56 protein-coding genes and 1 pseudogene (2 of these 57 cut by a window edge) are annotated in these 55011 nt (G+C 69.6%); 21 read left to right on the plus strand and 36 right to left on the minus strand.

Features of this window, described 5'->3' with window-relative positions:
- The 3 genes from FU260_RS14090 to FU260_RS14095 form a co-directional block, all read right to left on the minus strand.
- On the minus strand, positions 1-384 hold the start of the coding sequence (locus tag FU260_RS14090; RefSeq protein ID WP_147917637.1) for a choice-of-anchor G family protein. 2331 nt of this gene lie to the left of the window's left edge; the window shows 384 of its 2715 coding nt (coding positions 1-384); its start codon is at positions 382-384; its stop codon lies off the left edge, out of view.
- A 189-nt stretch (positions 385-573) separates the two neighbouring features.
- Positions 574-738: a hypothetical protein gene (locus FU260_RS23615; RefSeq protein WP_168211777.1), complete on the minus strand. Its 165-nt coding sequence runs from the start codon at positions 736-738 to the stop codon at positions 574-576.
- 187 nt (positions 739-925) lie between these two features.
- Positions 926-1144 carry a helix-turn-helix domain-containing protein gene (locus tag FU260_RS14095; RefSeq protein WP_147917638.1) on the minus strand — a complete coding sequence of 73 codons (219 nt, stop codon included), beginning with the start codon at positions 1142-1144 and terminating at the stop codon, positions 926-928.
- A gap of 458 nt (positions 1145-1602) precedes the next feature.
- On the opposite strand from FU260_RS14095, the gene FU260_RS14100 reads away from it, so the two are divergent.
- Positions 1603-2376, plus strand: coding sequence for a glycerophosphodiester phosphodiesterase (locus FU260_RS14100; RefSeq protein ID WP_147917639.1), 774 nt, complete (start codon positions 1603-1605; stop codon positions 2374-2376).
- Positions 2377-2392: 16 nt separating this feature from the next.
- On the opposite strand, the gene FU260_RS14105 is transcribed toward FU260_RS14100, so the two are convergent.
- From FU260_RS14105 to FU260_RS14115, 3 genes are read right to left on the minus strand one after another with little or no spacing between them, the layout of a single operon-like run.
- Positions 2393-3169: an IclR family transcriptional regulator gene (locus FU260_RS14105; RefSeq protein ID WP_147917640.1), complete on the minus strand. Its 777-nt coding sequence runs from the start codon at positions 3167-3169 to the stop codon at positions 2393-2395.
- Positions 3166-4302, minus strand: a complete 1137-nt coding sequence (locus tag FU260_RS14110) for an aminotransferase class V-fold PLP-dependent enzyme (RefSeq protein ID WP_210418088.1) — start codon at positions 4300-4302, stop codon at positions 3166-3168. Before FU260_RS14110 ends, FU260_RS14105 begins: the two co-directional genes overlap by 4 nt.
- Entirely contained in the window at positions 4296-5045 is a 750-nt protein-coding gene (locus FU260_RS14115; protein ID WP_210418089.1) for an SDR family NAD(P)-dependent oxidoreductase, read from the minus strand. Before FU260_RS14115 ends, FU260_RS14110 begins: the two co-directional genes overlap by 7 nt.
- Positions 5046-5158: 113 nt before the next feature.
- On the opposite strand from FU260_RS14115, the gene FU260_RS14120 reads away from it, so the two are divergent.
- Both FU260_RS14120 and ngcE read left to right on the plus strand, forming a co-directional pair.
- Complete coding sequence (locus FU260_RS14120) at positions 5159-6853, plus strand: N-acyl-D-amino-acid deacylase family protein (protein ID WP_147917643.1); 1695 nt, start codon at positions 5159-5161, stop codon at positions 6851-6853.
- A 62-nt stretch (positions 6854-6915) separates the two neighbouring features.
- Positions 6916-8331 carry an N-acetylglucosamine/diacetylchitobiose ABC transporter substrate-binding protein gene (gene ngcE / locus FU260_RS14125; protein ID WP_147917644.1) on the plus strand — a complete coding sequence of 472 codons (1416 nt, stop codon included), beginning with the start codon at positions 6916-6918 and terminating at the stop codon, positions 8329-8331.
- A gap of 48 nt (positions 8332-8379) precedes the next feature.
- Here the strand turns inward: ngcE and FU260_RS14130 are convergent, their stop codons facing one another.
- From FU260_RS14130 to FU260_RS14145, 4 genes are all read right to left on the minus strand, one after another.
- A complete protein-coding gene (locus tag FU260_RS14130; RefSeq protein WP_147917645.1) occupies positions 8380-9231 on the minus strand; it encodes an aldo/keto reductase in 852 nt (283 codons plus the stop codon).
- A gap of 18 nt (positions 9232-9249) precedes the next feature.
- Entirely contained in the window at positions 9250-9816 is a 567-nt protein-coding gene (locus FU260_RS14135; RefSeq protein ID WP_147917646.1) for a VIT1/CCC1 transporter family protein, read from the minus strand.
- Between the two features lie 256 nt (positions 9817-10072).
- Positions 10073-10225, minus strand: coding sequence for an FAD-dependent oxidoreductase (locus FU260_RS14140; protein ID WP_147917647.1), 153 nt, complete (start codon positions 10223-10225; stop codon positions 10073-10075).
- On the minus strand, positions 10225-10647 hold the full coding sequence (locus tag FU260_RS14145) for a hypothetical protein (RefSeq protein ID WP_147917648.1): 423 nt from the start codon (positions 10645-10647) through the stop codon (positions 10225-10227). The genes FU260_RS14140 and FU260_RS14145 overlap by 1 nt, the downstream gene beginning before the upstream one ends.
- Here FU260_RS14145 and FU260_RS14150 point away from each other — a divergent pair.
- On the plus strand, positions 10646-11857 hold the full coding sequence (locus FU260_RS14150) for an acyltransferase family protein (RefSeq protein ID WP_147917649.1): 1212 nt from the start codon (positions 10646-10648) through the stop codon (positions 11855-11857). The two genes, FU260_RS14145 and FU260_RS14150, sit on opposite strands and share 2 nt — an antisense overlap.
- Here the strand turns inward: FU260_RS14150 and FU260_RS14155 are convergent.
- Genes FU260_RS14155 through FU260_RS14165 form a run of 3 tightly spaced genes read right to left on the minus strand, consistent with a single transcriptional unit; the run spans position 11841 to position 14403 of the window.
- On the minus strand, positions 11841-12332 hold the full coding sequence (locus FU260_RS14155) for a hypothetical protein (protein ID WP_147917650.1): 492 nt from the start codon (positions 12330-12332) through the stop codon (positions 11841-11843). The two genes, FU260_RS14150 and FU260_RS14155, sit on opposite strands and share 17 nt — an antisense overlap.
- A complete protein-coding gene (locus tag FU260_RS14160; RefSeq protein WP_147917651.1) occupies positions 12329-13732 on the minus strand; it encodes a sensor histidine kinase in 1404 nt (467 codons plus the stop codon). The genes FU260_RS14155 and FU260_RS14160 overlap by 4 nt, the downstream gene beginning before the upstream one ends.
- Positions 13729-14403 (minus strand): response regulator transcription factor, encoded by a 675-nt coding sequence (locus FU260_RS14165; protein WP_147917652.1) that lies wholly within the window; start codon positions 14401-14403, stop codon positions 13729-13731. The genes FU260_RS14160 and FU260_RS14165 overlap by 4 nt, the downstream gene beginning before the upstream one ends.
- 111 nt (positions 14404-14514) lie before the next feature.
- Between FU260_RS14165 and FU260_RS14170 the strand changes: the two genes are divergently transcribed.
- On the plus strand, positions 14515-15285 hold the full coding sequence (locus tag FU260_RS14170) for an SGNH/GDSL hydrolase family protein (protein WP_147917653.1): 771 nt from the start codon (positions 14515-14517) through the stop codon (positions 15283-15285).
- On the opposite strand, the gene FU260_RS14175 is transcribed toward FU260_RS14170, so the two are convergent.
- The 3 genes and pseudogenes from FU260_RS14175 to FU260_RS24620 all read right to left on the minus strand — a co-directional run.
- Positions 15215-16201, minus strand: a complete 987-nt coding sequence (locus FU260_RS14175) for an SDR family oxidoreductase (RefSeq protein ID WP_147917654.1) — start codon at positions 16199-16201, stop codon at positions 15215-15217. The two genes, FU260_RS14170 and FU260_RS14175, sit on opposite strands and share 71 nt — an antisense overlap.
- 83 nt (positions 16202-16284) lie before the next feature.
- Positions 16285-16893, minus strand: coding sequence for a Gfo/Idh/MocA family protein (locus FU260_RS23840; protein ID WP_210418090.1), 609 nt, complete (start codon positions 16891-16893; stop codon positions 16285-16287).
- Positions 16894-16913: 20 nt separating this feature from the next.
- Positions 16914-17273 (minus strand): annotated as a pseudogene (locus tag FU260_RS24620) (Gfo/Idh/MocA family protein); the annotation flags it as partial.
- 130 nt (positions 17274-17403) lie between these two features.
- Between FU260_RS24620 and FU260_RS14185 the strand changes: the two are divergent.
- The 6 genes from FU260_RS14185 (at position 17404) to FU260_RS14210 (ending at position 21805) form a co-directional block, all read left to right on the plus strand.
- A complete protein-coding gene (locus FU260_RS14185) occupies positions 17404-17793 on the plus strand; it encodes an ArsR/SmtB family transcription factor (protein WP_147917655.1) in 390 nt (129 codons plus the stop codon).
- A gap of 3 nt (positions 17794-17796) precedes the next feature.
- Positions 17797-18249, plus strand: coding sequence for an SRPBCC family protein (locus FU260_RS14190; RefSeq protein WP_147917656.1), 453 nt, complete (start codon positions 17797-17799; stop codon positions 18247-18249).
- Positions 18246-18674 carry a YybH family protein gene (locus tag FU260_RS14195; RefSeq protein ID WP_147917657.1) on the plus strand — a complete coding sequence of 143 codons (429 nt, stop codon included), beginning with the start codon at positions 18246-18248 and terminating at the stop codon, positions 18672-18674. The genes FU260_RS14190 and FU260_RS14195 overlap by 4 nt, the downstream gene beginning before the upstream one ends.
- Positions 18675-18749: 75 nt before the next feature.
- A complete protein-coding gene (locus FU260_RS14200) occupies positions 18750-19751 on the plus strand; it encodes an aminoglycoside phosphotransferase family protein (protein ID WP_147917658.1) in 1002 nt (333 codons plus the stop codon).
- 171 nt (positions 19752-19922) lie between these two features.
- Positions 19923-21125 carry an AI-2E family transporter gene (locus FU260_RS14205; protein ID WP_328593035.1) on the plus strand — a complete coding sequence of 401 codons (1203 nt, stop codon included), beginning with the start codon at positions 19923-19925 and terminating at the stop codon, positions 21123-21125.
- Positions 21122-21805 (plus strand): spermidine synthase, encoded by a 684-nt coding sequence (locus FU260_RS14210; protein ID WP_147917659.1) that lies wholly within the window; start codon positions 21122-21124, stop codon positions 21803-21805. Before FU260_RS14205 ends, FU260_RS14210 begins: the two co-directional genes overlap by 4 nt.
- Here the strand turns inward: FU260_RS14210 and FU260_RS14215 are convergent.
- The gene (locus tag FU260_RS14215) at positions 21765-24923 is read right to left on the minus strand and encodes an error-prone DNA polymerase (RefSeq protein ID WP_147917660.1); all 3159 of its coding nucleotides are present in this window, start codon (positions 24921-24923) and stop codon (positions 21765-21767) included. The genes FU260_RS14210 and FU260_RS14215 overlap by 41 nt on opposite strands.
- A 273-nt stretch (positions 24924-25196) precedes the next feature.
- On the opposite strand from FU260_RS14215, the gene FU260_RS14220 reads away from it, so the two are divergent.
- On the plus strand, positions 25197-25622 hold the full coding sequence (locus FU260_RS14220; protein WP_244951239.1) for a hemerythrin domain-containing protein: 426 nt from the start codon (positions 25197-25199) through the stop codon (positions 25620-25622).
- A 79-nt stretch (positions 25623-25701) separates the two neighbouring features.
- On the opposite strand, the gene FU260_RS14225 is transcribed toward FU260_RS14220, so the two are convergent.
- Positions 25702-26751 carry a mannonate dehydratase gene (locus tag FU260_RS14225; RefSeq protein WP_147917662.1) on the minus strand — a complete coding sequence of 350 codons (1050 nt, stop codon included), beginning with the start codon at positions 26749-26751 and terminating at the stop codon, positions 25702-25704.
- Between the two features lie 28 nt (positions 26752-26779).
- On the minus strand, positions 26780-27574 hold the full coding sequence (locus FU260_RS14230; RefSeq protein ID WP_147917663.1) for an SDR family NAD(P)-dependent oxidoreductase: 795 nt from the start codon (positions 27572-27574) through the stop codon (positions 26780-26782).
- A 263-nt stretch (positions 27575-27837) separates the two neighbouring features.
- Between FU260_RS14230 and FU260_RS14235 the strand changes: the two genes are divergently transcribed.
- Positions 27838-29643: an HNH endonuclease signature motif containing protein gene (locus FU260_RS14235; protein ID WP_147917664.1), complete on the plus strand. Its 1806-nt coding sequence runs from the start codon at positions 27838-27840 to the stop codon at positions 29641-29643.
- A 30-nt stretch (positions 29644-29673) separates the two neighbouring features.
- Positions 29674-30375, plus strand: coding sequence for an HAD family hydrolase (locus FU260_RS14240; RefSeq protein ID WP_147917665.1), 702 nt, complete (start codon positions 29674-29676; stop codon positions 30373-30375).
- On the opposite strand, the gene FU260_RS14245 is transcribed toward FU260_RS14240, so the two are convergent.
- Positions 30281-31288, minus strand: coding sequence for an MBL fold metallo-hydrolase (locus FU260_RS14245; RefSeq protein WP_147917666.1), 1008 nt, complete (start codon positions 31286-31288; stop codon positions 30281-30283). The two genes, FU260_RS14240 and FU260_RS14245, sit on opposite strands and share 95 nt — an antisense overlap.
- Before the next feature lie 114 nt (positions 31289-31402).
- Between FU260_RS14245 and FU260_RS14250 the strand changes: the two genes are divergently transcribed.
- On the plus strand, positions 31403-31819 hold the full coding sequence (locus FU260_RS14250) for a MerR family transcriptional regulator (protein ID WP_147917667.1): 417 nt from the start codon (positions 31403-31405) through the stop codon (positions 31817-31819).
- A 43-nt stretch (positions 31820-31862) separates the two neighbouring features.
- Complete coding sequence (locus tag FU260_RS14255) at positions 31863-32378, plus strand: nitroreductase family deazaflavin-dependent oxidoreductase (protein ID WP_147917668.1); 516 nt, start codon at positions 31863-31865, stop codon at positions 32376-32378.
- Positions 32379-32397: 19 nt separating this feature from the next.
- Here FU260_RS14255 and FU260_RS14260 read toward each other — a convergent pair whose 3' ends face one another.
- On the minus strand, positions 32398-32781 hold the full coding sequence (locus FU260_RS14260) for a hypothetical protein (protein ID WP_147917669.1): 384 nt from the start codon (positions 32779-32781) through the stop codon (positions 32398-32400).
- Between the two features lie 224 nt (positions 32782-33005).
- Between FU260_RS14260 and FU260_RS14265 the strand changes: the two genes are divergently transcribed.
- Positions 33006-33566 carry a P-loop nucleotide/nucleoside kinase family protein gene (locus FU260_RS14265; RefSeq protein ID WP_147917670.1) on the plus strand — a complete coding sequence of 187 codons (561 nt, stop codon included), beginning with the start codon at positions 33006-33008 and terminating at the stop codon, positions 33564-33566.
- A gap of 127 nt (positions 33567-33693) precedes the next feature.
- Here the strand turns inward: FU260_RS14265 and FU260_RS14270 are convergent, their stop codons facing one another.
- Complete coding sequence (locus FU260_RS14270; protein WP_147917671.1) at positions 33694-35397, minus strand: Y-family DNA polymerase; 1704 nt, start codon at positions 35395-35397, stop codon at positions 33694-33696.
- Positions 35394-36239 carry a hypothetical protein gene (locus tag FU260_RS14275; protein WP_147917672.1) on the minus strand — a complete coding sequence of 282 codons (846 nt, stop codon included), beginning with the start codon at positions 36237-36239 and terminating at the stop codon, positions 35394-35396. The genes FU260_RS14270 and FU260_RS14275 overlap by 4 nt, the downstream gene beginning before the upstream one ends.
- 181 nt (positions 36240-36420) lie before the next feature.
- Here FU260_RS14275 and FU260_RS14280 point away from each other — a divergent pair, with 181 nt between their 5' ends.
- A complete protein-coding gene (locus tag FU260_RS14280) occupies positions 36421-36948 on the plus strand; it encodes a YbhB/YbcL family Raf kinase inhibitor-like protein (RefSeq protein ID WP_147917673.1) in 528 nt (175 codons plus the stop codon).
- Entirely contained in the window at positions 36948-37499 is a 552-nt protein-coding gene (locus FU260_RS14285) for a YbaK/EbsC family protein (protein WP_147917674.1), read from the plus strand. Before FU260_RS14280 ends, FU260_RS14285 begins: the two co-directional genes overlap by 1 nt.
- Positions 37500-37511: 12 nt before the next feature.
- Here FU260_RS14285 and FU260_RS14290 read toward each other — a convergent pair whose 3' ends face one another.
- Genes FU260_RS14290 through FU260_RS14300 form a run of 3 tightly spaced genes read right to left on the minus strand, consistent with a single transcriptional unit; the run spans position 37512 to position 40788 of the window.
- A complete protein-coding gene (locus tag FU260_RS14290; protein WP_147917675.1) occupies positions 37512-38543 on the minus strand; it encodes a dihydrodipicolinate synthase family protein in 1032 nt (343 codons plus the stop codon).
- On the minus strand, positions 38543-39577 hold the full coding sequence (locus FU260_RS14295) for an NAD-dependent epimerase/dehydratase family protein (protein ID WP_235912491.1): 1035 nt from the start codon (positions 39575-39577) through the stop codon (positions 38543-38545). Before FU260_RS14295 ends, FU260_RS14290 begins: the two co-directional genes overlap by 1 nt.
- Complete coding sequence (locus tag FU260_RS14300) at positions 39574-40788, minus strand: Nramp family divalent metal transporter (RefSeq protein ID WP_168211778.1); 1215 nt, start codon at positions 40786-40788, stop codon at positions 39574-39576. Before FU260_RS14300 ends, FU260_RS14295 begins: the two co-directional genes overlap by 4 nt.
- A gap of 103 nt (positions 40789-40891) precedes the next feature.
- On the opposite strand from FU260_RS14300, the gene FU260_RS14305 reads away from it, so the two are divergent.
- Entirely contained in the window at positions 40892-41905 is a 1014-nt protein-coding gene (locus FU260_RS14305; RefSeq protein WP_147917677.1) for a LacI family DNA-binding transcriptional regulator, read from the plus strand.
- Positions 41906-41922: 17 nt separating this feature from the next.
- Here the strand turns inward: FU260_RS14305 and FU260_RS14310 are convergent, their stop codons facing one another.
- The 4 genes from FU260_RS14310 to FU260_RS14325 form a co-directional block, all read right to left on the minus strand.
- The gene (locus FU260_RS14310) at positions 41923-43647 is read right to left on the minus strand and encodes a pyruvate dehydrogenase (RefSeq protein ID WP_147917678.1); all 1725 of its coding nucleotides are present in this window, start codon (positions 43645-43647) and stop codon (positions 41923-41925) included.
- A 106-nt stretch (positions 43648-43753) separates the two neighbouring features.
- Positions 43754-45139 (minus strand): family 4 glycosyl hydrolase, encoded by a 1386-nt coding sequence (locus tag FU260_RS14315; protein ID WP_147917679.1) that lies wholly within the window; start codon positions 45137-45139, stop codon positions 43754-43756.
- A gap of 151 nt (positions 45140-45290) precedes the next feature.
- The gene (gene metH, locus FU260_RS14320; protein ID WP_147917680.1) at positions 45291-48821 is read right to left on the minus strand and encodes a methionine synthase; all 3531 of its coding nucleotides are present in this window, start codon (positions 48819-48821) and stop codon (positions 45291-45293) included.
- 27 nt (positions 48822-48848) lie between these two features.
- Positions 48849-49790 carry a sigma-70 family RNA polymerase sigma factor gene (locus FU260_RS14325; protein ID WP_147917681.1) on the minus strand — a complete coding sequence of 314 codons (942 nt, stop codon included), beginning with the start codon at positions 49788-49790 and terminating at the stop codon, positions 48849-48851.
- A gap of 115 nt (positions 49791-49905) precedes the next feature.
- Here FU260_RS14325 and FU260_RS14330 point away from each other — a divergent pair, with 115 nt between their 5' ends.
- The gene (locus tag FU260_RS14330; RefSeq protein WP_147917682.1) at positions 49906-51234 is read left to right on the plus strand and encodes an FAD-binding oxidoreductase; all 1329 of its coding nucleotides are present in this window, start codon (positions 49906-49908) and stop codon (positions 51232-51234) included.
- A gap of 40 nt (positions 51235-51274) precedes the next feature.
- Here FU260_RS14330 and FU260_RS14335 read toward each other — a convergent pair whose 3' ends face one another.
- The 6 genes in view from FU260_RS14335 to FU260_RS14360 are tightly spaced (at most 42 nt apart) and all read right to left on the minus strand, a layout consistent with a single transcriptional unit that may run on beyond the window.
- Complete coding sequence (locus FU260_RS14335; RefSeq protein WP_187368441.1) at positions 51275-51664, minus strand: type II toxin-antitoxin system VapC family toxin; 390 nt, start codon at positions 51662-51664, stop codon at positions 51275-51277.
- Positions 51661-51894: a type II toxin-antitoxin system Phd/YefM family antitoxin gene (locus FU260_RS14340; RefSeq protein ID WP_147917683.1), complete on the minus strand. Its 234-nt coding sequence runs from the start codon at positions 51892-51894 to the stop codon at positions 51661-51663. The genes FU260_RS14335 and FU260_RS14340 overlap by 4 nt, the downstream gene beginning before the upstream one ends.
- Positions 51895-51936: 42 nt before the next feature.
- Complete coding sequence (locus FU260_RS14345; RefSeq protein WP_147917684.1) at positions 51937-52770, minus strand: class II fructose-bisphosphate aldolase; 834 nt, start codon at positions 52768-52770, stop codon at positions 51937-51939.
- Positions 52757-53686 (minus strand): 1-phosphofructokinase family hexose kinase, encoded by a 930-nt coding sequence (locus tag FU260_RS14350; RefSeq protein ID WP_147917685.1) that lies wholly within the window; start codon positions 53684-53686, stop codon positions 52757-52759. The genes FU260_RS14345 and FU260_RS14350 overlap by 14 nt, the downstream gene beginning before the upstream one ends.
- Positions 53683-54552 carry an ROK family protein gene (locus FU260_RS14355; RefSeq protein ID WP_147917686.1) on the minus strand — a complete coding sequence of 290 codons (870 nt, stop codon included), beginning with the start codon at positions 54550-54552 and terminating at the stop codon, positions 53683-53685. The genes FU260_RS14350 and FU260_RS14355 overlap by 4 nt, the downstream gene beginning before the upstream one ends.
- A gap of 1 nt (position 54553) precedes the next feature.
- Positions 54554-55011 carry the 3' portion of an SIS domain-containing protein gene (locus tag FU260_RS14360; protein ID WP_147917687.1) on the minus strand. 427 nt of this gene lie beyond the right edge of the window, so 458 of the gene's 885 nt are visible here — the last part of the coding sequence; its start codon lies beyond the right edge, outside the window — the gene reads right to left on this strand; the stop codon is at positions 54554-54556.

Genomic DNA, 55011 nt, shown 5'->3' on the forward strand with positions numbered 1-55011 from the left:
CGGCGAGGACGCCTCGCTGATGCTCGACAGCGCACCGAGCTGACCGAAGTCCGCGAACTGGTCGATCGGGATCTCGAGGTCACCGAACGACAGGAGCTGGCCGCCGAGCAGGCTGACGTCCAGGGCTGCCTCGTTCGGGCCCGGGTTGGTCGGGAAGCCCGCTTCCGACTCCGCCGCGCCGAGGAGCTCCTGCTCCATCGTCGAGGACATGAGCACGCTCGCGCCGGCCTCGGCAGGGTCGTCCGGATAGTCGTCGAGTACCGCGGCGGCTGGGCCGCTCAGACCGGCGACGCCAAGTGCGGCGCCGACAGTGATCGCGACGGGGCGAAGCCACCTGGCACGCCGTCGCTGCCGGTGTGGTGGTGGAGACAATTGCGTTCGCATCAAAGAAGGTCACTCCTCACGGGCGCGCCGCGCTCGCGGCGACAGGGATGTTCCTGGGAAAGGCCACATCGGCCCGTTAGTCAGCGACCCCCGATCCGATCGACCGCGGTGAAGTCGCCGAGGATCGTCTGAGTCGCCGCGCGAAACGGCCGCCGTTGCTGGGTTGACCGGTGGCCTTGCGACGGGCAGTCATCTGCGCACCCCTAGTGCGATGTCGGCGACTTCGCGGACGCGACCGCCGGTGTCGACGGCGCGCTGCACCGCGCCCACGCCAGAGACGTACATCGTCGGGCCGGCTCCGCTGAGGTCGACGAGCACCCGTCCCTCTTCGAGTGTGCTGGCGCCGTCAACCATTCCCAGCAACTTATCGTGTCCAAGCGTATAAGTATAGGTCGTGCGCCGGTCCGGATCGCTGACGCCACGACATGGCTGTCTGGGTCGTTCGGATCGATGGGCTCGTACCAGCGGATCTGGTAGAGGGTGCGTCCGGCTGCATCCTGGTATTTGGTGACCGACCCGCGACCGTTTTCACGCTTGCGTTTCATACGACGTCATTGAGCATGAGAATGTCGAGGACATGCCTGCGTGGGGTGAGCTTGCGGTCTCCAAACTCGACGTACTGAATCTGTCCTTCGTCCATCGCCGCGTAGACCGTTCGACGGTCGACGCCGAGGACGGCCGCAACCTCTCGAGCGGTGAGGGTCCCCTTCGCGGCGGCGACGAGCTCGGGCACGCTCTGGGCCTGGTCGTTGGTAGTCATGCCCGGGGTGTGTGCGGGTGGCCGGCGCTTTGACCCGGATGGTGCCGAACTTCCCTGTTCTACTGGCCACCCCTTGGGTGGGACCACAAATGGGACCACGGGGGGGTCGGAGACGGTCCGAGGATGTTGGAATCGTTGAGATTCCGGCACTCGGGCGACCCGTTCGGCGTGGGGGTTCAAGTCCCCCTCGGACACCGATGTGATGTCTCGCGACATCGTGAACGGCTGAACCCCGGTTGTGGGGGTTCAGCCGTTTGTGGTTGGTCGTCGTGGGTGGCGTCGAGGCTGTGTTCGGTGAGGATCTCGCAGGCCGGCGACCGTGACACGCCCGAAGCGGATCGACGAGTCGGGTCCTTCCTTCCGGCCAGCAACACTCATAGTTCACCCCTCCGACTCGGCAAGTTCAAGCGCGCTCGGTATCGTCGCCTGGGCCACCCACCCCGCAGGACTGGAGAACCATGAAGGTCTATGCCCACCGCGGCGCCTCGATCGAGCTGCCCGAGAACACCCTCGCCGCGTTCGCACGCGCGATCGAGATCGGTGCGGAAGGAATCGAGCTCGACACCTACCGGGCCAAAGATGGCACCGCCGTCGTGATCCACGACGACACCCTGGACCGGACGACCAGTGCGAGCGGTCCAGTCAAGGAGCGCACCGCCGTCGAACTCGGCGAAATCGACGCCGGCAACGGCGAGAAGGTCCCTTCTCTTCAGGAGGTGCTAGCGCTGGCCGCCGGCAGGGTGCGGGTGAACATCGAGATCAAGGACCCCGAAGCGGTCGACGCGGTCATCGAGACGGTCGCGAAGTTCGACAACCTCGACTGGTTCGCTTCTGGCGCACACTGGGATGCGCTCACCGACCTCCGCGAGCGCGTCGGCGCCGAGGTGTTCCCGCTGTCGCTGGGCATCGCCGAGAACGGCGCGAAGCTGATCGAGCGCTACCGTGACCAGCTCACCGACGACCAGGCCGCGAACGTCAAGACGTACGCGAGCGACTGGACTGTGGCACTTGAGCGAGCGCTGGCGATCGGCGCGTCCGGGCTGTCGATCTATGAGGTCGGCCTGACGTCCGAGATCATCGCGGCTATCCACGCCGCCGGGCTCGAGGTCTGGGTCTGGACGATCAACGACCCTGCCCGTGCGCTGGAGATCGCAGCGATGGGGGCAGATGCCGTCTGCACCGATGCACCTGCTGAAGTGATCGCTGCCCGTGCAGCGGGGGCCGTCGCCTGAGCGCAACTCTCGCCGCTCAGGCCCGCAGGGCCTCCGGCAGGCTCGCCGCCGGCGCCCCCAGCGACAGCGAGACGTCCCGGGCTGCATGGATCACCTGGGGCGCGAGCGCGGTGGCGTCGGCGAGCGAGAAGTAGAAGACCGGGCCGGACACGCTGATCCCGCCGATGGCGTGACCGCGGTGGTCGAACACCGGGGCGCCGACGCAGCGGATCCCCTCCCGGTCCTCCTCGTCGTCCAGGCAGTATCCGTTCGCACGTATCCGGGCGAGCTCGAAGAGCAGCCCTTCGGTGCTGGTGATGGTCTTGGGCGTCTTGGCAACGAGCCGGGTGGCGTCGATATGCCGGTCGCGCACGCCGTCGGGCAGGAACGCCAGGATCGACTTGCCGGTCGCTGTGCAGTGCAGGTCCACCTGCATGCCGACCACCGAGGCGAGCCGATAGGCGGCCCGGCTCTCCAGCTTGTCGACGTACTGGGCACAGTCTCCGGCGAGGATGCCGAAGTGGATGGTCTCATCGGTGTGCGCCTGCAGCTGCAGCAGCGCCGGCCGCGAGTGCACGGCGTAGTCCATCGAGGTGAGCACCTTCCCGGCCAGCTCCAGCACTTTGGACCCGTGCTGGTACCGGCCGCCGGCCACCTTCTTCGCGTAGCCGAGCTCGATCAGGCTCTGCACGATCCGGTAGGTGGAGGCCGCCGGCAGGCCGGCGGCGCGGGAGAGATCACCGAGCGTGATCGGGTCCGAGTGCTGCACCAGCAGCTCCAACACACCGAATCCGCGCTGCAACGACTGCATCATCGCCCAGCGCCCCCAGCCCTGGTGAACGCCTCTGTCACCCGCCGGGTGACGGTCTGCACATCAGCATCGTCGACCAGCTCGGCGTTCAGCCAGATCGCCCGCGGATCGGCCACGAACACCACGATCGGCTCGGTCCCGGCGGCGAGCTGCTCGGCGATCGCGGCCGCCGGTGGATAGCTCCCGGCCGGCCACTGCAGCCGCACCCGCGGCATCGGCCGCCCCGCCTCGCCCGGCCAGTCCCGCACCGCGTCTACGGCGTCGATTTCGGACCAAGCGCGCACCCACTGCGCAGTGACCGCCTCGGCCCGCCGCAGATCGGCATCGAGATCCCGCTCCAGCCACAGCTCCAGGGCGGTGAGCAGGCCGATCGTCTCCTCCTTGCCCACCTTGGCCACCCGCCCGAACCGTTGCCACGGGAAGGCGTGCATCCGGACCGCGTCCAGGAACTCCTTCTTCCCCACCATCAGCCCGGAGGCCTGCGGGCCACGGATCTCCTTTCCGCCGCTGAACAGCGCCACAGCTGCACCTGCCTGGGTGAACCGCCACAGGTTCTCTCGGGGAGGCAGCTGGGCTGCGCCGTCGACGATCACCGGCACCGGCGCCGCCTGGGCGATCTCGAGGACCTCCTCAAGCGGTAGCGCCGCCTCAGTCAGGTGCTCACCAGCGACATAGAGGATCGCCGCCGTCCGGGGAGTGACCGCTGCCTCCAGCTCCCAGCCGAAGGTCTGGATGGCGTTCCCGACCTCCACCACCTGCGCACCGGCGAGAGTGAGCACGTTGTCGTACGGGATCCGGTGCGCGCGTTGGATGATGATCTCGCGCCGGCCCAGCGCCCCGGCACCATACTCGAGCACCTGCCAGAGCCGGCGCTGATCATCACCGGTCATCGCGGCCAGGGCGCTGAGCATCAGTCCGGCAGAGGCGCTGCCGACGATCAGCGCATCCTCGTTCCGGGTCAGTGCCGCCACCCGGTCCGAAGCCGCCCGGGCGAGCTCGGCCATGTCCACGAACTGCCCGGCTGCCTCGTCCATCGCAGCCCGCACCGCCGGGAGCATGATCGATCCGCCGAGCATGGTGAGGGTGTTGTGGGCGTTGATGACTCGGCGAACTCCGAGGTCTGCATAGGTCACCACTCGTCGGCTCCCACCGCTGTGGAGATCATCCGGAACCCGCCGGCGGTCAGCCCGCCGTCCACGGTCAGCGTGGTGCCGGTGATCCAGCTTGCCCGGTCCGAGGCGAGGAACAGCACGGCGTGCGCCACGTCTTCCGGCAACCCGACCCGGCCCATCGGGTACCAGCGCGCGAGCTGGTCGAAGATGGCCGGGTTGGACTCCTCCCGCGAGCGCCACGCCGGCGTACGCACGGTGCCCGGGGCGACGGCGTTGGCTCGGATGCCGAAGGGACCGTACCGGACCGCGAGGTTCTGGGTCAGGCTCTCCAGCCCCGCTTTCGCCGCACTGTAGGACGGCTGGCCATAGGCGGCGTGGCCGTTCACCGAGCCGATGTTGATGATCACCCCGGCGCGGCGCGCGATCATCGCCGGCAGCACAGCCCGGGCGAGGTAGAAACCGCCGTCGAGGGCGATCGCCCGTTCGCGCTGCCACTCGGCGTCGGTCATCTCGTGCAGGCCGGCCGCTTCGGCCACGGCCGCGCCGTGCACCAGGATGTCCACGCCAAGGCCGATCGCGTCGATAGCGTCCCGGACGGCAGCAGAGTCGGCCACGTCCACACTGATCGTCGGTACCTGCGGATGCTCACCGCGCAGGTCGAGCGCGTAGACGTCCGCTCCGGCCTCGGCGAGCTGGGAGCAGATCTCGGCCCCGATGCCGGAGGCCCCGCCGGAGACCGCCACCACCTTCCCGCTGAACTCCGCCATACCCATCCTTTCGCTGAGCGAAACCGGTTTGAGCTGCCCGAAACGCTAGGGCAAGGCCCGGGGCGCTGTCCAGACCCTTGACGGCTGTTCCGGCGCACACCCATACTCCACGCATGGGGGAAAGCCATTTTGCTCAGCGAAATTCGCAAGCGGACCTGCGCGATCCCGCCTCGCCCGGCACATCGGCTGAACCGGACCTCGTCATCCGCGGCGCACAGGTGCTCGATGGCACCGGGGCGCCGGCCGTCGCGGCCGATGTGGCCGTGTCCGGCGGACAGATCGTCGCCGTCGGTGCGGTGCCACGCGCGGGCCGCACCGAGATCGACGCGCGCGGACTGACCCTCTCCCCCGGGTTCATCGACCTGCATGCCCATGCGGACCTGGCGCTGCTGACCGCACCGGAGCGCCGGAGCGCGATCACCCAAGGGGTCACCACCGAGGTCATCGGCCAGGACGGCCTCTCCTACGCACCCACCGGCGCGGCCACCCGCGCACTGGTCCACGAGCGCATCCACGGGTGGAACGGCCCGCCGCCACCCGAGGGGGTCCACGGTGACCAGGTGGCGGACTTCCTCGCGCAGATCAGCGGCGCCGCCACCAACGCCGCCTATCTGGCGCCGCACGGCACGATCCGCGCCGAGGTGATGGGGCTGTCCCCCCGGGCCGCGAGCACAGCGGAGATCGAGGCGATGTGCACGCTGCTGGAGGTGGCCCTGGCCGACGGCGCGGTCGGACTGTCCGCCGGTCTCACCTACGTCCCGGGGGTCTACGCCACCGCGGACGAGCTGCGCGCTCTGTGCGCGGTGGTCGCCGCCCACGGCGGCTACTACGCCCCCCACCATCGCAGCTATGGCCGCGGCGCCCTCGAGGCGTATGCCCAGTGCCTGGACCTGGCCCGCCAGACCGGAGTGGCCCTGCACCTGACCCATGCCCACCTGAGCTTCGCCGTCAACCGTGGCAGAGCAGCGGAGCTGCTGGAGATGGTCGACGGCGCTGCTCGGGAGGGTCTGGACGTCACCATGGACACCTATCCTTACGCGGCAGGTTCCAGCTACTTGCACTCGCTGCTGGCCTCCGCCCACCAGAACGGCAGCAGTTCCGAACTGCTGGCGCTCCTGGGCAACGAGACGTTCCGCAGCCAGATCGCCCACGAGCTGGAGGTCACCGGCACCGATGGGTCGCACGGTGTCCCGGTGGACTGGAGCCGGATCGTGATCTCCTCCTCCGGTCATACCGACGCGATCGGGCGCTCGATCGCGGACCTGGCCGATGCCGCCGGCTCCCGCCCGGTCGAGGTGTTCGCCGAGCTGGTCGTCGACGACGAGCTCGGCACGATGTGCGTGGTGCACGAAGGGGACGAGGCCAATGTCCGCGCGATCATGGCGCACCCCGCGCAGATGGCCGGTAGCGACGGCCTGCTCACCGGCGAACGTCCGCATCCGCGGGCGTTCGGCACCTTTGCCCGCTACCTCGGCAGGTACTCGCGCGAACTCGGCATCGTGCCGCTGCCGCAGATGGTGCACAAGATGACCGGCGCACCGGCACAGCGGCTCGGTCTGCCCGACCGGGGTCGGATCGCGGTCGGCGCCCAGGCCGATCTGGTCTGTTTCGACGCCGAGACGATCATCGACCACGCCAGCTACACCGATCCTCGACTGCCGGCGTCCGGCGTCGAGCACGTCCTGGTGAACGGGACCGCAGTGCTCACCGGCGGCACACCGACCGGTGCCCGCCCCGGTACCGCCCTTCGGCGCACCGATCCTTCAGAGGTCCGCACCCGATACGGACCACCGTCGGCCGCACGTTGATGGCTGACACCTCACCGACGCATCGCAGCGTCGGCGTGCACATCTCGAGAGGGGAGATCACGATGACCGGAACGAACAGCAGAACCTTCGACCGCCGGAGCGTACTGAGAGCAGGCACCGGCCTACCGCTGGGTGTCCTGCTCGCCTCCTGTGCCTCAGGGGGCGGGTCGCAGACCTCCGATGCCGACGACGGAGAGGCCACCGGCCCGGTAGATCCCGACAACCCCTTCGGCGTCAGTGCGGAGTCGGCGGTGGAGGCGGTGATCTTCAACGGCGGGTACAACGTCGACTACGTCGAGTTCGCCGCCGAGGTGATGGCCGAGGGTTTCCCGGACGTCACCGTGGATATCGCACCCGCCACTCACCTCGCCCAGGAGATGCAGCCGCGGTTCGTGGCCGGCGACCCGCCGGATCTGATCCAGAACTCCGGGGCGAACTCGATCGGGATGATCCAGATCCTCGACCAGCTCGCCGACCTGGACGACATCGTCGATGCGCCGAACCTCGAGGGCGAGACGATCCGGGACACCCTGTACGAGGGCACCTTGGACTCGGGCGTCTACGACGATCGGCTGCTGGCGATCAACTACGTGGTCACTGTCTACGGCCTGTGGTACTCCAAGACTCTCTTCGACGAGCACGGTTGGCAGCCGCCGGTCACCTGGGACGACCTGGCCGAGCTGGGCCGGCTGGCACAGGAGGAGGACCTATACCTGTTCTGCTGGGGTCAGGAGTCGGCGACCTACTACCAGACGCTGGTGATCGACTCCGCCATCAAGGAAGGTGGCGACGAGGTCCGGCTGCCGTTGGAGAACCTCGAGGACGGGTGTTGGTCGCACCCGGCGGTGCAGGGGGTGATGACCGCACTGAAGGAGATCATCGACGCCGGTGGCTTCCTCCCCGGCGGGACCGGCACCCATTTCACCGCAGCCCAGGCCCAGTGGAGCCAGGAGCAGCAAGCACTGTTGTACCCAGCAGGTTCCTGGATCGAGAACGAGATGCGCGAGCACACCGTCGACGGTTTTGAGATGACCGGCACTCCCACTCCGTCACTGACCGCCGACGGCGCCTATCCCGCGGCCGGCATCCACTCCACACCGGAGGTGCCCCTGCTGGTCCCCGCCGACGGGGCGAACGTTGCCGGCGGCAAGGAGCTGATTCGCACGATGCTCTCCCAGGAGGCTGCGGCGAACTTCGCTGCGGAGAAGCTGGCGCCGACAGTGGTTGCCGGAACCGTTCCCGAGGACGGGTTCGGCTCCACCGCCCTCGCGTCGCAGACTCGGATGATCGAGGCCGCCGGTAGCGATGTGTACACCTGGAGCTTCGTCCAGCGGTACGGGTTGAACCAGGAGCACCTGCCGATCTGGAACTCCTTCCTCGACGGCCGGTCCACCGTTGCCCAGCTCACCGAGGATCTGCAGACGATCACCGATCGTGTCCGTGAGGACGATGCGGTGGAGAAGATCCCGGTGACCTGACCGGCCCGGGAGGTACTACGGCCGGGTGCCCGGGGAGCACCTGGCGGCTCAGGCCACGGCATCCAATGCGGCTACCGCCTCTTCGTCCAGAACGACGTCGGCGGCAGCAAGGTTCTCGTCGAGGTGGGCCACCGAACCCGTCCCCGGGATCGGCAGCATCATCGGCGAGTGCTGCAGCAACCAGGCCAGGGCTACCTGGTGCTGGCTGACAGCCAGCCGCTTGGCGGCCACGTCCAGCACCCCACCGGGCTCACCCTCCCGGCCGGCGTTCAACGGCGCCCAGGGGATGAAGGCAATCTGCTGCGCAGCGCAGTAGTCCAGGACGTCCTCGGACTTGCGGTCGCTGAGGTTGTACCGGTTCTGCACCGACGCGACGGTGAAGTGCTGCTCCGCCTCCTGGATCTGTGCCACCGAGACCTCAGACAGCCCGAGGGCGCGTACCTTGCCCTCACGCTGCAGGTCGGCCATCACCCCGAACTGTTCGGCGGTAGGCACCTTGGGGTCGATGCGGTGCAGCTGGAACAGGTCGAGAGCCTCGACACCGAGCCGGCGCAGACTGAGCTCCACCTGCTGGCGCAGGTACTCCGCCCGCCCCAGGGGGACCCACTGGTCCGGGCCGGTGCGTGCCTGCCCGGCCTTGGTCCCGATCCGCAGGCCCTGCGGATAGGGCGTGAGCACTTCGGCGAGGATGCGCTCGCTCACCTCCGGCCCGTAGGAGTCGGCCGTGTCGATGAAGTCCACTCCCTGCTCGACGGCGTGACGCACCACCGCGCGTGCCGCGCCGGGGTCCGCTGGCTCACCCCAGATCCCCTTCCCGGTGATCCGCATGGCGCCAAAGCCCAAGCGGGTCACCGAACCCAGGTCTTTGATCTCGATAGTTCCGGCTGCGTCGATTCCCATGCACCCAGCCTAGAAGGTTCAGCCGAGCACGCCGGCCGACCCGAGCCAGGAACCGACCGCGAACGTCGCAGCCAGCGCCAGGGCTCCACCGATCACCACTCGCAGCGCCGCGCGGGTCACGTTCGCCCGGCCGATCCAGGCGCCGACGGCGCCCGTGATCGCCAAGGCACCGAGCACGGCGACGAAGGTCACCGGGACCCGCACGCTCGGCGGCGGCAGCAGGATCGCCAGCATCGGCAGCACCGACCCGGCGAGGAAGGCCACCGCGGACGCCAGTGCAGCGTGCCACGGGCTGACCACGTCGTCGGCGTCGACACCGTGGGCCTTCTGCGAGTCAGTCTGGCTGGAGACGGAGACGTACTCCCCCAGCGCCATCGAGATCGCACCACCGAGCACAGCCGCCAGGCCGGCCACCAGGATCGGGCCGGTGGAGTTTGTCACGCCGGCCACCCCGACCACCACGGCGGCGACCGAGACGATCCCGTCGTTCGCCCCGAGCACCCCGGCACGCAACCAGTTCAGCCGCGTGGCGAGGTCCTCGCGTGGTTCGCTGATGTCGTTCACCCGGATGCTCATAGCACCCATATAAGCCCAGATCCGCACCCGGCGCTAGCAAGGTGAGTCTGCCCTAATCCGCAGAATACTGCGGGAAAGTAGGTATGCCTCACCTACCTCTGCCCACCCGCCTGGCCCGCGTCCTCCTCTGCTGCCTGCCATGGATCCCCCACCGCGCGCCGTCCTCGCCGGTGCCTCCGGATTCATCGGCCAGGCACTGGTGGCCGACCTACGCCACCGGGGGTATGGTGCTCAGCGTCCAGAACGCGCAGCGCATCGATCCCGTTCACCCGAGGGTGAGCATGGTGCCGGTGCTCTCGGTGCCCACGGAGCGTGACTCATAGATCGTGGCCGCGATGCCGGCCTTGGTCAGAGCGATCGCCGTGGCCGCACCCGCGATACCGCCGCCGATCACCGCGACCGAGTCGATACCGGTCATCAGCTGCCTCCCTCGTAGTGCTCGCGCCAGAGGTCGGCCCAGTCGTGATCGGCGATCCGGCCGACCAGCCGCCGGACGAAGGCGATCTCTGCGTCCAGCAGCGCGACGCGGTAGTCGTCCTCGACGAGGAACAGCGGGTGCACTCCGGAGGCGGTGGTCTCGGCGACCGAGTGCGCCGTGGCCTCCCGTTGCTGCACGAGCACCATCACCCGGTCCCGGAGCGCCTGCGCCGCCTCCTCCGGCGGCAGCACCACCAACAGGGACAGCGCCGCAGCGAAGGCCGGGTACTCGTGCCGTGGCTGGCTGACCAGCTCGTGCAACCAGCTGCCGAGCTCATCCCGGCCCCCGGGAGTGCGCTTGCGACACAACTGCGACCTGCCGCCGACGACGCCGCGACCCGGCCACAGCACCCTCGACAGCATGGCAATCACCCAGAGGACCGCCACGCAGTCCACCCGCACCTCGGCGCACTACCGGCCAGCGCTGGACGGCCTGCGCGGGGTGGCGATCGCCGGCGTGCTGCTGTTCCACACTGGGCACCTGCCCGGCGGTTTCCTCGGTGTCGACCTGTTCTTCGTCCTCTCCGGCTACCTGATCACCGGCCTGCTGCTGCGCGAGCTCCGCACCCGCGGCACCATCTCGCTGGCCTCGTTCTGGGGCCGGCGCGCCCGCCGGCTGCTCCCCGCCCTCGCGGTGATGCTGGCGATCGTCACGCTCACCGTCTGGGCGATGGGGCCGGCGGATCTGCTCCGCAGCACGCTCTCCGACGGGCCATGGGTCCAACTCAACCTGGTCAACTGGCATCTGCTCGCCGAGTCTGCGTCCTACTGGGACAGGTTCGGCCAGGAGCGGGTCTTCGCGCACCTGTGGAGCATCGCCGTGGAGGAGCAGTTCTACCTGGCCTGGCCGGTGATCGTGCTGCTGGTGACCCGCTCGCCGAGGCGGTCCCACCTACGGGTGGCGACGGCCGCCGTCGTGATCAGCCTGCTCGCCCTGGTACTCATGGTGACCCTGGCCGACCCCATCGACCCGACGCGCGTCTACACCGGCACCGACACCCGCGCGTTCTCACTGCTGCTCGGCGCGGCCGCAGCGACCGACGGCGTTCGGTCGGTGCTCCTGCGCCTCCCCCGGCCGGTCCGCTCCGGTGTGCCGCTGGTGCTGATGGCCGGCCTCGGTGCGGCGTGGGCAGTCGTCGACGGCGTCGTGTCACCGTGGCTGTTCACCGGCGGACTGTTCCTGCACTCGCTGTGCTGCGCAGCGTTGATCGCCTGGTGCGCCGACCATCCCGGCAGCCGGGTCTCGATGGTGCTGTCCTGGTGGCCGTTGCGCCGGCTCGGGGAGGTCTCCTACAGCCTGTACCTGTGGCACTGGCCGGTGATCGTGCTCCTCTCCCCCGAGGCCACCGGCCTGCACGGCTGGGCCTGGACCGCTGTGGTGGCTGCGGTCTCGATCGCGCTCGCGGCTGCCTCGACCCACCTGGTGGAGAACCCGGTGCGGTTTCGTGCCGGCTGGGCGAGGGGGCGGCGCGGGCTGCTCGCGGCGGTGGTGACGATGGCCGCCCTCGCGGCGCTCTGGCTGGCCCTGCCCGGCCCGGCCACGCAGATCGTGGACGTCACCCGCCTGGGCTGATCAGCGGGCAGGAACGTTCGGCCTGCGAGGCCGGAGTGTCCTGCACGAAGTCGATCCGGACCTGCGTGCTCGGCGGACCGCCGCTCTGCACGTGCACCCCCAGCACAGTGCAGACCACCTGGTCGATGCCACGGTCGCCGAGATCAGCCACCGTCCACGGCACCCGCAGCTCGATCAGCCCCGGGGTCTCGGTGACTTCCACCCGGGAGATGAGATCCGGTGCGATCGCCGTGCGCGGTCCCGACGGGCCCGGGCCGGTGAGCAGTAGCGCGATCGCCGCCTGGATGGTGCCGAGCCGGCCGCTGTCGCGCTGCTGCGGGACGATCTCACCCTGCCCGTCGAGGAAGTAGAGCGTCACCCCGGGCGCGACGCCGGTCGGCGGCTCCGGGCCTGTGGTCACCTCGGACGGTTCTACTCCGCACCCGGTGACCACCGCGAGCGCGAGCGCTGCCGCCGCTGCCCGTGCTCGCCTCATCGCCGGCTCCCCTCGCCCGGCAGCTGCAGCACGAACTGTGCTCCGTCAGTGGTGTTCTCGACCATCAGGTGCCCGCCGTGCAGCCGCGCGTTCTCCATCGCGATCGACAGTCCGAGGCCGCTGCCGGCCGCAGGGCTCCGGGCGGAGTCCGCCTTGTAGAACCGGTCGAAGACGTGGTCGAGCGCTCCGTCCGGCACGCCGGGACCGGAATCGGTGACGGCGATCTCCGCCTGCCCGGCGCGGCTGTCGATCGAGACCTGTACCGGCGGCCGGCCATGCCGCAGCGCATTGGCCACCAGGTTCGCCACGATCGCGTCCAGACGCCGTGGGTCAGCCCTCCAGTACAGCTGCTCGGGAGCCCGGACCGCCACCTCGTGCTGCCAGCCGCGTATCCGGAGGCACTCACGCACGGCCGCCACCAGGTCCACCTCCTCGATCCGCAGGTGTGCCGTGCCGGAGTCGAACCGGGAGATCTCCATCAGCTCCTCCACCAGTCGCACCAGGTGCCGCGTCTCGGCTATCGCCAGCTGCGCAGACTCGCGTGCGTCGGCGTCCATGCTGGGCGCGGCAGCGGTCAGCACCTCCATCACCGCGGTCAGGGTGCTCAGCGGGGTGCGCAACTCGTGGGAGACGTCGGCGGCGAACCGCCGGGCCTCGGTCTGCATCCGACTCATCGCGACCATCGACTCCTGCACGGACTCGGCCATCGTGTTCACGGTCCCGGTGAGCTCGGCGAGCTCGTCGGCCCCGTGCGGCTGGGAGCGGGCGTCCAGGTCGCCGTCGGCCAGGCGGCGAGCGGTGTCCCGCAGCTCGCGCACCGGGCGCAACACGCCGCGTGCAGCAAGCAGCGCGAGCAGTACCGCGGGGACGAGGACGAGGGCGGCCGTGCCGATCGCCGACCGGGTGAGACCGTCGATCTGCTCCTGCACGTCGCTGAGATCGTGTACCGAGTACACCTCGATACCGGACGGCTCCTGGGAACCGTCGGGGTGGGTCCGCAGCACTGGCACGCCGATCAACAGCCATGGCCGGCCCCCGGACACGATCCGCTGGGCATACACCCGTTCCCCGGTGGCTGTGGCGGTGCGCAGGTCATCGGTGATCATCGCGGGAAGTTCGGCGCCGGCGGGCCGCAGGTCCGGGTAGCGCACGAGCGTGTCCGGGCCGAGCGTCCGGGCCAGCCGGTCCAGCTCGGCCTGGTCGGGTGGATACTGCACCTGGGGTGCCAGTGCCTCGACCTGCGCGACCGCGCTCTCGGTGAGTCGCTGCTGGGTCGAGGTGACCAGCGCGCCGGCCGCCGAGTTCGCACTGGACCAGGCGGCTGCCCCGGCGCCCGCCATGGTCACGGCCACGAAGGCGAGGACCAACCGGGAGCGCAGGCCTCGGGGCCAGTACCTCATACCGGGCCGAAGCGGTAACCGAACCCGCGCACGGTCTGGACGTACCTCGGCCGGCCCGGGTCGTCCTCGATCTTGCCGCGCAGCCGCATCACCCCGTTGTCCACCAGGCGGGAGTCGCCGAGATAGCCGTGCTCCCAGACGTCTTCGAGCAGCTGCTGGCGGGTCAGCACCCGGCCTGGTGCCCGGGACAGGGTCAGCAACAGCCGCAGCTCAGTAGGAGTGAGGGCGACCGCTGCGCCCCGCAGGGTGACCGTCAACGCCTCCGTGTCCACCTGCAGGTCCCCGTGCGTGCGCACGCCGTCGGCCTCGGCGGTGCTGCGCCGCAGCACGGCACGAATCCGGGCATCGAGCACTGCCGGCTGCGCCGGTTTGACCACATAGTCGTCCGCGCCCGCCGCCAGGCCGCCGACCACGTCCAGATCGTCCCCCCGTGCGGTCAGCATGATCACCGGCAGGTCGCTGCCCGCCCGGATCCGGCGGCACACCTCGAACCCGTCGATGCCGGGCAGCATCAGGTCCAACACCACGAGGTCCGGGGGCGCCTGATCGATCTCGCGCAGCCCCTGCTCCCCAGTCTCGACCACCTGTACGTGGTGCCCGTGCCGGCTCAGGGCGAGCTGCAGCCCACGGCGGACCAGGGGCGCGTCTTCGATAAGGAGGACCGACGGCACCAGCCCAGTATGCCCGCGGCGCTCTCCGGCGCAGGAGGGTACCGAGGTTCTGCGACACGATCGCGACATCGGCGCGACACCCCGGGTACCTAGCCGTTCCAGGCTGGCACCATGATCACCAGAACACGCACCCACACTGCTGCCACCCTCGCAATCACCGGTCTGATCGCGCTCACCGCGGCTTGTTCCGGGCAGACCGTCGCCGACGAGCCGGCACCACCCACACTGGACCCAGATGCCGGGATCGGGCAGGTACTCCTGCTCGGTGACTCGGTGGCGGCCGGCGAGGCCCTGCCGCTACGCGAGGCGTTCGCCGCTGCCGGCGTACCGTTCGAGTCCCGGGCCGCCACCGGTGGTGGAAACGTGGTGGGCCCCGGGTCCGAGGAGCGTTGGGGCGAGCTGCCCGGCGAGATCGCTGCAGCCGATCCGGAGATCGTCATCTACCAGCTCACCAGCTATGACTGGGGTACTCAGGCCGAACAGCAGGCAGGCTATGAGCGCCTGGTGGCCACAGTGGCCGAGGTCGGCGCCGACCTCCTCTTCGTCACTATGCCGCCGATCGAGCCGGACGACTTCTACGCACCGCACATGGACGAACTGGAGCGCGCCGACGACGTCGCCGCCGAGGTGGCCGAGGCCTCCGGTGGGGACGCGGTGCTCCTTGATGCACAGGCAGTCTGGAGCCCGACCTACCAGCGGGAGCGGGAGGGCACCCTCGACCGCAGCTCGGACGGCATCCACACCTGTCCGCAGGGTGCGGCCCGGTTCACCGCCTGGCTGTTGGACGAGCTGGCCGCCGCCTACCCCGGCTTCACCCCGCCCGACCCGGCACAGTGGGCGAACACCGGCTGGGCGTCGGCCGAGGACTTTCCTGGCTGCTGAGCCCTGCTCGCGGTGTGGGCTGACCTCCGTTGACATGGATGGTTGCGCCGATCACATAGCTCGATTCCGGGGAAGCCAGGAACACATACGCGGGAGCGAGCTCAGTGGGCTGACCGGCTCGGCCGAGCCCGGTGTCCTTCCCGAACTCCGGCAGCGCCTCGATCGGCTGGCCCTGGCTGGGCTGCAGCACTGTCCAGATCGGTCCGGGCGCCACCGCGTTGACCCGGATCCCCTTCGGTGCGAGTTCTTCGGCCAGACCCTTGGAGAAATTGTTGATCGCCGCTTTGGTGGAGGCGTAGTCCAGCAGCGTGGGCGAGGGCTGGTAGGCCTGGATCGAGGTGCTGTTGATGATCGAGGATCCCGCTGGCAGATGTGTCAGGGCAGCCCGGGTCACCCGGAACATGGCCAGGATGTTCGCGGCAAATGTCTCTTCCAGCTGGTCATCCGGGATGTCGGCGAGCCCTTCGGTGGCCACCTGCTTGCCGGCGTTGTTCACCAGGATGTCCAGCCCGCTGAGCGCGTCCACCGCCTGCTCCACCAGCTGGACGCAGAAGGCGGGGTCGATGAGATCCCCGGTGATCACTACGGCGCGGCGCCCGGACTCGCTGATGATCCGGGCCACGTTCTCGGCATCCTCCGCCTCGGCAGGCAAGCAGGCGATCGCCACATCGGCTCCTTCCCGGGCGAACGCGATGGCGGTCGCGGCACCGATCCCGGAGTCGCCGCCGGTGATCAGTGCCTTGCGGCCCTGGAGGCGGCCCGTTCCTCGGTAGGAGTGCTCACCGATGTCCGGGGTGGGCACCATCTCTGCCTCGAGCCCCGGTTCGCTCTGGCTCTGCTCCGGTGGGCTGATCGACCGGTAGCGGTCCACCGGGTTGATGAAGCTCAGCTGGTCGGTCTCGGACTGGACGGACATGGCAGATCCTCTCCGCGTGCTGGTCACGTGCTGCCAGCCTGTGCGACAGAGCTCTCGGGCGCACGCCCAGGGACCTCGCGGGCTCAGAAGCTGATGCCGTGCTCGCGCCGGTAGCTGCCGAGCAGCGCGTCTACCACCCGCGCGGTCCGGGCGGCGCTCTCTCCGGTGCTCGGCGAGGTCCCGCGGCCGCAGAGCTCATCCACCACTGTCTGGATCAGCGGCTGCTGCACGGTGGCAGGATACGGTGCGTCGATCTTCTCGGTACCGGCCGCGGTTCGTAGCCGCAGCGGCTCCTCGCCGAACGAGGAGAAGGTCAGCTGGCCGTCGGTGCCGATGATCTCCACCTCGTCCCGGAACTCACCCGCCGCATAGCACCACAGGCCGGTACCGACGACGGCGGAGCCCAGCTCGAAGGTCGCGCTCACCAGGTCTTCGGCCGGGTAGGCAGCGCTGGTGTTCTTGGCGAACCCGTGTACGCGGGCCACGGGGCCGAGCAGGTGGTCGATCAGGTCGAGTGTGTGCGAGCCGAGGTCGACGAAGTGGCCGCCGCCGGCCACCTCGGGGCGCACCCGCCACGGCATGTCCCCGCCCTCATCGATCGGCGCCGGCTGGAAGTTCTCGATCCGGAACGCGCGCACCGCACCGATCGCTCCGCCGTCGAGCAGGTCCTTGGCTTTGACGAAGCGTGGCATCGCCGGTAGTAGGCCACGAACAGCGGCAGCCCGCTGCGCCGCGAGGCGGAGAGCATCTCCTCGCACTCCGCGGCGGTGCGGGCCATCGGCTTCTCCACGTACACCGGCTTACCGGCCTCGAGCACGCGCACGGTGTACTCGGCATGCGAGTCCGGTGGAGTGGCGATGTAGACCGCGTCCACGTCCGGGTCGGCGATCAGCGCGTCGGCGTCGTCGTACCAGCGCGGCACACCGTGCCGGCGGGCGTAGTCGGCCGCCAGTTCGCCGTTGCGGCGCATCACCGCCACCAGCTCGGAACCCTCCGCCTGCTGGAACCCGGGACCGCTCTTGACCTCTGTCACATTGCCCACGCCGATGATCCCCCAGCGCACTGTCTCCATGTGGCCAGACTATCGCTGGACTGCCCCGACGCACTGATCGGCCCGGCTGCCGATCCGCTCCGACACGCGCCGGCCATTATAGTCAAGTAAGTGCTTGACTCTCTGGTGAGTCACCTCCATACTCAAGTACATGCTTGACCATTCGGACACCCTGGACCGCGCGTTCCACGCGCTCTCCGACCCGAGCCGGCGGCAGATGCTCGACCAGCTCGCTACCGGTCCGACCTCGGTCAGTGAGCTCGCCCGCCCGCTGGCGATGACTCTCGCCGCAGTGGTGCAACACGTCCAGGTGCTGGAGTCGAGCGGGCTGATCAGTTCGCACAAGGCCGGCCGGGTGCGGATCTGCACGATCGACGATGCAGCGCTGCGCGGATGCGAACAGTGGTTCATCGACCGCCGGGTGGTCTGGGAACGCCGGCTCGATCGCCTCGGCGCCGTGCTGGACGAGCAGGTCACCCCCGACGAGCAGGTATCGCCGCCACCACGCAGATCATCTCCGAGAAGATATGAAGGGTCTTGAGCTATGAGCCTCAGCCACGACAGCTGGACGATCGAACGCGACTACCCCCACCCTCCTGACCGGGTGTTCGCAGCGTGGGCGGATCCGAGCACCAAGGTGCGCTGGTTCGACCTGTCCGGGACCGCCGATCCGGACTACCACAGCGACTTCCGAGTCGGCGGCACCGAAAGCTTCCGCACACCCGTCGGGTCCCGCCCAGACTTCACCTATACCGCGCAGTACCGGGACATCGTGCCGGATGAACGGATCGTCACTACCTATGAGATGGCGATGGACGGGCAACGCACCTCGGTCTCGGTAGCGACGCTCGAGCTGTCCAGCACAGCAGCCGGCACCCACCTCGTCTACACCGAGCAAGGGGTCTACCTCGACGGACTCGACAACGCCCAAGACCGCAGCCTGGGTACGGCCAGTCAGCTCGATCGGCTCGGCGCAGTACTGGACGGGCAGTCATGACCGCGGCGGACGAGCTGCGCGCGCTGGTCGAGGAGCGGGTGCGGGCGGTCCGAGAGAAGGACGGCACCACCCTGATCGCGCGGCCCACTGAGGACGTCGTCACCTTCGACGTGCTCCCCCCGCTGAGCTCCCGCGGCAGCCACGCCACAGCGGGGCACCTTCAGCAGTGGTTCGACGGCTATCGCGGCCGGATCGACTACACCGTGCGCGATCTGCAGGTGCATGCCCAGAGCGACCTCGGCTTCTGCTCGTTCCTCTACCACGTGGGTGGAACACTCACGACGGGCGAGGCGGTGAACATGTGGGTTCGCGCCACTCTGTGCTGCCGCCGCATCGATGGCCGCTGGCGCATCGTGCACGACCACGAATCGGTGCCCTTCGATCCCGCCACCGGCCGGGCCCTGACCGGCCTCGAACCGCAGTAGTGGGCAGAACCTCCCCCATCGGGGAACCTCACCCTCGTGCGTACCGATACCGAGCCTCCTGGTTAGAGTGGTCGCGTGCTCCCGCCATCGCCGCACCCGGGGACCGGGTCCACGGACGCCATCACCCTGCCGCGCTCACTACTCGACGGGGTGGGCGCCACCGCTGCGGGCGCCGCGTGGATCGAACAGCTGCCCCAGCTGGTCCAGCGCGCCCAAGAACGCTGGCAGGTGCAGCTGGCCCAGCCATTCGGGGTCGGCACCGCTGCCTGGACCGCACCGGGCACGCTCCCGGACGGGACCCCGGTCGTGGTGAAGATCTCCTTCCCGCACGATGAGGCCCGGCACGAGGCGACTGCACTGCGTCTGTGGCACGGGTGGGCGGCCGTCGAGCTGCTCGACCATCACGGCGAGGACTGGGCACTGCTGCTGCGGCGGGCGCACCCGGGCACACCGATGCTGCACGACACCTCCCCAGCCGAACTTCGGGTGAGCCACGGGGTGGAGGTGCTGCGCAACCTGCACCAGGCGGAGACCACGGCAGCGCAGCTGCCGTACTTGACCACTGTCAGTGCCCGCTGGGCCATGATCGCCGGCGAGCGCGCCACCCGGTGGGCTCCGATGCTCACCGGGGGCGAGTATCTGGTCCGGACCGGGTTGGATCTGCTCCGCGCGTTCGGAACTCCAGGGGCCCGACCCGGGCCGGTCGTGCTGCTGCACGGCGACCTGAACCCCGGCAACCTACTCCTGGACGCGCCCACGCAGGACCCCGGCCATTGGCTCGCCATCGACCCGAAGCCCATGGTCGGCGATCCGGCCTACGATCTGTGGCCACTGCTGGCGCAGGTGGACCAACCCTTCGCCGCACCGGACCCGCAGGCACTGCTGCGGCACCGGGTTCAGCTGGCCGCGACAGCACTCGGCATCCCGCCGTTGCGGATCACCGAGTGGGCACTGGCCCGCACGATCGAGTCGCTCCTGTGGCAGCTGGAGACCTTCACCGATCCCGCCCGGCGGGAAGCCGCCCGTGCTGCCGACCTGCGCCAGGCCGAGGTCTGGTACCGGCTCTCCTACGGCTGAGCCGGACCGTTCGGGCTCCTTGACGCGGTGACCCGGCCCACCCACCTCCTCGGGCCCACTGAGGGGCGCTGCCGGGGGCCTGGTCCGGTCACGCGATACACCCGATCAGCAGATAGACACGCGTCTGCGCACGCGTGAGGTCCCACCCTGGGGCAGACTGGCGGCGTGAAGATGACCACCCGGCGGCGGACCACGGCACGCGGGGCCCAGATGCCGAAGCTGACCCGTTCCCCGGCTCGTGGTGCCCGCCTGCACGCCCATCGCCTGCCCGAGCGGCACCTGCGCGCCGAAGATGCCGGCGACGGTGTTCCCCGCTGGATGGTCAAGGCCGGCGGCTGGTCCTGGCGACTGCTCCTGGTGATCGCCGTCGTCTCGTTGTTCGTGTGGGCCACCGCCCGGATCCAACTCGTGTTCACCGCGGTCTTCCTGGCGCTGGTGTTCAGCTCGGTGCTTCGCCCGTTCGTGAACCTGATGGACCGGGTGATGCCCCGGCCGTTGGCCACCGCGCTGTCCATCCTCAGCGGCTTCCTGGTGGTCAGCGGGCTGATCACCTACGTGGTGGCCTCGGTGACAGGTCAGTGGAGCACGCTCTCGGACCGGTTCTCCGACGGTCTGAATGACCTGTTCGATCTGGCCCAGCACCTGCCGTTCGGCATCTCGATCACCACCACACAGCTCTCGGAGTGGGCCGATACGGCACTGGGGTGGGTCCAGCAGAATCAGGGCGAACTGCTGAACCGGGCGGCGGAAGGGGCCGGTTCGGTGTTCGAGACGTTCGCGATCCTGGCGCTGGCGATCTTCTGCACGGTGTTCTTCCTGGCGCGCGGGAACGAGATGTGGCGCTGGTTCATCAACCAGCTGCCGGCCCGGCTGCGGGAGAAGTGGATGATCGCCGGTGGGGTGAGCTGGTACACCTTCTCCGGCTACGCCCGGGGCACCGTGATCATCGCCTTCGTGGACGGTGTGCTGGCGTTCATCGTGCTGATGGTCGCGGGAGTCCCGCTGGCGGCGCCGCTGGCGGTGCTGGTGTTCATCGGTGCGTTCATCCCGCTGGTGGGCGCACCGGCCGCGATGATCATCGCGATGATCGTGGCGCTGGCGGTCAACGGTCCGCTGAACGCGGTGATCGTCGGCATCTTCATCGCCTTGATCGGTCAGTTCGAGGGGCACGTGCTGCAGCCGATGGTGATGGGCAAGCAGGTTTCCCTGCATCCAGTGGTAGTCGCTCTCGCGGTCACCTCCGGCACTCTGGTGGCCGGAATCCTCGGCGCGATCATCGTGATCCCGATCGTCGCGGTGATCTGGTCGGTCTACGCGCGGCTGCGCACTGTGGACCCGCCGATGAAAGCGGATGAGGTGGTCACCACTCCATGAGGGTGGCGAGTGCTGTCTCTGCCCGGGGCGAGGTGCTGCTCCGGCGGCGCGAGGATGCGCTGGAGCTGCGGGTGAACGGCGTGTTCGTGATGGATACGGCCGAAACCTCCACGGAGCGAGCCTTGGCGCGGGCGGGGCTGACCGGCTGTGCCCGTCCGGACCAGGTGCTCCTGGGCGGCCTCGGGCTGGGCTTCACCGCGGCGGAGGTGCTCGCCGATCCGCGGGTACAGCTCCTGGAAGTGGTGGAGATCGAGCCGGCGGTGATCGACTGGCTCGCCGACGGCACTGTCCCGCACGGTCCGGCGCTGCTGACCGATCCTCGCCTGCAGGTGGTCCCCGGCGACATTGCCGCGCATCTGCAGGCCCGGCCTCAGGAGTCGACGGACCTGGTGCTGCTGGACGTGGACAACGGCCCGGGCTTCCTGGTGTACCCCCGCAACGCCGGGCTGTACGGCCAGGCGATGTTGGCCGAGGCGGCCAGGGTGCTGCGTCCCGGCGGCGCTGTAGTGATCTGGTCGGCGGCCCGGGCACCGGAGCTCGCCGAGGTGCTGGCGACCGTGTTCGCCGAGGTGTCGGAGTCGGCCCTGCCCGTGCGGCTGCAGGGCAGGGATGAGCAGTACTGGTTGTATACGGGCCGGGTCAGCGGAAGTCACGGGACCGGCTCGCCACCCTCAGGCTGAGCTCGCTCACCTGATCGGCCATCAGGTTGGTGACGCCGTCAGCGTGCTCCACTGTGCCCCGTACCACCAGGGCCGCGCTGCCGCGCACCACCTTCCGGTACCGCTGCCACAGCCCGGCCGAGCAGATCACGTTCAAGATTCCGGTCTCGTCCTCCAGGGACAGGAAGGTCACCCCGGCGGCGGTCGCTGGCCGTTGCCGGTGGGTGACCACCCCGGCCACCCGCACCCGCCTGCCGGACCCGGCACCGGGCACTTCGGCGACCCGTAGTACTCCCCCGGCGTCCAGGTCGCCGCGGCGGAACTGGGTGGGGAAGGAGTCGGTGGACACTCCCGTGGCCCAGACGTCCGCCACGGCAGTGGACACCTGGTCCATTCCCGGCAGGTCCGGTACGTCGGTGCCCACGGCGGTCAGCGGTAGCGGCTCCTGGATCCACTCACCCCGCACAGTGCCGCTCTCGGCGGCCAGTGCCCCGGCCAGCCACAACCCTTCCCGGCGCTCATGACCGAGGTCCGCAAGCGCTCCGGCAGTGGCCAACGCTTCCAGCTGAGCAGCGGACAGCCGCACTCGGCGGGCCAGATCGGCCAGATCGGCCAACGGCGCCTCCGCCCGGGCCTGCACGATCCGCTCCGCGGTCTTCTCCCCGATACCCCGGACCGGGGCGAGGCCCAGACGGACCGAGAGTGCGCCGTCGTCGGCCCGTTCCACACTGGCCTGTACCTGCGAGGCGACCACGCCGGCCCGCTGGACCACCACCCCCCGGCGGCGAGCATCGGCCACCAACGACTGCGGGGAGTAGAACCCCATCGGCTGAGCGGCGAGCAGCCCGGCATAGAACGCCTCGGGGTGGTGCACCTTGAGCCAGGCGCTGGCATAGACCAGATAGGCGAAGGAGAAGGCGTGCGACTCCGGGAAGCCGAAGTCGGAGAACGCCTTGAGCTTGTCGAAGATCTGCTCGGCCACCTCCTCGCTCACCCCGTTGCCGGCCATTCCGTCCAGCAGCCGCTGGTGCAGCGCCTCCATCCGCTCCACCGACCGTTTCGACCCCATCGCCCGGCGCAGCTGATCGGCCTCGGCGGCGGAGAAGGAGGCGACGTCGATGGCGATCTGCATCAGCTGCTCCTGGAACAGCGGCACGCCGAGAGTCTTGGCCAGCGCCGGTTCGAGCAGCGGATGCAGATAGGTCACCGGTGCCCGGCCTCGGCGGCGGTCGATGTAGGGATGCACGGCGTCCCCCTGAATCGGCCCGGGGCGGATCAGCGCGACCTCCACGACGATGTCGTAGAAGGTGCGCGGGCGCAGCCGCGGCAGCGTGGCCATCTGCGCGCGGGACTCCACCTGGAACACCCCCACCGTGTCCGCCGCGCAGAGCAGGTCATAGACCAGCGGGTCCTCCTGCGGCAGGGAGTGCAGCCCGAGGGTGATCCCTTCGACGGACTCGATGGACTCGAATGCCAGCCGCAGCGCGGTGAGCATGCCCAGACCGAGCAGGTCGAACTTCACCAGCCCGGCATCGGCACAGTCGTCCTTGTCCCACTGCAATACGGTCCGCCCGGGCATGGTGGCCCACTCCACCGGGCAGACGTCGATCACCGGCCGGTCGCAGAGCACCATCCCGCCGGAGTGGATGCCCAGGTGGCGGGGCAGGCGGAGCATCTGTTCCGCGATCTCGCTCACCTGTTCCGGCGCACCGGTGTCCTCCCCTTCCAGGCTGCCCCAGCGTTCCACGCTCTTGGACCAGGCATCCTGCTGGCCGGTGTCGTAACCGAAGGCGCGGGCGGCATCCCGGATCGCCGACCTCGGCCGGTAGGAGATCACGTTCGCCACCTGGGCGGCGTGGGAGCGCCCGTACCGGGTGTACACGTGCTGGATCACCTCCTCCCGGCGGCCGGACTCGATGTCCAGGTCGATGTCCGGTGGTCCGGACCGGCCCGGGGAGAGGAACCGCTCGAAGAGCATCTGGTGCTGCACCGCGTCCACTGCGGTGATGCCGAGCGCGAAGCAGACTGCGGAGTTCGCTGCTGAGCCCCGCCCCTGGCAGAGGATGCCCTGCCGGCGGCAGAACTCGACGATCTCGTGCACGATCAGGAAATAGCCGGGGAAGTCCAGGGCGGTGATCACCTCCAGCTCGTGGGCGATCGTGGCGTAGGCGTCGGCCAGACGAGCCGCCTCCGGTGGGCCGTAGCGCTCCCAGGCGCCGCGCATCGTCAGCTCACGCAGCCAGCTGGCCTCGGTGTGCCCGGCGGGCACCGGGTAGGGCGGCAGGTTCGGCGCCACCAGGTGCAGGTCGAAGGCGCACTCGGCCGCCAGTGCGGCGCTGGTGGCCACCGCCTGGGGGTGACGGTGGTGGCGGGCAAGCATCTCTGCCGGGCTGCGCAGGTGTGCTACCCGCGGGGGCAGCCAACCGGCCATCTCCTCCAGAGTGGAACGGGACCGGACGGCGGCGAGGACATCGGCGAGCTGCTGCTCGGCCGGGGTGGCACAGTGCACAGCGCCGGTGGCCACCAGCGGCAGGCGGGCCGTCCCGGCCAGATCGGCGAGCGCATCGGCGCGCACCGAGTCCAGCGGGGCGCCGCCGTCGGTGGTCTCCACTGCGACGTTCTCCGCGCCGAACAGGTCGGTGAGCCGGTCCAGCTCACGCCGGGCAGTGGGCAGGTCGAACTCGCCCGGGTGAGGTTCCAGCGCTCGGCGCACGCTGCCCTTGCGGCAGCCGGTGAGCACCAGCCAGTTTCCAGCGGCCAGATCGGCCAGCTCGTCCAGCTGGTAGTGGGCCTCCCCCTTACGGCCGCTGGCCAGGTGCGCCCGGGCGATGGCGCGGGACAGTCGCCGGTAGCCTTCTGGGCCGCGGGCCAGCACCAGCAGGTGGGTGCCGTCGGGGTCGGGCATCCCGGTGGGTCTGGTGGCACTGTCCAGGGTCAGCTCGGCGCCGTAGACCGTGGGGATCGCAGCGGCTGCCGCGGCCTCGCAGAACCGGACGACACCGTAGAGACCGTCGTGGTCGGTGATCGCGACAGCGGACAGCCCGAGACGCACTGCCTCGAGGACGAGCTCTTCGGGCTGGCTGGCGCCGTCCAGGAAGCTGAACGCCGAGTGGGCGTGCAGTTCGGCGTATGCGGTCATCGCACGCTCCTCACTCCCACCGATTGATCGAACATGCGTTCCATCGTAGCTCTCGGATCCGACACTCGCCAACCGCCGCGCACCGTCTCGGGTGAGCAGCAAGCACGCTCCGGCCCGTGGCGGCTATGCTGGGTCCAGCGTCGCGTGCCGGTGACAACCGACTGTCAGGCATGGAGGCGCCGGATACGAAGGAGGACGACATGTTCATGTCACCCCCTTCGCCCTCACGTGACTGAGGGCGAGAAGACCAGGCTGATTGCCTGGAGCCACGAGATGCGCACCGTGCACGAACGGCTGCGCGAGGCGCTGCGCCTCACCCGCGCCGCGCTGGACGAAGGAACTGACGCGGAGCCGGCCACCCGGGATCTGCTGCTGTTCTGCCATGGGTTCTGCACGGCGCTCGATGGCCACCACCAGGCGGAGGACCGGCACCTGTTTCCGGCCATCGCCGAGCAGTATCCCCACCTGCGGGACACGCTGCGCTACCTCACCCAGGACCACTCGATGATCGCGCACCTGATCAGCGGCCTGAACGAGAGCGTGGCCCGTGCTGCCTCCCCCGACGAGCTCAACCGACATCTCGAGGGGATCGCCGCGATCATGGAGTCCCACTTCCGGTACGAGGAGCGCCAACTGCTCCAGGTGTTGGAGACCCTTGCGCTGGAGGCGAGCGTCGAGGAGGCGCTGGGGCCACTATGAACCGGTCACCCACCTTGCAGAACCGGTCACCACCCCGCTGGAGCCGGTCGCCCAGGCGGTGTGCGCCGGCTCAGCGGGTTCACCGTCCGTTGACGTCCAGCTCGAGCGCGTTGAACAGTCCCGTCAGGTAGCCGAGGGCATGGGCACGTCCTCGGCTGCAGAAGGCGGCCGTGGACGTGTCCGCCCAGGTGTCGGCGTCGCCGAGCATCGCCGGCACATGGTCATCGATCAAGAATCCGTCGAAGCCGCGCTGCACCAGTCGGCGGACCACGGCCGCCGGGTTGTAGTTTCCCTCACCGAGAAAGCTCTCCGCGAACCGGGGCACCGTGCCCTGCACGTCCCGGAAGTGCACATAGGCGATCCGCCCTCTCGGGCCGAAGTAGTCGATCACCGTGTTCACACTGCGCTCGCCGTCCATCTCGGAGACGGACCCGAGGCACAGGTTCAGCGCCCACGCGGGACTGTCCTCGGCGATCTGGTGAGCCTTCATCAGACCTTCCGGGCTGGACATGATCCGGGCGAACCCACCGAGCGGCACGTCGATCGGCGGGTCGTCCGGGTGCAGGGCAAGCCGCACGCCGGCACCTTCTGCCACAGGCAGCACCGCACGCAGGAAGTACTCGTAGTTCTGCCACATCTGCTCGGCGTCGACGAGCGCCTGCTCGGCAGCGTCCGCGGGGGTGAGTTTGTACCCGGCCAGCTTGTTGCCCTCACCGATTCGGTCGATATCGAACGCGGTCACCAGGGCTCCGCCGCGTCCGCGGGCCCGCAGGTCCGTGCGCCACACGTAGCCGGGGATGAAGTGATGGCCCAACGTCGAGATCCCGGCGTCCGCCATGTTCTGGATGGTGCGGCAGTAGTTCTCCAGTTGTTCATCCCGCCCCGGCTCTCCGCGCAACACCTTGTCCCAGTGCAGGTACGGCACGTTCTCGATCGCTTCGAGCCGCAGACCCGCGTCCTCGCAGCGCTGCCGCAGCGCGGAGAGTTCGTCCAGGCGCCAGTAGCCTACCGAGTCGTCAAGATTGGTCGGTGTGTGCAGGTGCACACTTTCCAGTCCGAGCTGCTGGGCGAAGGTGATCACGTCCTCGTCCAGTGCCTCAATGTGCCCGAGCGCCAACCGGATGGTCATCGATCTACTCCTCTGCTCACGGTGCGGTTCATTCCGGCAGCACCACCGGTACGGAAGCCAACAGACCGCCGTCGACCCGGTGCTCGGCACCGGTGATGAAGGACGCCCCATCCCCCGCGAGGAAGGCGACCAGCTCGGCAACCTCGGCAGGCTGGCCCACCCGGCCAAGCGGATGTCCCCCGCCCCAGCCGGCGATCACCTCATCGGCACTGTGGTCGCCCTTGTGCAGGTCCGCCGACCAGCGCAGCATCGGCGTGTCCACGGACCCGGGGCAGACCACGTTCACGCGGATGTTGTCCGAAGCGTGGTCGATCGCCATCGCCTTGGTCAGGGCGACGATGCCGCCCTTGGAAGCGGCATAGGCAGCGACGCCGTGCTGGGCGACGTAGGCCTGCACCGAGGAGACGTTCACGATCGACCCGCCCCCGCGGGCACGCAGGTGCGCGACGGCGAACCGGGAGAGCAGGTAGATGGACTTGAGGTTGACCTCCAGCACAGCGTCCCAGACGTCCTCGGGAGTGTCCTCCACGGTCCCGTAGCGCTGAATTCCGGCCGAGTTGACGACGATGTCCAGGCCGCCGTACTCCGCTACCGTGTCGGCAACGAACCGCTCTGCCTGGTGGGCGTCCGTCAGGTCGATGTGCAGGCCCCGCACCTGAAGCCCGCGCTCGCGTAGTTCCTCCGCGGTGGCGCGGACCTGATCCGCGTCGATCCCGCAGAATCCGACCGCCGCACCGCGGCTCGCGAGATGCTCGACCACTGCTCGGCCGATACCGGACGCACCACCGGCCACCAGGGCCACCTTGCCGTCGAACTGTGCCATGAGAACCATCCTCGGTCGTACCTCCAGGGCGAACACTGATGCTAGCGGCTGGCCTCGCTGAGACGTCTGACCCCGGGCTGCCGTGCCCTGAACTGCTGGCGCGAGCCCACTCCCGCGGCACAGATGGGGCGCTGTCGCGATCACGCGTCGTGACGAATCCGCCGTCTCCTGGAGCGAACCACCAGCACGACGGCGGAGGTCAGGTTTTCGTTGAAATCTTGCGGTTCGTATGGGATGTCAGTGGTCCGTGCTTGACTGATTTCATGGTCGCACAGCCGCTCCCCCTCACCCCGGGTCACCGCCTGGGAGAGGGCAGTGTGCTGTCAGACCTGCGAGCGATCGACGCGGGGATCGACCGCTCGTTGTTGACCAGGGCCGAGGTGCTCATCGAGTGGGTGGAAGAGAACGAGGTTCCTGCCGAGCCAGACCGTTGGGGAGCAGCGTTGGACGTCGGTCCCGAGGCTCGCAGCAGCACCCACGGCGACGGCAGCGGCGACGGCAGCGGCAGCGGCAGCGAAGCCTCGGAGCCAAACTGTGATGAGCTGGGGCCGCGGCGCCTGCGCCGCGACCTGGACGGTCTCCTGGTCTCGCGACCGGTGGCGATCGCCGGTGAGGGTGCGCCGATGGTCTCCGACCTGGCGTTGGTGGACCTTGCGGCCACGCTGCGCCGCGGTGTGGTCTCGGCGACCCGGCTGGTCGGTGGGGTCTGCGAGCTCGCCTACCGTCTGCCCCTCATCTGGTCTCGGTGCCGTGGCGAAGGGGTGGCGTTGTGGCGAGCACTGCGGGTGGCGGAGAAGACCACACTCCTCCCCTGGGCTGCCGCTGCGGAGCTCGATGCCGAACTCGTCAGCGTGCTCGGGTCCTGCTCCTGGGCGCAGGTAGACCGCTGCGTGCAGGCAGCCCTGGCCCGGCACACTCCCGAGCCCGAGGAAGCGGCGGAGTCCACGCCTGACGACGATGACGACAGGTCCGACGATGACGACGAGGCCAGCGACACCGGTACGGACCCCGCCGCCGCGGACGACCCGCGTGATGTACAGGTCCACCTGGGCGACGCCGGCACCGACCCAAGGATGCTGGGTGCCGGCGGTATCGGGCTGACCGGAATCGACGGGCTCCTCGACGACGCTGATGCGCTCGATGTCGAGCATGCGATCCGGGATCTGGCTGAGCAGCTGGCGCGGGCGGGGTCGACGGAATCGTTGGGGGTGCGGCGGGCGAAGGCGTTGGGGATGCTCGCCCGCGGTGAGGTGGCGCTACCGGTCGGCGACCCGCCCAGCGCCACCAGCACCGAGGGCACCGGCCAGACCGAGCAGCCCGGCCAGACCGAGCAGCCCGGCCAGGGTGCGGCGTTTGGCCTACCCGCGGCCCCCGGAACGCCTACCGGCCCGGGCGGTACCGGCCCGGGCGGTACGGGCCCGATCGGTACTGTGCCGGTTGCGCCGGGTTCGCGTCGGCAGGTGCTGCTGGTGCTGCACCTGAGCGAGAACGCGATCGGTGGCCTGGAGCGGGTGGGACGGTGTGAGAACACCCTCGCCCCAGTCAGTGTGGACCAGATCAAGGCCTGGTGCGCCGGAGCCAAGGTCAAGGTCCAGCCCGTCCTGGATATCGCCGACCACCACCCCGTAGGCACCTACGAGATCCCCGACCGGATCCGAGCCCAAGTCTCCTACCGCGACACCGAGTGCATCTTCCCGCACTGCCACACCCCGGTACGCTCCTGCGACCTGGACCACGTCACCCCCTACCCCCAGGGTCCGACCTGCGCCTGCAACCTCGCGCCGTTATGCCGCCGCCATCACCGGGTCAAGACCGCCCGCCGCTGGGCCTACGTGATGGTCCACCCCGGCAGCTACTACTGGCACGCCCCGTCAGGAGCCACCTACCTCGTCGATGCCCACGGCACCCACCTCCTCCCCGACCTCACCGAAGAAGGCGCCGCCAACCGCTACCGACACCGCTGCCCCAGCGAACTCGCCGGGCAACGACCTACTAGTACGGGTGTGCCGCGAGGCACAGTGAACCTGCGGACAAAGCCGCCACCGGAACCTGATCCGCCCCCGTTCTGACCCACTCCGGCAACGGGCTACCGTGGACAGGTGCCCCACACCTCCCCCACGCCCTTACCCGGCGGCGCGCTGTTCGACCTGGACGGCACGCTGATCGACAGCGAGCCGCAGTGGCAGATTGCCCAGACTCGACTCGCCGAGAATGCCGGAGTCACCTGGATGGAAGCGGACTTCCGCGCCACGATCGGTCAACCGATGCCCCGGTGGGCGAGCATTCTTTCCGACCGCGGAGTCCCGGGCACCATCGAGGAGATCATCGGCGACGCCGTGGAGTTCGTCACCGAACAGATCCGCACCCGGATGCCCTGGCTGCCCGGCGCCCGAGAGCTGCTCACCAGCGTTGCCGCAGCTGGCGTGCCGTGTGCTCTGGTCACCAATAACGCTGCCGCGAGCGCCACGCTGGTGGCTGAAGCCGCCGGGGTCTTCGGGGCCGTGGTCTCCTCCGCGGACGTGACCGACCCCAAACCACATCCGGAGCCCTATCTGAGGGCTGCGGACCAGCTCGGTGTGGACCCCAGGCGAAGCATCGCCTTCGAGGACTCGACTGCCGGCGCCACCAGCGCTCACCGGGCCGGGATGCCGGTGTGGTTCCTCGCCGGCCACACATCCGACCCGCAAGTCCCGGTGGCCCGCAGGCTCACCTCACTGACCGAGGTGAGCGTCGACGATGTGCTCGCCGCTCTGCTCGAGGATCGGTCCGGGACGGCGACGGCGGTTCCTGGCGATCGCTAAGCGGCTGGACCGCTGCGTGGTCGTGGGTCGGGACCACGGTGACCGTCTGGCTGGCCAGATGCAGGCGGTGCAGCATCCGGAAGGTCGCTTCTCGGTCGTGATCGACGAAGTTGCCAGGAAAGCTGGCCTTCTGCCGAATCTTCTCGATCTGCAGACTGTGCCAGGCGGCGTCCCCCGCCAACAGCACGCGACCGCTACGCGTCTGGGCGAGGATGCCGATGCTTCCCGGCGTGTGTCCGGCGAGGTCCACCAGCACCACGGTGCCGTCACCGAACAGATCGTGGCTCGCGGTGAAGGTCAGCACCGGCGGCCCATCGAGATCGAACTCGACGATGGAGCGGTCTCGCAACGCATCGCGCACCCCACCGGCTGGTGCGACCGGACCAGAGTTGATCCACTGGTGCTCGATTCGGTGCAGGTACACAGGTAACCCCGGCAGGTCCAGCACACCGCAGACGTGATCCCAGTGCGCGTGAGTAGGTAGAGCGAAGTCGAGAGCGCCCGCGCCCGCCTGGTGCAAGGCCGTCAGTGTCGGCACCGGGCGTGGGCGCGGGCGCACCACCATCTGCAACACCCTCGGAAGCTCAGCGATCGCTCGTTCTTCGACATCGAGGCAGACACCGGGGTCGACGATGAATCGAGCCTGCGGATGCTCGATCACGAATGCGGTCAGGGCGCTACCGACCCGGCGCGGCATGAACGTCCCCTCCACCGCCGCCGCCGTGGGGATCGCCCGCGACACCTGGGCAAGAGCACGCACCGACACCGTGCCATCGGCCTCGGGTAGCCCGGCATCGGCGATCGATGCCAGGAGCCTGCGATCCGGCCTACGCGGCAGGATGGCGCCACGCAGCATCCCGGCTGCCGCACTCCCACATTCGAGCACGCTCAGTTGCTTCACCGGATCTGGCATGACAGCACCTTCGTTCTGTGATCGTCCATGCAGTGATGGCCGCGACCGGCCTGCAGATCACCGCCTGCCGTGGCACGGTAAAACTTCAGGTGGACCTGAAGTAAAGGTGCAAGCATGGACGGTATGAAGATCGGCGACGCCGCGGTGACCATCGGTGTGGACGCCCATGTGCTCAGGCACTGGGAGTCGGTGGGGCTTCTGCGTCCGCCACGCAGCGGGTCCGGTCATCGCTGCTACGACGCGCAGAGCCTGGACCAGGCGCGCCTGGTCCGCACGCTTCGGCGAGCCGGGCTGTCACTACGTCGGATTGGTGAGCTGAGGCAGTCTGGCCGCAATGCTCGATTGGCGCTGATCGAGGAGGAGCGCTCGGAGCTGCAGCGTCGCATCGAACTGCTCACAGCTACCGATCGCTTTCTGGCACACACCCTCGAGTGCGAACACCCGATCATCGCCGATTGTCCGCAGTGTTCTGGTTTCACTACCGCGGAGAGCACGCGGCTGAGAACCAAGGCCTGGCCGAGGACCGCGTGATCCGCACTCCGGCAAGCCGGTTCCGCATCGCTACGGTGCGGTCATGAGGCTTCCGCGCTCGATCGCCCGAGCCCCGATCGCCTTGTACCGGATCGGTCTGGGCGGACTGCTCGGCCATCGGTTCGTGCTCCTCGAACACCGTGGCCGGCGCAGTGGTCGGATCCGCCAGGTGGTGCTGGAAACCCTCGGCATCGATACGAACGTGATCCATGTGGTCTCTGGGTACGGCTGGTCGGCACAGTGGCTGCGGAACCTCAGCGCGGACTCACGGGTGCGGGTGACCTGCGGTTGGTCGCGGCCGCGTGGGGCGCGGGCACAGATCCTCGGACCGGTCGACGCGGTGGCGGTGCTGGAGGACTACCGGCAGCGTCATCGGCTCGCCGCCCGTGCGCTCGCCCCTGCCCTCGGGCTCCCCCAGCTTGCCTCGGACGCGCCACTCCCGGTCGAGCTCGGTGAACGGCTACCCGTCGTGCGGCTCACGCTCCGCAGTGGCAGCCATGACCGCACGGCGCACCACGCCGATAGCCACCTACCCCGCCCGGATGGGGCGGCGGGGTAGGTGGCGCTCAGCGCGGCTACTAGCTCTTCATGTACAGGTGATACCCGTCGAAGGGCCAGTCGCCAACGGGGACGCACTGGTAGTCCTCGTAGTCCAAGTAGGGGTTATCCACCAAGTTCTGTCCGGCGTCCTGGCAGCCCGACTTGAAGAAGTACCAGTCCTCGTACTTCCAGGACGATGCGGTCTCTGAGTCGGAGGCCGTTGCCCCCGATTCGGAGTCCGCACTAGGTGCAGCAGTAGCCGCTGCAGCAGGCAGCATGAAGAGACCTGCAGTGATGGCAACGGCGGTGGTGATCCGACTCCAGGCCGCACCTCGGCGCTTGGTGCGCTGCGAACGTTCGAGTGCCCCGCGGCGCTCGTCGGCCCCGTGTCCGGTGGTCATCCTGTTCATGATGATGGTCATGCCAACTCCTTTGAACTCATGTCCGGTCGGTATCGACCGGCCGGTCCACGGTGGTCGCCGTATCTTGCACGGGCCTTACATGCGGTTCATTCGACGCAGCGCGTGCGAGTCTTCTCGTCGACGTGTCGACGGGGCTGTGCACAGTGATGGCGGTACCTATGGGAAGCGGCACCCATCCACACGTCAGACGAGGCAACGGGGTTGTCCCTGGATAGGTTGGACTCGTGGACCTGATATTCCTGCACGGCCCTGCCGCGTCCGGCAAACTCACCGTCGCGCGCGAGCTGTCGTTGCTGACCGGCCTGCCGGTGTTCCACAACCACCTCGTCGTCGACCTGCTTCTCGAGGTCTTCGAGTTCGGTTCACCCGAGTTCGTCCGCCTGCGCGAGCAGTTCTGGTTGGACACCTTCGGTGCCGCTGCGGGCACAGGGCGGTCGTTGATCTTCACGTTCGCACCGGAGGACACTGTGCCAGCAGGCTTCCCCGACCGAGTGGTCTCGCACGTCAGCGCTCGTGGAGGACGGGTACGTTTCGCGGAGTTGGTGCTGTCACCGGCCGAGCAGGAACGGCGAATTGAGAACGCCGACCGTCAGCAGTTCCGCAAGCTCGCAAGCGTGAGTACGCTGCGGCGTCTCCGCGCAGCAGCCACCTCCAGCACAGAGCGGCCTCCAACGGAGCTGACCATCGATACCGAGGCCACCACGCCGGTGGACGCGGCGCGCCTCTTGCGCGAGACCTTCGATATTGCCTCCGAGGGACGACCGCGAGGGTACAACGTCTCCTAGCGATAGTCGCGGTCGCTCAAATCGGACAAACACCGTCACACCGGGTTGTCCCCAGCAGGAGTCGTCGAGCGGCGCGATAGTCGTAGCCCGAGCTAGTCGTCGAGCGGCGCGATAGTCGTAGCCCGAGCTAGTCGTAGACCCCCTCGATCCACCAGCCGTCCCGGTCCTCGGCAAGCAGGAGCGCGTGGCCGGCTCCGGTCACCTGCAGGTAGTGCCGGTCTGCCTTCCCGGTCCACCATCGCTCGACCACCGGCCACGGCCCGGCCCACCCCGTCACCTCAAGTCGTCGGGAGGACGCGCCGGACGTTCCCGGCACGCCTGGCGCGCCCGGCGCACCTGGCACACCTGGCGCGCCCGGCGCACCTGGCACACCTGGCGCACCCCTCTCTCCGGGGAGAGGCGCCACATCCAGCACTGTGCTCGGCGTACCGCTCAGCCGGCCGCGCTCGTCTACCTGCACCGGCTCGCCATCGGCACCGAGAAGCTGCACCTGCACCGGGTCGGTCGGCACCCGCGCCGGCAACGGCCGCGGGATCTGCCCGGGCCAGGGGGCGTTCGGATCGCGCACCGGGCTCAGCTCGTCCCCCCAGGCCACCAGCCTGATCCGGTCCCGTGGGCTGCGCCCCCCTTCGGCCACTGGGGCGAGCACCCCGTCGGCACCGAGCAGCCCCTGGATCCGCAGTGCCGCACGGCCTGCCTGTCGCTCCCCGCGGCCACTGCGCCCCCAGAGTCCCTCCTGCACTGTGGCCGCCGGCATCACCTCCTCAGCGGTCAGCGCCAGATGGGTCAGCGGCGCACTGGGCGGGCGGCCGCTGCGACCGCTCAGCCAGCCATCGAGCTGCCAGCGCACCCGATCGGTGAGCTCAGAAGCACTCAGCGCCCCGTCGATGCGCCAGGCCCGGTCCAGCTCACCCCCTTCGGAGGTGCGGGCGAAGACGCGGAGCAGTCCGCACAGCACACCGCGACGCACCATCCGCTGGTGCAGCTCCTCGGCGAGCCGACGGGCCGCGAACGCCGCCACGTCCAGCCGGTTCGCCGGCGGGTCCAGATCGGCGGCACTGGTCAGGTCCGGCTCCGAGCGGACCGGGCGCGGCGGGTGCGCGTCCAACCCCCTGGCCAGCCGCTGAGCCAGCTCACCGAGCCCGCCGAAGCGGGCGTGCACCTGCCGGCTGGGAAGCTCCGCCAGCCCGCCGAGGGTAGGCAGCCCCAGCCGCCGCAGCACCCCGGTGAACTCGGTCATCTCGGCTCGCGACTGGCGGGTGCTGGTGACATGGATCAGCTCACGCACATCCCGTCCGGCAAGGAACGCCGCCGAGGTGCCAGGGGCCACCACCCTGTCCGCACGCGCGGCCAGCACAGCGGCGAGCAGCCCGTCGGCCACTCCCACCTGGGCCTCGGCACCGGCCTCTGCTGCGGCGCCGACGAATCGCTCGGCCACCTGCTCCTCACTGCCGAGGTACCGGGTCGGTCCGCGCGCACCGGTCAGCACCAGTCCCGGGCGCATCGGCGTCACGTGTGGGGCAACCTCCTCGATCGCCTGGACCACCGGCTCGAAAGCACGCACATCGCGCCCTTCGTCCACACCGACCAGCACCAGCTCCGGACAGATCGCCTGCGCACTACGCCGCCGCATCCCCCGGTGCACCCCCTGCGCCCGTGCCTGCGCGGATACGGCAGCCACCCCGCGTCCGTCATACAGTGCCACCGGCTGGTGCGCTCCGGCGAGCCCCTCGTTCATCGCAGCGACCACCGGCCAGTCCGGAACCCACAGCACCACCAGACGAGTGACCGCAGGCTGTGCTCCGGTCTCGACTGCCACGCTCGCAGTCATGCCACCACCTCCCTGTGCACCAGCTCCCCGCGCCGGACAGCGATCGAGGGCACCACCCGTGCCGGCCGTCCAGCAGGTGCCGTCCCTACTGCCGGCTCCGCCGCCGACACCGCCAGACCCACCGGCCCCAGCTGCACCCGGGCAGTCAGCGGCACGGGGTACCGGCGGTGCCGAGCGGACAGTTCCAGCTCACCGGTGCGCAACATGCCGTCCCCGCGACCGATCCCGCTCCAGGAGCGGGAGATCACCTGCAGCACCACGTCGGCGCCAGCCCATGCCTGGGTGGTGAGCAGCACCGCCCCCCGCACCCGCAACCGTGAGGCCAGCGAGCGCCGGTCCCGCTCCGCCAGACCGGCCCCCCGCCCCAGCACCACCACATCGAAACCGTCCGCCACAGTCGCCAGCACCACCGGCGCATCCGGCCCGGGCCGAGGTACTACCACCACTCGCGGCAGCGCCAGGCCGAGTCCGGCCGCTGCAGCCAGACCAGCGTCCGGCAGATCCACCAGAGCGCACCAGGACTCCTCTGCCATCGCGGCCGCCGCGAGCGCGAGCAGCACCGACATCCCCCCACTGACCTGCACGGTGCTCCCCCGCCGCAGCCCGCCCTCAGGGAACAGGCCGGACAACGCCGCCGGCACCGGGAGCAACAGCTCCGGGTCGACCGTCTGCATCGGCTCCGCCCGGTCCAACGCAGCACTCTCGCCCGCAGCCGTGGGATACAGGTCGACTGCAGGACGCGCGGCCGCCGTCGCACCCCTGATCCGAGTGCGCACGCCGGTGCTCGCCTCCGCCTGGGTCAAGGCTCGCCGGGCGGCCTCCCAGCGCGTCGCCGTCGCCATGTCTCCTCCTTTCAGCGAACCGATGTTCGATCTGAGACCACGGTACGAAGGGCCACCGACATTCTCACCATCACTAGAACATCAGTTCTATTAGTGAACGACGGCGAACCCTCCCTGTCAACTCCGCTCACCCGCCGTAGGGTGGGGATGCACGCCCACACTCGAGAAGGAGAAGTCATCCATGGATCTCCAGCGTCCGCTGCCCCCACATCCCCTTGAGGCTCTCCCCCAGGCGCCGACGATGTCGCTGACCAGCACCGACATCACCGATGGTGCTCGGCTGGATCCGCGGCACGCGGCCGCAGGTGAGAACATCTCCCCGCAGCTGAGCTGGTCCGGTGCCCCGGAGAACACCCAGGGCTACCTACTCTCCTGTTTCGATCCCGATGCCCCCACCCCTTCGGGGTACTGGCACTGGACCGTGGTGGACCTGGACTCCGCGATCACCTCGCTGGAGCAGGGCGAGGGGCAGAGCGACCTCACCCTTCCGGGAGCGGGCTTCCACCTGAGGTCCGACGGCGGAGAGTTCGGTTACGAGGGAGCGGCACCTCCCGCTGGGGATCGGGAGCACCGGTACGTGTTCACCATCCACGCCCTGGACGTGCCCACCCTCGAGCTGGAGCCCGAACACACCCCCACCAAGGCGCACTTCATGGGCTTGTTCCACACGCTGGCTCGCGGTGTGATCACCGTGACCTACCAGCTGTGATGCGGTACGGCACCCTCACCTGGCAGCCCGTTCTGGACCACCTCGAACTGGTCGCCGACCCGGTGCGCACCGCCCTGGAGACGTGGGCACAGAACGAAACCGACGCCGTCAAGCAGGTTCTGGTGGCTGAGATCGACCCCGAGCTGGCCGAGACGGCGGCGATGACCGAGACCTACCAGCTACCGCTGGTGGACTCGGCGAACTGCGTACTGGTGGCGGGCAAACGGGGCGGCGAAGAACGACTGGCGGCCGCCGTCGTCCGCGCCACCACCCGAGCGGACGTGAACTCGAGGATCAAGCGACTCCTGGACGTGCGCAAAGCCTCGTTCCTGCCGATGGACCGGGCGGTGGCGGATACCGCGATGGCCTACGGCGGGATCACCCCGATCGGACTACCGGAGCACTACCGTCTGCTACTGGATGCGGCCACCACCACCGGGCCGGCGATCATCGGCAGCGGGATCCGGGGGTCGAAGATCCTGCTGCCCGGTGAGATCCTGGCCCGCCTGCCCGGTGCCGAGGTGATCGAGGACCTGGCGATCGAGGCCTGACCAGCCCGAGGCTCAGCTGAGCCAGCGGTCGCGGTTCTCGGCAACGAACTCCTCGTCCAGCAGATCGCCGAACCGCTGCCGCACGCCGGCGATCAGCTCGGTCTGCCCCGGGGAGAGCCGTTCGGACTCGGACAGGCAGCGCGCCGAGCTGAGCAGCCCCTGCTGGCGCAGCACCTCGTTCACCCCGGGCACGCAGCCGGCGAAGTCGTGCGCGACGTCGAACACGGCAGCGTTGACCTCCACCATGTCGCTGCCGGAGGCGAGCAGGTCCATCCCCACCGTCTGCGCAGCCGCGGCCTGCTCGGCGCTGGCCACCATCGCCACTGCGGCTCGGGTACCGACCGCCCACTGCCCGAGCAGGCCGCCGCGGGCGCGGATCTCCCGGTCGCCGGACCTGGTGGGGGTGACCAGATCGGCCACGATCGCGTCGTCGTTGCCGGTGAGCAGTGCCACCTCGTCCCAGCGGTCGTGCTCGAGCAGCACCTGCACCACATCGCCGGTGCGGTACCGGTCGAACGGCGCCGTCTTGACCGCCACCACCGAGTCCAGATCGAACAGAGCGCGCCAGTAGGCGCGGCTCAGGTGCTGGCCACCCACGCTCTCCTGCAGGTAGAAGCCGATCGTCGGGATCACCTCACCGACCGCCCGGGCGCGTTCGAGCAGGGCATCCTCGCTGCGGTCGGACATCGCCCACGGGCTGAGCAGCGCGGCGTGATAGCCCAGCTCCCGGGCGGCCTCGGCCTCGGCGACGGCCTGAGCGGTGTCGCCCACCAGGCCCGCCACCAGCACCGGGTCGGTACCGGCGTGGCTGCGCTGCTCGGCGGCCAGCGCCCAGACGGCAGCCAGCTGACCCTGGTCGTCGTGCAGCTCGAACTGGGTGGTGTGCACGCCGACGGCCAGGCCGTGCGCACCGGCGTCCAGGTAGTACCGGGTGAGCGCGCGCTGGGCCTGCTCGTCGAAGCGCCCCTGGGCGTCCAGCGCCAGCGGATGCGCCGGGATGACCACCGGCCCGGCCAGCTGCGCGTGCACGTCAGATGTACTCATCAGAACTTCCCCTCTCGCTGCTGAAACTTCGTCGCCTTGCCGAGCTGCCGGCCGCCGTCAGCGACCCAGCGGCCCACCCAACGGACCAGGGACCGCAGCTGCACCGTGGGGTAGCCGAACAGCTCATGGCAGGCACCGGCGTCGGAGAGCAGGGCATCGGGCGCCTCGGCTCCGGTGAACGTGGGTTCGACACCCATCTCCTCGCCAAGCAGAGTGGCGATCCGGCGCACCGAGACGGTCTCTGGCCCGGTGGCGTTCAGCACGGTCGGGGGTACGCCGGCCGTACCGATCGAGCGCAGCGCCCAGGAGTTGATGTCCCCCTGCCAGGCCACGTTCACCGCCGGCATGGTCACGTCCACCGCATCCCCGGCCGCCATCGTCGCGGCGATGTCGGCAATGACGCCGTAGCGCAGCTCGCAGGCATAGTTCAGCCGGTAGATGGTGGTGGGGGTGTCCCAGCGGTGGGCGGCGTTGGTGAACAGTCGCTCCCGAGCCAGGGCGGACTGGGCGTACTCCCCCACCGGTGCCGGCGTATCGGTCTCAACCGACCCGCCACCGACCACCGGGGTGAGCGGGTAGACGTTGCCGGTGGAGTAGACCATCGTTGGCACACCGCGATAGCGGTCGGCCACCAGCACCGGGATGGCGGCATTCGACCACCAGGTCTGGTGCTCTGCGGCCGAGGTGCCGAACTTCATCGCCGCCAGATAGAACACCGCCGCGGCATCGGGCAGATCCGGGTAGGACTCGCTGATCGCGAGGTCGGCCCGGTGGACGTGCACACCGGCCTCCTCCAGCCGCTGGGCACCGGCCGGGTCGGAGAACCGGGACACGGCGATCACCCGGGCGGCCGAGCCCACCGAGTCCAGCGCGCGGCGGGCCATCGTGGCCATGCTCGGACCGATCTTCCCGCCCGCGCCGAGCAGCACGATGTCACCACCCAGGGCGGCCAGCGCCTCGCCGACGCCGTCTCCCGGACGGGACAGCAGCTCCTCCAGGGTGGTCTCGTCAGTAGGCATCTCGATCGGCTTCACAGCAAGTTCCTCAGATAGTTGATGGCGAGCAGGATCAGGAAGAGCACTCCGGCGATCGCGAGCACGAACTGTGCCGTCGGCAGCTTCAGTGCCCCGCGCTCTGGCACACGGCCGAGCCAGACGAGCAGGACGCCGATCGCCGGGACCACGAAGATGGTCACCGCCTGGGCGGTGATGATCAGCTGGACCGGCAGTCCGCCGAAGATGGTGGCCACCACGCCACCGAGGACGATGACGGCGGTGATGCATAGCTTCACCTTGCGGGAGGACAGCCCGCCCTCCTCGATGTTCAGTGCGCCAGCGAGCATGCCGCCACCGATCGTGGAGTTGCCGATCAGGGAGGAGAACGCGGCTGCCCAGAGACCGAGCGCGAACAGGGTCGAGGCCCAGCCGCCGATCGCCGGTTCCAGGATGGCGGCCATATCTGCCGGGGACTGCACGCTCGCCCCGCGCGGGTTCAGCACCGCGGCGGCGGCCACCATGATGACGAAGGACAGGCCGCCCAGGATCAGCGTTCCGGTGACCGCATCCTTGCGCGCGGTCCGGTAGTCGGCCGCCGTCCAGCCCTTCTCCCGCACCAGCTGGATCTGGTAGAGCGCACCGACCACGGAGAAGGTGGTGGCGGCCGCGCCGACCACGAGGGCTGCTGAGCCCGAGGGGAAGCTCGGCACGAGCCCAGCGACAACCTGGCCGAAGTCCGGTCGAGCCACCACCATGGTGAGCACGAAGATGACCACTAGCGCGAGGATGATCACCACCATCACCCGCTCGAGCTGACGATAGAACGAGGGCAGCCAGACGAAGCCGAGCGCCACGAGGGTGAACAGGATCGCGAACAGTGTCGAGTCCCCGCCGAACAGCACCGACATCGCCGCACCGGTGCCCGCCGAGTTCCCGGCCTGGAAGCTGGCGGTCACCGCGAAGGCACCCAGACCCACCAGCACCCCGGCCACCCGGGTGAAGCGCTTGGAGATCGTCCCGATCGGTCCGGAATCGGTGCTCAGCCCGATCCGCACGCACAGGTCGACGAAGCAGAGCATCAGGACCGTAGCGATCACCGGCACCCAGACCAGGTCGTAGGCAAAGTCCGCACCCATCGAGCTGGCAGTGGTGATACTCCCTGGTCCGAACACGAGCGCGGCAGTGATGAACGCCGGCCCGAGCTTGGCAAACCCGCGCCGCGGTGGCGCCGATGAAGACGTCGATGTCATGAGAAAGCCTTTTCTTAGGGAGATTTCTGACGACCGTAGGAGATGAGCCAGGTGCGCGTCAAGTGGTCGGCGGGTGCGGCTCGGTGCTCTACTCTCTACAGGCATGGCGGTGAACCTGCGGGATGTCGCGCGCCGGGCGGATGTCTCGGTGCCGACGGCCTCCCGGGTGCTCTCCGGCAGCACCTACCCGGTGGCCCAGGACCTGCGCCTCCGGGTGATCGAGGCCGCGCGCGACCTGGACTATGTACCGAACGCCCAGGCGCAGGCACTGCTCAGCGGTGACCCGCGCACTGTCGGGGTGCTGGTCGGTACCGTGGACGACCCGTACTTCTCCGAGATCGTCAACGGCGTGCAGGACGTTGCCACCGCCCGGCACCTGCTGGTCACCATCTGCAACACCGACCGGGACATCGACCGGGAGCTGGAATACTTCCGCCTGCTCCAGGCACACCGCACCGGGTATGTGATCATCGCCGGATCCGGACTGGTGGACGAGGCGTACATCGCCGGGATGGACGCCCGGATCCGGTCCTTCACTGCCAGCGGTGGGCGGGCGGTGGCGATCGGAGCGCCGCAGGTCCCGGTGGACCGGGTCGTCACCGACAACGCCGGCGGGGCACGTGCCCTGGGTCGGCATCTGCTCGACCTGGGGCATCGGCAGATCGGTGTACTGGTCGGCGTGGCCAACGTCGGCTCCACGATCGAGCGCCTGGACGGCCTGCGCTCCGTGGCCGAGGACGCGGGCGGGGTGCTGCACCTGCGCCGCGGTGAGGCCACCCGGGACGCGGGCTATACCGGTGCCGGCGAGCTGCTTGCGGCGCACCCGGAGATCACTGCCCTGGTGGGAACGGCGGACCAGATGGCGATCGGTGCCCTGTCCTGGCTGCGCGACCACGGTCGCCGCGTCCCCGACGAGGTCTCGGTGGCCGGGTTCAACGACATCGCGGTCTCCCGGGACCTGCAGCTGACCTCGGTGCGGCTGCCGCTACGGCAGATGGGCTCGGCCGCACTGACGCTCGCCCTCACCCCGGCACCGGACCAGGAGCTGATCGAGACCGCACTGCCCACACAGCTGGTGGTACGGGCCACGACCGCAGCCCCACCTGCAGCCACCTGATCGAGGGCCCAGCCCCTTCACCGCGGAATGTTGCGCAGGTTCGAGCGTGCCAGCTGCAGCATCCGGCCGACTCCCCCGTCCAGCACGGTGCGGGTGGCGGCCAGCGCGAACCCCTTCACCTGTCCGCCGGTGATCGTGGGCGGCAGCGAGAGCGCATCCGGATCGGTGCGTACGTCCAGCAGCGACGGCCCCGGGTGGGCCAGCGCCGCAGTCAGCGCTTCGCGCACCTTCTCCGGCTCGGTGACTGTGCTGGCCTCGATCCCGCACCCGCGGGCGATCGCGGCGAAGTCTGCCGTGTGGTCGGTGCCGAAGTAGGGGTAGCCGGCGACCATCTGCTCCAGCCGGATCATGCCCAGCGATCCGTTGTTGAACACCACCACGGTCAGCGGGAGGTTCTGTTCGGCGGCGGTGAGCAGCTCACCCAGCAGCATCGCCAGCCCGCCGTCACCGGAGATGGAGATCACCTGGCGGCCGGGATAGGCCTTCTGCGCCCCGATGGCATGCGGGAGCGCATTCGCCATCGTTCCGTGCCGGAAGGAGCCGATCACCCGCCGGCGGCCGTTCGGGGTGAGGTAGCGGGCCGCCCAGACGTTGCACATTCCGGTGTCCACCGTGAAGATCGCGTCCTCTGCGGCCACCTCGTCGAGCACATCGGCCACGTACTCGGGGTGGATCGGGCGCAGGTGGGCGACGTCCTTGGTGTAGGCGTCCACCACCTTGGTCAGGGCACGTTCGTGCCGGCGGAGCATGTCGTCGAGGAACTTGCGACGGGTCTTCACCTTCACGGTGTCCATGACGGCTGCGAGGGTCAGGCCGACATCGCCGCAGATGCCCAGCTCCAGCGGGGTGCGGCGGCCGAGCGCCTCCGCGGCGGCGTCCACCTGCACGGTGTTGCGCTGCGGCAGGAACTCCGGGTACGGGAAGTCGGTGCCGAGCAGCAGCACCAGGTCCGCTTCGTGCAGCGCCTCGTGGCAGGCGCCGTAGCCGAGCAGACCGCTCATCCCCACGTCGTACGGGTTGTCGTGCTGAATCCACTCCTTGCCGCCGAGGGAGTGCCCGACCGGTGCCTTCACCTTCTCCGCAAACGCCAGCACCTCCTCGCGGCTGTCCGCCACTCCGGCACCGGCGAAGATCGCGACCTTCTCTGCGGCGTTCACCAGTGCGGCCAGCTCGGCCACCCGCTGCGGATCCGGAGCCATCCGTCCGGGCGGGATCGGCACGCAGGTGGGTACGCGGCCGCGTGCGTCCCGCGCGCTCACGTCCCCCGGGAGCACCAGCACGGACACCCCCCGCTTGCCGACCGCCGTCTGCATGGCGATCCGCAGGGCACGCGGGAGCTGTTCGACGCCGTTGATCATCTCGCACCAGTGGCTGCACTCCACGAACAGCCGCTCCGGGTGGGTTTCCTGGAAGTAGGTGGACCCGATCTGCGCCGAAGGGATGTGCGAGGCGATCGCCAGCACCGGTGCCCCGGTGCGGTGCGCGTCGTACAGACCCTGGATCAGGTGGGTGTTGCCCGGCCCGCAGCTGGCGGCGCAGACGGCGAGCTCACCGGTGAGCTGGGCGTCGGCCGCGGCGGCGAGCGCAGCGGACTCCTCGTTGTGACAGTGCACCCACTCCATATCGTCGTGCGTGCGGATGGCCTCGGTGATCGGGTTCAGGCTGTCCCCCACCAACCCGTAGATACGGCGTACGCCCGCCGCATGCAGAGTGTCGACCAGTTGTTCGGCAGCGGTGGGCACAGCTCTTCCTCCCGGATGGATCGCGATAGCGGTAGTCCATCACCCCGCGGCCTCCTCCGCATCCGGCGTGCCGCGTGACTGACCGATTCTCGACGGCGGAGCTCGCCTACCGCAGGTAGGCCAGCTGGGGGTGCGTGGCCAGGAAGTCCTCGAGTACCTCGGCGGCCACGGCCACACTGTCGGTCAGCGGGTGGGCGGCCAGGGCCCTCAGGGCCGCGTCCCTGCTACCGGTGAGGGCGGCCTCGATGGTGCACCGCTCCACGTACTTCACGGTCGTGACCAGGCCCCGCGCATAGCCGGGCAACGGGTCGACCGGGAGCGGATGCACCCCTGCGGCATCCACCCGACAGGGCACCTCGATCACCGCCTGCTCGTCCAGCTCGCGAAGCAGCCCAGCGTTGGGGACGTTCAAGATCAGCTCGGCTCCGTCGTCGTGCGCGATCGCGTGCATGATCGCCAACGCCACCTGGTCATACCCTCCGGAGACCAGATCGCTCTCGTCCCGCTCGAAGCTGCCCGCCGCCTCCCGGTTGGTGGCCATGTAGGTGGCCTCCCGGTCGGCGCGGGTGCGCTCCCACAGCGCCTCAGCCTGCTCCGCCGGCAGGTCGGACGCCGCGGCGTAGAAGCCGCCCTGCTGCTGCTCCAGGTAGACGCCGCGGGTGGCTTCTGCCGCCGCTTCGGCGGCCCGGGCCTCGCGCTGATAGTAGAAGTAGTGCAGGTACTCGTTCGGCACTGCGCCGAGGGTCTGGATCCACCCGGGGGTGAACAGCCGTCCCTCTTCGAAGGAGGCGATCAGGTCCGGCCGGGCGAGCAGCTCGCCGAGCACGTCCACCCCGTCCACCTGCAGCCCGCGCAGCCAGCCCAGGTGATTTAGCCCGATGTAGTCCACGTGCACGGTACTGCCGCCCAGGCCCACACCGGCCGCACTGCCCGGGGCCACCAGGTCGGCACCCTCCAGCGTGGTGAGGACTCGGCGTGCCAGCCCCACCGGAGAGTCGCAGATGCCGATCACGCGTTCACCGAGGATGCTGGTCATCACCTCGGTGACCATGCCGGCGGGGTTGGTGAAGTTGATCACCCAGGCCTCGGGGCACACGGCGCGGATCCGTTCGGCCAGGCTGGCCACCACGGGCAGACCGCGCAGTGCGTAGCTGATACCGCCCACACCGGTGGTCTCCTGCCCGATCAGGCCGTGCCGCAGGGCGATCCGCTCGTCCGCGGCCCTCCCGGCGGTGCCACCCACCCGGATCGCGGAGAACACGAAGTCGGCGCCGACCAGCGCCTCGTCCAGCTCGGTGCACACCACGACCTCGGGAACATCCGCCCGGCCTGCCGCCTGCGCGCTGAGCACCTGCGCGATACCACGCGCGCGCACGGGGTCGGTGTCGTAGAGCCGTACCTGGGTGACCCGCTCCGGGGAGGCGTCGGCCAGCAGGGCCCGGTACACCAGGGGGACCCGGAAGCCGCCTCCGCCGAGGATCGTCAGTCGCACACCGTGATCATGTCACCTTTCCACCGCTGCCCCGCACGCCGACCGCCGCCTCGTGCGAAACCGGCATCGGAGGTAGCTTCCGGGGATGGAAGCAGGGTAGAGGTTCGCTCCGATCCCACAGGGTGCCTCGGCATGGTGTGGCCCCGCCCGCTCACACCGAGAAGTACTTCGCCTCCGGGTGGTGGAACACCAGCGCGTCGGTGGACTGCTCCGGGTGCAGCTGCAGCTCCTCGCTCAGGCTCACCCCGATCCGGTCCGGGCGCAGCAGCTCGACGATCTTGGCGCGGTCGGCCAAGTCCGGGCAGGCCGGGTAGCCGAAGGAGTACCGGGCGCCGCGGTAGGCCACCTTGAACATCCCCTCCAGGTTCTCCGGGTCCTCAGCAGCGAAGCCGAGCTCCTCGCGCACCCGGGCGTGCCAGTACTCGGCGAGTGCCTCGGTCAGCTGCACCGAGAGCCCGTGCAGCTCCATGTACTCCCGGTACCGGTTCTCGGCGAACAGCTCGGCGGTACGCTCGGCCACCCGCGGTCCCACGGTGACCAGCTGCATCCCGATCAGGTCCACCTCCCCGGACTCGCGCGGCCGGACGAAGTCGGCCAGGCAGAGGTGCCGGTCCCGGTGCTGGCGGGGGAAGGAGAACCGGAGCCGCTCGGTGCCGGCCTGGCCGCCGGAACCACCGTCCGGCCCGTCGTGGTGCAGGATCACCAGATCATCACCCTCGGCCACCGCCGGGAAGTACCCGTACACCACCGACGGGATCAGCAGGTCGTCCGTAGCGATCTGCTCCAACCACTGCCGCAGCCGCGGGCGGCCCTCCGTGGCCACCAGCTCCTCATAGCTCGGCCCCTCACCCCGGCTCGGCTTCAGGCCCCACTGCCCCATGAACGTCGCGCGCTCGTCCAGGAAGCTCGCATAGCCGGCCTGGGCGATGCCCTTCACCACCCGGGTCCCCCAGAACGGTGGGGTCGGGATGGTGTTGTCCAGGGCGACGTCGGAACGCGCCGGGAGGTCCTCGGGTGCGGTCTCGGTGAGGGTCACCTGGGCATGCCGGCGCTTCTTCAGCGGCGGCAGGCCGACGGCGTCCGGTGCCTCTCCCCGTGCGATCCGCACCAGCGGCTCCATCAGGCGCAGCCCTTCGAAGGCGTCCCGGGCGTAACGCACCTGGCCGCCGTAGAGGTCGGCGAGGTCGTCCTCGACGTACACCCGGGTCAGCGCTGCCCCACCGAGCAGCACCGGGTAGGCGCCGGCCAGGTCGCGCCCGTTCAGCTCTTCGAGGTTCTCCTTCATCACCACGGTGGACTTCACCAGCAGCCCGCTCATCCCGATCACGTCGGCCTGGTGGGTCTGCGCGGCTTCGATGAACGCGGCCACCGGCTGCTTGATGCCGAGGTTCACCACCGTGTACCCGTTGTTGGACAGGATGATGTCCACCAGGTTCTTACCGATGTCGTGCACGTCTCCGCGCACGGTGCCGATCACGATAGTGCCCTTGCCGGCATCATCGGCGATCTTCTCCATATGCGGTTCCAGGTGCGCCACGGCGGTCTTCATCGTCTCCGCGGACTGCAGCACGAACGGCAGCTGCATCTCACCGGCACCGAACCGCTCGCCGACCACCTTCATCCCGGCGAGCAGGTGGTCGTTGACGATGTCCAGCGCCTTCCACCCCTCGGCCAGACCGGCGTCCAGGTCCTCGACCAGGCCCTTCATCTCGCCGTCGATGATCCGGCGGGCGAGCCGCTCGTCCAGCGGGAGGGCCGCCAGCTCGGCAGCACGCGCATCCTTCATCGCGGCGGTGTCCACCCCGGAGAACACCTCGAGAAGGTGCGCCAGGGGATCGTGGGACATCGCGCCGTCACTGTCATAGACGCGTTTGTCCCAGACCAGGTCCAGCGCAGCCTGGCGTTGTTCGTCCGGGATCGAAGCGAGCGGGAGGATCTTCGCGGCATGCACGATCGCCGAGTCCAGCCCGGCCTCGACGGCTTCGTGCAGGAACACCGAGTTCAGCACCACCCGGGCGGCCGGATTCAGCCCGAAGGACACGTTCGAGACACCCAGCGTGGTGTGTACCCCGGGGTAGCGGGCCTTGAGCTGACGGATCGCCTCGATCGTCTCGATCGCGTCCCGCCGGGTCTCCTCCTGGCCGGTGGCGATCGGGAAGGTGAGGGCGTCGACGATGATGTCCTGCACCGCCATCCCCCACCGGGTGGTGAGGTCCTCGATCAGCCGGGAGGCCACAGCGACCTTGTGCTCGGCGGTGCGGGCCTGGCCCTGCTCGTCGATGGTCAGTGCCACCACAGCAGCGCCGTGCTCCTGGACCAGGGGCATCACTCGGGCGTAGCGGGAGGTGGGGCCATCGCCGTCCTCGAAGTTCACCGAGTTCACCACGGCCCGCCCGCCGACCAGCTCGAGCCCGGCCTGGATCACCTCCGGCTCGGTGGAGTCGATCACCAGCGGCAGCGTGGATGCGCTCGCCAGGCGGGAGATCACCTCGTGGGCGTCGCGGACCCCGTCTCGGCCGACGTAGTCGATGCACACGTCCAGCAGGTGCGCGCCGTCGCGGGTCTGGGCGCGGGCGATCTGGGTGCACTCGTCCCAGTTCTCCGCGAGCATCGCCTCCCGGAACGCCTTCGAACCGTTGGCGTTGGTGCGCTCCCCGATCGCCAGGAACGCGGCGTCCTGGTCGAAGTCGGTGTGCGAGTACAGGCTCGCCACGCCGTAGGTCGGTTCGGGGGTGCGGGGCGTGACCGGCTTGCCGTGCACGGCCTCGACCACGGCGCGCAGGTGCTCCGGGGTGGTGCCGCAGCAGCCGCCCACCAGGGACAGGCCGAACTCCCCGGTGAACTGGGTGTGCGCGGCGGCCAGCTCGGCCGGGGTGAGCGGGTACTCGGCACCGTTCTTGCCGAGCACCGGCAGGCCGGCGTTCGGCTGGCAGGTGACCGGGATCGATGCGTGCTTGGCGAGGTGGCGCAGGTGCTCGCTCATCTGCTCCGGCCCGGTCGCGCAGTTCAGCCCGATCGCATCGATGCCCAGGGCCTGCAGCACCGTCAGTGCGGCACCGATCTCCGATCCCATCAGCATGGTGCCGGTGGTCTCCACCGTCACCTGGGCGATGATCGGGATGTCGACGGCGGTGCGCTCCCGGGCGACCTTCACGGCGTTGATCGCCGCTTTCGTCTGCAGCAGGTCCTGGCTGGTCTCGATCAGGATCGCGTCCGCGCCGCCGCGGATCAGGCCTTCGGCCTGGTCGGCGAAGCTGGCCTTGAGGTCGGCGTAGGGCACGTGCCCGAGGCTGGGCAGCTTGGTTCCTGGGCCCATCGCGCCGAGCACCCAGCGGGGGCGATCGGGGCGAGCGTGCTTGTCCGCGGAGCGGCGGGCGATGGCGGCACCGGCCTCAGCGAGCTCGGCGATCCGCTCCACGATGTCGTAGTCGCCCAGGTTGGAGGCGTTCGCGCCGAACGTGTTCGTCTCCACGCAGTCCACTCCGACGGCGAAGTACGCGTCGTGGATGCTTTCGATCACGTCCGGGCGGGTGACGTTGAGGATCTCGTTGCAGCCCTCCAGGTCGTCGAAGTCCGCGAGGGTGAGCTCTGCGTCCTGCAACATGGTGCCCATCGCGCCATCGGCGACCACCACTCGGGTCCGCAGGGCTTCGAACAGGGCAGTAGATCGATCTGGGCGCATGGGCTCAGTGTAGGAGCGTCGGGAGGCTCAGCGGGCGGCGTCTGGGTCCTGTACAGCGGTGATGTCGAGCGCATCGAGGCGTTCGGCGTTACCGATCACCTCGATCTGCACGATCCTGCCTTCCTGCAGGTGCAGGAGATAGGCCGCCGCTACCGTTCCCTCACTGAGGTAGACGGCACCGGGTGCCCCGTCGATCAGCGCGCGGCGGGCCAGCGACGCGCGGCCGGCAAATGCTCGCGCCACCGCGTCCGCTCCTCGCAGCGACGGCGCCAGGACCGGTGCACCCGCGGCGACGAACGGCGCCGACGCGGCGATCACCTCGGAGTCAGCGCGCACCCTGATCTCCGGATCGAGCACCTGCAGCAGGCGGCGAAAGTCGCCGTCTCGGGATGCTCGGAGGAAAGCGTCGACGGCATCGCTGCGACGGCGGCGTTCGCCGTGGACGTCGATCCGGGCCACTCGCTTGCGGGCCCGGGAGGCAAGCTGGCGGGTAGCCGGCGAGGATCGCTGCACGATCGGTGCGATGTCGTCGAACGGGAGGCCGAACACGTCGTGCAGCACGAACGCGAGCCGTTCCAGCGGTGGCAACTCCTCGAGCACCAGCAGAGCCATGTTCACCGCGTCGCCGGTCAGCGCCGCCGCCTCCGGATGCTCGGCCCCACCGGTCTGCTCCGGCTCGGGCAGCTCGGCGCCCAGATCTTCTTGCCGGGTGGCCGTCCGGCGCAGCTGGTCCACGCAGATCCTCGAGATGACAGTGGTCAGCCAGGCCTCGACGTTCTCGATGCTGTCAGCGTCGCTGCGCTGCAGCCGGATCCAGGTCTCCTGTACGGCGTCATCGGCGTCCCAGTGCGAGCCGAGCATCCGGGTGGCGATCGCGTGCAGACGGCGACGCTGGGCAGCGAACCTCTCGGCGAGCACACCCGTACCGGCCGGCTGTGCGCCGGTGGCTACCGGTGTGCGTTCAGCCATCCGGCGCTCCTGTCTTCGTCAACCCGTCACATCTGACCTACCCGGCACGTCATACCTAGTGAACCGGGTCGCGCCGCGGCACCGTCACACTATCCACAGCCGAGGACACACTCTCATGACCGACCGACACTCCCTCCTCAGTACCGCGCAGGCGACCGAGCTGCGGGCCACCGTCCGCGGGCGAACCTGGGTGCCCGGCGATGACGGCTTCGACCACGCCCGCCAGCCGTGGAACCTGGCGATCGACCAGCCGGCCGCTGCCGTGGTCGAAGCACGCGATGTCACCGATGTGATCGCCCTCGTCCACTTTGCCGCTGCCACGGGGGTCTCGATCGCGACCCAGCCGAACGGGCACGGTGCGAGCGGGCGCACCGCCGGCGCCATCCTGCTGCGCACCGCCCCACTGGCGGACATCGAGATCGATGCCGAGAACCGGCTGGCCCGGATCGGTGCGGGCGTCTCCTCCGGAGAGCTGCAACGGGCCACTGCGGCATACGGCCTCACAGCGCTGCCGGGCAGTTCTCCCGTGGTCAGCGTCACCGGTGTTGCCCTCGGTGGCGGGCTGAGCTGGTTCGGGCGGGCCTTCGGGTGGGTGGCAGAGTCCGTCACCGCGCTCGACGTCGTCGACGCGCAGGGCCGGGCGGCGCGGGTGGATGCCGAGCACGACGCCGAGCTGTTCTGGGCACTGCGCGGCGGAGGCGGCGACTACGCCATCGTCACCGGCGTGGAGATCGCCCTGCAGGAGGCGCCGGCGGTGTATGGCGGCCGGATGCTCTGGGACGCCTCGCACGCACCGGCGGTCGCACGGGCGTTCCGGGAGGTGACGGCTGCGGCTCCGGACGAGCTCACCCTCTGGCTCGAGCTGATGAGCTTCCCCGGCGCCAACCCGCTGGTGGCGATCGACCTCACCTACCTCGGCCCCGAGGCGACCGGCCGCGAACTCCTGAGTGCACTCGAGGCCCTGCCGGCCCCGCTCAGCGACTCGCGCGGGATGCTCTCCGTGGCCGAGCTGGGCAGCATCACCGCCGAGCCGACCGACCCCAGTCCCGGCATGTCCCGGGCGGAGCTGCTCACCCGGCTGGACGACGATGCCATCACCGCCCTCCTCGCGGAACCGATCGCTCCCCTCCTGGCCGTCCAGGTGCGCCACCTCGGTGGGGCGCTCGCCCAGCCGAGCGATACGCCGCACGGGGCGTTGGCGGAGCCGTACGGGGTGTACCTGCTGGGTTCACCCGGTCTGGCCGACGCCACCTCGATCATCGACAGGCAGCAGCGTCTCGCCGATTCCCTGCCCACCAGCGGGCACAAGCCGGTCACGATGCTCCGGGCGAACGAGGGCCTTGCCGACGCGCTCCCGGCCGACTCCCTCGAACGGCTGCGCCAGATCAAGCGTGAGCGCGACCCGCAGGGGGTGTTCCGGGCCAATTTCAGCGCGCTGGTGTGAGGGGTTGTGCCGGCGCCTTGGCCCCGCAACAGGCAACACCTCAGCCCCGCTGGACGCCTGCGCCGTAGGCGAGCACCTGCTCATCGACGGTCAGGAACTGCAGGCCCTCCTGCCTCGCCTGCGCGATCAGGAGGCGATCGAACGGGTCCTGGTGCACAGCGGGCAGGCGGCCCGCCGCCAAGACATGCTCGCCGGACACCTCGACCTCGACGAGTCCGGCGAGACGTGCGTGCGCGCGCAGGGCTTCGGGCTCGATCTGGAAATCTGCGCGGCCGAGCTGGAGCTTGATCACGATCTCCCAGAGGCTGACCACGCTGAACCGCACGTCGGCTGCGGGGTCCTCGAGCACAGTTCGGGTAGCCCGCGGAAGGCGGTCCGAGCCCACGCCGGCCCAGAGCAGCAGATGGGTATCCAGCAGATATCCACTCACCGGTCGGCCCCGAACAGGGCAGCCACCTCCGCGGCCGCCATCGTGTCGAAGTCCTCCGGGATCCGGGCATTGCGGATCTCATCGGCAGGCAGGAAACCGAATCGGCTCCGGCCGTGCTGCTCCAGCGGAATGACCCGGGCCACCGGGCGGCCGTTGTTGGTGACGATGAACTCTTCCCTGATGAGCCGGGACAGATGGGTCTTTGCCTCGTGCATGCTGACCTTCTTCATCATCACTCCTTGATGCTTAGTCCAGCTTAGTCTACCTAGCCCTCAGCCCGCGTACCAGCGCAACAGCCGCTCCACCTCCGCGCCGACCGCCTCACCTGCCGGCCGGAACCACTTCCGGGTGTCCACCAGGTGCGGGTCGTCGGCCAATGCTGTCCGCACCACATGGGTGAAGATCTTGTTCAGGTGCGTGGAGACGTTGATCTTCGTCATCCCGGCTCCGATCGCCGCCCGCATCCCCTCATCGCTGACCCCGGAGGAGCCATGCAGCACCAGCGGGGTGTCCACCGCGGCGGCGATCGCCGCAATCAGGTCGGTATCCAGTACGGCACCGCGGGTGGTCATCGCATGCGAGGACCCGACCGCGACGGCGAGCAGGTCCACCCCGGTGGCGGCGACGAACGCGGCGGCCTCGTCAGGATCGGTGCGCACGCTCGGGTCGTGCACCCCGTTCTTGCCGCCGATCTCACCCAGCTCGGCCTCCACGCTCACCCCCCGGGCGTGCGCATCACCGACGACGGCGGCGGTGCTGGCGATGTTCTCCTCAGCCGGCAGCCGGGAGCCGTCGTACATGATCGAGGTGAAACCCAGGTCCAGTGCCTCGGCCACCAGGTCCAGATCGTCGGCATGGTCCAGGTGCACCACGGTGGGAACGCTCGCGGCCCGGGCCACAGCCAGGGTGCCGGCAGCGATCGGCTCCAGTCGGCCGTGGAACCTCACCGCGTTCTGGCTGATCTGCAGCACCACCGGCACCGCGGCCCGCTCGGCAGCGGCGACGAAGACCTCGGCGTGCTCGAGGTGGATCACGTTGAACGCCCCCAGGCCACGACCCCCGGTGCGGGACTCGTGGGCGAGGCTGGTGAGGTCAGCTAGCGGCATCGATCTGGTCCGTCCTGATCATCGGGAGCATCCGGGCGTAGGCCTCCAGGTCCACCTCGCCGGCGGTGGGCATCAGCACCGCGGCACCGGAGAGGGCGACCACCTCACCCAGGTGGGTGGACAGATCGCCTGCACGAGCGCCGTCGGCAAGCGCTGCGGCCAGGGCGGCCACTGCCGCATCCCCCGCCCCGGTGGGATTACCGGTCAGTGCCTCGGCCGGGCGAGCTTGCCAGTGGTTATCAGCGGTGACCAGGAGCACCCCGTCCACCCCACGCGAGACCAGCACCGCCTCGGCGCCGCGCGCGAGCAGCGCGCGTGCGCCGCTGAGCACGCCGGTGGCGCCAGTAGCCGCGAGCAGCTCCTCCTCGTTCGGCTTCAGGCAGGCGGGGCCGGCGCCGGCCACCTCGAGCAGCCCGGGCCCAGAGGTGTCGGCCACCACGGCCACGCCCTGCTCGACGGCGGAGCGCACCAGTCCTGCCAGGTCATCGGGCGCTGTGCCCGGCGGGGTCGAACCGGATACCACCAGCACGTCCCCGGCAGCCAACCGAGCGAGCACGCTCGCAGTCAGCCGACCCCAGTCGCGGGAGGTGACCTGCGGGCCGCGTTCGTTGAACACGGTGGCGTCCTTGGCATCCACCACGGTCACCGTCCGGCGGGTCTGGCCGCTGACCAGGGTCCAGGCCTGGTCCACCGCTGTGGGCGCGAGCAGGTCCTCGAGCGTCTCCCCGGCGGCGCCGCCGAGGAACCCGGCGGCGCACACGGGGCGGCCCAGGCTGGCCAGCACGCGGGCGACGTTCACGCCCTTGCCGCCGGCGGACTCGACCAGCTGCTGCACCCGGTGGACCTGACCGTGGACCAGTTGCGGCACGGTGTAGGTGACGTCGACCGCCGGGTTCGGGGTCAGCGTGACGATCATGGGGAACCTCCGGGAGTCATCGCCAGGGCGGCAGCGCCCAGGCAGCCCGCCCATTGTCCCAGCCGCGCTCGCCGCAGAGGCGGCATTGCGTCGACCGGCAACCGCGCCGCCAGAGCAGCGCGCAGCGGGTCGAGCAGCGCGTCCCCGGCCTCAGCCAGGCCGCCGCCCAGGACCAGTGGCACCGGGCCGAGCAGTCCGGCGGTGGCAGCGAGCAGGTCGGCAAGGGTCTCGATCGCGGAGTCGAGCACCTGCTGAGCGGACCGGTCCCCGGCTGCGGCACGTGCGAACACCGCGCGGGCACCGCCGGAGGTGTCGGTGGTCCCGGTCGCCGCAGCATAGCGCCGGGCCAGCGCACCGGCGGCACAGATGCGTTCCAGCGGCACCCGGCCGGTGCCGTCCGGATCGGGGACGAGGATCTGACCGATCTCCCCGGCCCAGCCGGTGCCGCGGATGCGGCCCCCGGTGATCAGCGCGGAGGCCAGACCGGTGCCCAGCGGCAGGAAGAGCAGATCCGGCTCACCGGCGCCCCAGCGAGACTCGGCGAGCGCGCCGGCGCGGACGTCGTGGCCGGTCACGACCGGTGCCGCCAGGCGGGCGCTGAGCAGCTGCCGAAGCGGCAGGTCTCGCCAGCCCAGGTTGGCGGAGAACACCACCACACCCTGCTGCTCGTCCACGATCCCCGGGCTGACCACGCCGATCGCCTCCGCCGGCGTTGCCGCCGCCTCGGCGACAATCAGGTCGGCGAGCACCTCCGGGTCCCTCGGCGTGGGCACCTGGCGGGCGTCGCTGAGCGTGCCGTCGGCGGCGACCCGACCGATCTTGATCGCAGTGCCGCCGATGTCCACACCCAGTGCCGGTGCCGCCATCTCAGTCCTCCGCGGGCAGGTGCACCGCACGGGACAGGTGCCGCGGGGTGTCCGGGTTCAGTCCGCGGGCCTCGGCCCGGGCGACGGCGGTGCGGTGCAGCAGCACCAGGTGTGCGAGCGGGTCCAGCTCGCTGGTGACCAGCGTGGCGCCCGTGGCGGCGACGTCCTCGGCGAGCCCGGCGGGCACCGCTCCGAACACCCAGACCACCCGGCCGGGCTCGGCGATGGAGATCGGGCCGTGCCGGTACTCCATCGCCACATAGGACTCGGTCCAGGACTGGGAGGACTCCCGCAGCTTCAGGGCGGCCTCGTGAGCCAGACCGATGGTCCAGCCGGTGCCGAGGAAGGTGAGCTGGTCCGCCTGCACCCAGGCGTCCTCGACCGGCAGGTCCAGTGCCGCAGTGGCGTCGGCGACCACACCGGTCAGGTCGGTGCCCAGGCTGGCGCGCAGCAGCGCGA

It is taken from the genome of Ruania zhangjianzhongii, from assembly GCF_008000995.1.
Classification (GTDB): domain Bacteria; phylum Actinomycetota; class Actinomycetes; order Actinomycetales; family Beutenbergiaceae; genus Ruania; species Ruania zhangjianzhongii.

What these genes read in the sequence shown, in the direction of transcription:
- FU260_RS23615 (WP_168211777.1), bottom strand. Translation starts at nt 738, where the DNA reads ATGGTTGACGGCGCCAGCACACTCGAAGAGGGACGGGTGCTCGTCGAC.
- FU260_RS14095 (WP_147917638.1), bottom strand. Translation starts at nt 1,144, where the DNA reads ATGACTACCAACGACCAGGCCCAGAGCGTGCCCGAGCTCGTCGCCGCC.
- FU260_RS14100 (WP_147917639.1), top strand. Translation starts at nt 1,603, where the DNA reads ATGAAGGTCTATGCCCACCGCGGCGCCTCGATCGAGCTGCCCGAGAAC.
- FU260_RS14105 (WP_147917640.1), bottom strand. Translation starts at nt 3,169, where the DNA reads ATGATGCAGTCGTTGCAGCGCGGATTCGGTGTGTTGGAGCTGCTGGTG.
- FU260_RS14115 (WP_210418089.1), bottom strand. Translation starts at nt 5,045, where the DNA reads ATGGCGGAGTTCAGCGGGAAGGTGGTGGCGGTCTCCGGCGGGGCCTCC.
- FU260_RS14120 (WP_147917643.1), top strand. Translation starts at nt 5,159, where the DNA reads ATGGGGGAAAGCCATTTTGCTCAGCGAAATTCGCAAGCGGACCTGCGC.
- ngcE (WP_147917644.1), top strand. Translation starts at nt 6,916, where the DNA reads ATGACCGGAACGAACAGCAGAACCTTCGACCGCCGGAGCGTACTGAGA.
- FU260_RS14130 (WP_147917645.1), bottom strand. Translation starts at nt 9,231, where the DNA reads ATGGGAATCGACGCAGCCGGAACTATCGAGATCAAAGACCTGGGTTCG.
- FU260_RS14135 (WP_147917646.1), bottom strand. Translation starts at nt 9,816, where the DNA reads ATGGGTGCTATGAGCATCCGGGTGAACGACATCAGCGAACCACGCGAG.
- FU260_RS14140 (WP_147917647.1), bottom strand. Translation starts at nt 10,225, where the DNA reads ATGACCGGTATCGACTCGGTCGCGGTGATCGGCGGCGGTATCGCGGGT.
- FU260_RS14150 (WP_147917649.1), top strand. Translation starts at nt 10,646, where the DNA reads ATGGCAATCACCCAGAGGACCGCCACGCAGTCCACCCGCACCTCGGCG.
- FU260_RS14145 (WP_147917648.1), bottom strand. Translation starts at nt 10,647, where the DNA reads ATGCTGTCGAGGGTGCTGTGGCCGGGTCGCGGCGTCGTCGGCGGCAGG.
- FU260_RS14155 (WP_147917650.1), bottom strand. Translation starts at nt 12,332, where the DNA reads ATGAGGCGAGCACGGGCAGCGGCGGCAGCGCTCGCGCTCGCGGTGGTC.
- FU260_RS14160 (WP_147917651.1), bottom strand. Translation starts at nt 13,732, where the DNA reads ATGAGGTACTGGCCCCGAGGCCTGCGCTCCCGGTTGGTCCTCGCCTTC.
- FU260_RS14170 (WP_147917653.1), top strand. Translation starts at nt 14,515, where the DNA reads ATGATCACCAGAACACGCACCCACACTGCTGCCACCCTCGCAATCACC.
- FU260_RS14175 (WP_147917654.1), bottom strand. Translation starts at nt 16,201, where the DNA reads ATGTCCGTCCAGTCCGAGACCGACCAGCTGAGCTTCATCAACCCGGTG.
- FU260_RS23840 (WP_210418090.1), bottom strand. Translation starts at nt 16,893, where the DNA reads ATGCCACGCTTCGTCAAAGCCAAGGACCTGCTCGACGGCGGAGCGATC.
- FU260_RS14185 (WP_147917655.1), top strand. Translation starts at nt 17,404, where the DNA reads ATGCTTGACCATTCGGACACCCTGGACCGCGCGTTCCACGCGCTCTCC.
- FU260_RS14190 (WP_147917656.1), top strand. Translation starts at nt 17,797, where the DNA reads ATGAGCCTCAGCCACGACAGCTGGACGATCGAACGCGACTACCCCCAC.
- FU260_RS14195 (WP_147917657.1), top strand. Translation starts at nt 18,246, where the DNA reads ATGACCGCGGCGGACGAGCTGCGCGCGCTGGTCGAGGAGCGGGTGCGG.
- FU260_RS14205 (WP_328593035.1), top strand. Translation starts at nt 19,923, where the DNA reads ATGACCACCCGGCGGCGGACCACGGCACGCGGGGCCCAGATGCCGAAG.
- FU260_RS14210 (WP_147917659.1), top strand. Translation starts at nt 21,122, where the DNA reads ATGAGGGTGGCGAGTGCTGTCTCTGCCCGGGGCGAGGTGCTGCTCCGG.
- FU260_RS14215 (WP_147917660.1), bottom strand. Translation starts at nt 24,923, where the DNA reads ATGACCGCATACGCCGAACTGCACGCCCACTCGGCGTTCAGCTTCCTG.
- FU260_RS14220 (WP_244951239.1), top strand. Translation starts at nt 25,197, where the DNA reads ATGCGCACCGTGCACGAACGGCTGCGCGAGGCGCTGCGCCTCACCCGC.
- FU260_RS14225 (WP_147917662.1), bottom strand. Translation starts at nt 26,751, where the DNA reads ATGACCATCCGGTTGGCGCTCGGGCACATTGAGGCACTGGACGAGGAC.
- FU260_RS14230 (WP_147917663.1), bottom strand. Translation starts at nt 27,574, where the DNA reads ATGGCACAGTTCGACGGCAAGGTGGCCCTGGTGGCCGGTGGTGCGTCC.
- FU260_RS14235 (WP_147917664.1), top strand. Translation starts at nt 27,838, where the DNA reads ATGGTCGCACAGCCGCTCCCCCTCACCCCGGGTCACCGCCTGGGAGAG.
- FU260_RS14245 (WP_147917666.1), bottom strand. Translation starts at nt 31,288, where the DNA reads ATGCCAGATCCGGTGAAGCAACTGAGCGTGCTCGAATGTGGGAGTGCG.
- FU260_RS14250 (WP_147917667.1), top strand. Translation starts at nt 31,403, where the DNA reads ATGGACGGTATGAAGATCGGCGACGCCGCGGTGACCATCGGTGTGGAC.
- FU260_RS14255 (WP_147917668.1), top strand. Translation starts at nt 31,863, where the DNA reads ATGAGGCTTCCGCGCTCGATCGCCCGAGCCCCGATCGCCTTGTACCGG.
- FU260_RS14260 (WP_147917669.1), bottom strand. Translation starts at nt 32,781, where the DNA reads ATGACCATCATCATGAACAGGATGACCACCGGACACGGGGCCGACGAG.
- FU260_RS14270 (WP_147917671.1), bottom strand. Translation starts at nt 35,397, where the DNA reads ATGACTGCGAGCGTGGCAGTCGAGACCGGAGCACAGCCTGCGGTCACT.
- FU260_RS14275 (WP_147917672.1), bottom strand. Translation starts at nt 36,239, where the DNA reads ATGGCGACGGCGACGCGCTGGGAGGCCGCCCGGCGAGCCTTGACCCAG.
- FU260_RS14280 (WP_147917673.1), top strand. Translation starts at nt 36,421, where the DNA reads ATGGATCTCCAGCGTCCGCTGCCCCCACATCCCCTTGAGGCTCTCCCC.
- FU260_RS14285 (WP_147917674.1), top strand. Translation starts at nt 36,948, where the DNA reads ATGCGGTACGGCACCCTCACCTGGCAGCCCGTTCTGGACCACCTCGAA.
- FU260_RS14290 (WP_147917675.1), bottom strand. Translation starts at nt 38,543, where the DNA reads ATGAGTACATCTGACGTGCACGCGCAGCTGGCCGGGCCGGTGGTCATC.
- FU260_RS14300 (WP_168211778.1), bottom strand. Translation starts at nt 40,788, where the DNA reads ATGACATCGACGTCTTCATCGGCGCCACCGCGGCGCGGGTTTGCCAAG.
- FU260_RS14305 (WP_147917677.1), top strand. Translation starts at nt 40,892, where the DNA reads ATGGCGGTGAACCTGCGGGATGTCGCGCGCCGGGCGGATGTCTCGGTG.
- metH (WP_147917680.1), bottom strand. Translation starts at nt 48,821, where the DNA reads ATGCGCCCAGATCGATCTACTGCCCTGTTCGAAGCCCTGCGGACCCGA.
- FU260_RS14325 (WP_147917681.1), bottom strand. Translation starts at nt 49,790, where the DNA reads ATGGCTGAACGCACACCGGTAGCCACCGGCGCACAGCCGGCCGGTACG.
- FU260_RS14330 (WP_147917682.1), top strand. Translation starts at nt 49,906, where the DNA reads ATGACCGACCGACACTCCCTCCTCAGTACCGCGCAGGCGACCGAGCTG.
- FU260_RS14340 (WP_147917683.1), bottom strand. Translation starts at nt 51,894, where the DNA reads ATGAAGAAGGTCAGCATGCACGAGGCAAAGACCCATCTGTCCCGGCTC.
- FU260_RS14345 (WP_147917684.1), bottom strand. Translation starts at nt 52,770, where the DNA reads ATGCCGCTAGCTGACCTCACCAGCCTCGCCCACGAGTCCCGCACCGGG.
- FU260_RS14350 (WP_147917685.1), bottom strand. Translation starts at nt 53,686, where the DNA reads ATGATCGTCACGCTGACCCCGAACCCGGCGGTCGACGTCACCTACACC.
- FU260_RS14355 (WP_147917686.1), bottom strand. Translation starts at nt 54,552, where the DNA reads ATGGCGGCACCGGCACTGGGTGTGGACATCGGCGGCACTGCGATCAAG.